The sequence below is a fragment of the Sphingobacterium suaedae genome (genome assembly GCF_042684625.1).
Classification (GTDB): domain Bacteria; phylum Bacteroidota; class Bacteroidia; order Sphingobacteriales; family Sphingobacteriaceae; genus Sphingobacterium; species Sphingobacterium suaedae.
Genome location: NZ_JBHULR010000008.1, coordinates 57,672 through 99,071, shown reverse-complemented (window position 1 = coordinate 99,071; position 41,400 = coordinate 57,672). Strand labels below are relative to the sequence as shown.

Annotated in this window: 26 protein-coding genes (1 of these 26 cut by a window edge); 12 read left to right on the top strand and 14 right to left on the bottom strand. The window is 43.7% G+C overall.

Features of this window, described 5'->3' with window-relative positions; translation table 11 throughout:
- Window positions 1-200: 200 nt before the first annotated feature.
- The 9 genes from ACFSR5_RS15535 to ACFSR5_RS15495 all read right to left on the bottom strand — a co-directional run bounded on the left by ACFSR5_RS15535 (window position 201) and on the right by ACFSR5_RS15495 (window position 19,172).
- Window positions 201-743: a hypothetical protein gene (locus ACFSR5_RS15535; RefSeq protein WP_380905377.1), complete on the bottom strand. Its 543-nt coding sequence runs from the start codon at window positions 741-743 to the stop codon at window positions 201-203.
- An 8-nt stretch (window positions 744-751) separates the two neighbouring features.
- A complete protein-coding gene (locus tag ACFSR5_RS15530) occupies window positions 752-2,005 on the bottom strand; it encodes a condensation domain-containing protein (protein WP_380905376.1) in 1,254 nt (417 codons plus the stop codon).
- Window positions 2,002-3,273, bottom strand: coding sequence for a condensation domain-containing protein (locus ACFSR5_RS15525; protein WP_380905375.1), 1,272 nt, complete (start codon window positions 3,271-3,273; stop codon window positions 2,002-2,004). The genes ACFSR5_RS15530 and ACFSR5_RS15525 overlap by 4 nt, the downstream gene beginning before the upstream one ends.
- Before the next feature lie 3 nt (window positions 3,274-3,276).
- Window positions 3,277-5,682 (bottom strand): glycosyltransferase, encoded by a 2,406-nt coding sequence (locus tag ACFSR5_RS15520; RefSeq protein WP_380905374.1) that lies wholly within the window; start codon window positions 5,680-5,682, stop codon window positions 3,277-3,279.
- Window positions 5,675-6,457: an alpha/beta fold hydrolase gene (locus tag ACFSR5_RS15515; protein WP_380905373.1), complete on the bottom strand. Its 783-nt coding sequence runs from the start codon at window positions 6,455-6,457 to the stop codon at window positions 5,675-5,677. The genes ACFSR5_RS15520 and ACFSR5_RS15515 overlap by 8 nt, the downstream gene beginning before the upstream one ends.
- On the bottom strand, window positions 6,448-6,747 hold the full coding sequence (locus ACFSR5_RS15510; protein WP_380905372.1) for an acyl carrier protein: 300 nt from the start codon (window positions 6,745-6,747) through the stop codon (window positions 6,448-6,450). The genes ACFSR5_RS15515 and ACFSR5_RS15510 overlap by 10 nt, the downstream gene beginning before the upstream one ends.
- Window positions 6,735-10,979 (bottom strand): beta-ketoacyl synthase N-terminal-like domain-containing protein, encoded by a 4,245-nt coding sequence (locus ACFSR5_RS15505; protein WP_380905371.1) that lies wholly within the window; start codon window positions 10,977-10,979, stop codon window positions 6,735-6,737. Before ACFSR5_RS15505 ends, ACFSR5_RS15510 begins: the two co-directional genes overlap by 13 nt.
- Before the next feature lie 19 nt (window positions 10,980-10,998).
- Window positions 10,999-17,979 carry an SDR family NAD(P)-dependent oxidoreductase gene (locus ACFSR5_RS15500; protein WP_380905370.1) on the bottom strand — a complete coding sequence of 2,327 codons (6,981 nt, stop codon included), beginning with the start codon at window positions 17,977-17,979 and terminating at the stop codon, window positions 10,999-11,001.
- A 701-nt stretch (window positions 17,980-18,680) separates the two neighbouring features.
- Window positions 18,681-19,172 (bottom strand): DinB family protein, encoded by a 492-nt coding sequence (locus tag ACFSR5_RS15495; RefSeq protein WP_380905369.1) that lies wholly within the window; start codon window positions 19,170-19,172, stop codon window positions 18,681-18,683.
- Window positions 19,173-19,283: 111 nt separating this feature from the next.
- Between ACFSR5_RS15495 and ACFSR5_RS15490 the strand changes: the two genes are divergently transcribed.
- Window positions 19,284-20,168 (top strand): bestrophin family protein, encoded by an 885-nt coding sequence (locus ACFSR5_RS15490; protein ID WP_380905368.1) that lies wholly within the window; start codon window positions 19,284-19,286, stop codon window positions 20,166-20,168.
- A 49-nt stretch (window positions 20,169-20,217) separates the two neighbouring features.
- On the opposite strand, the gene ACFSR5_RS15485 is transcribed toward ACFSR5_RS15490, so the two are convergent.
- Both ACFSR5_RS15485 and ACFSR5_RS15480 read right to left on the bottom strand, forming a co-directional pair.
- Complete coding sequence (locus ACFSR5_RS15485; RefSeq protein ID WP_380905367.1) at window positions 20,218-21,114, bottom strand: metallophosphoesterase; 897 nt, start codon at window positions 21,112-21,114, stop codon at window positions 20,218-20,220.
- Window positions 21,115-21,137: 23 nt separating this feature from the next.
- Window positions 21,138-22,349 (bottom strand): metallophosphoesterase, encoded by a 1,212-nt coding sequence (locus ACFSR5_RS15480; RefSeq protein ID WP_380905366.1) that lies wholly within the window; start codon window positions 22,347-22,349, stop codon window positions 21,138-21,140.
- A 315-nt stretch (window positions 22,350-22,664) separates the two neighbouring features.
- On the opposite strand from ACFSR5_RS15480, the gene ACFSR5_RS15475 reads away from it, so the two are divergent.
- On the top strand, window positions 22,665-23,495 hold the full coding sequence (locus ACFSR5_RS15475) for a glycoside hydrolase family 16 protein (protein ID WP_380905365.1): 831 nt from the start codon (window positions 22,665-22,667) through the stop codon (window positions 23,493-23,495).
- A 497-nt stretch (window positions 23,496-23,992) separates the two neighbouring features.
- On the opposite strand, the gene ACFSR5_RS15470 is transcribed toward ACFSR5_RS15475, so the two are convergent.
- The 3 genes from ACFSR5_RS15470 to ACFSR5_RS15460 form a co-directional block, all read right to left on the bottom strand.
- Window positions 23,993-24,655 (bottom strand): ankyrin repeat domain-containing protein, encoded by a 663-nt coding sequence (locus ACFSR5_RS15470; protein ID WP_380905364.1) that lies wholly within the window; start codon window positions 24,653-24,655, stop codon window positions 23,993-23,995.
- 14 nt (window positions 24,656-24,669) lie between these two features.
- Window positions 24,670-26,001, bottom strand: a complete 1,332-nt coding sequence (locus ACFSR5_RS15465; RefSeq protein ID WP_380905363.1) for an amidohydrolase — start codon at window positions 25,999-26,001, stop codon at window positions 24,670-24,672.
- Between the two features lie 212 nt (window positions 26,002-26,213).
- Window positions 26,214-26,603, bottom strand: a complete 390-nt coding sequence (locus tag ACFSR5_RS15460) for a DUF4822 domain-containing protein (RefSeq protein ID WP_380905381.1) — start codon at window positions 26,601-26,603, stop codon at window positions 26,214-26,216.
- 698 nt (window positions 26,604-27,301) lie between these two features.
- Between ACFSR5_RS15460 and ACFSR5_RS15455 the strand changes: the two genes are divergently transcribed.
- The 10 genes from ACFSR5_RS15455 to ACFSR5_RS15410 all read left to right on the top strand — a co-directional run.
- Complete coding sequence (locus ACFSR5_RS15455; protein ID WP_380905362.1) at window positions 27,302-27,691, top strand: helix-turn-helix domain-containing protein; 390 nt, start codon at window positions 27,302-27,304, stop codon at window positions 27,689-27,691.
- A 62-nt stretch (window positions 27,692-27,753) separates the two neighbouring features.
- Window positions 27,754-28,509 carry an SDR family oxidoreductase gene (locus ACFSR5_RS15450; RefSeq protein WP_380905361.1) on the top strand — a complete coding sequence of 252 codons (756 nt, stop codon included), beginning with the start codon at window positions 27,754-27,756 and terminating at the stop codon, window positions 28,507-28,509.
- 588 nt (window positions 28,510-29,097) lie between these two features.
- A complete protein-coding gene (locus ACFSR5_RS15445) occupies window positions 29,098-29,967 on the top strand; it encodes a DUF808 domain-containing protein (protein WP_380905360.1) in 870 nt (289 codons plus the stop codon).
- A gap of 139 nt (window positions 29,968-30,106) precedes the next feature.
- The gene (locus ACFSR5_RS15440) at window positions 30,107-30,574 is read left to right on the top strand and encodes a hypothetical protein (protein WP_380905359.1); all 468 of its coding nucleotides are present in this window, start codon (window positions 30,107-30,109) and stop codon (window positions 30,572-30,574) included.
- 443 nt (window positions 30,575-31,017) lie between these two features.
- On the top strand, window positions 31,018-34,170 hold the full coding sequence (locus ACFSR5_RS15435; protein ID WP_380905358.1) for a SusC/RagA family TonB-linked outer membrane protein: 3,153 nt from the start codon (window positions 31,018-31,020) through the stop codon (window positions 34,168-34,170).
- An 8-nt stretch (window positions 34,171-34,178) separates the two neighbouring features.
- On the top strand, window positions 34,179-35,828 hold the full coding sequence (locus ACFSR5_RS15430; RefSeq protein WP_380905357.1) for a RagB/SusD family nutrient uptake outer membrane protein: 1,650 nt from the start codon (window positions 34,179-34,181) through the stop codon (window positions 35,826-35,828).
- 37 nt (window positions 35,829-35,865) lie between these two features.
- Complete coding sequence (locus ACFSR5_RS15425) at window positions 35,866-36,543, top strand: hypothetical protein (RefSeq protein ID WP_380905356.1); 678 nt, start codon at window positions 35,866-35,868, stop codon at window positions 36,541-36,543.
- A 20-nt stretch (window positions 36,544-36,563) separates the two neighbouring features.
- Complete coding sequence (locus tag ACFSR5_RS15420) at window positions 36,564-37,550, top strand: hypothetical protein (RefSeq protein WP_380905355.1); 987 nt, start codon at window positions 36,564-36,566, stop codon at window positions 37,548-37,550.
- Between the two features lie 286 nt (window positions 37,551-37,836).
- A complete protein-coding gene (locus tag ACFSR5_RS15415; protein WP_380905354.1) occupies window positions 37,837-41,070 on the top strand; it encodes a SusC/RagA family TonB-linked outer membrane protein in 3,234 nt (1,077 codons plus the stop codon).
- A gap of 16 nt (window positions 41,071-41,086) precedes the next feature.
- Window positions 41,087-41,400, top strand: the start of a protein-coding gene (locus ACFSR5_RS15410) for a SusD/RagB family nutrient-binding outer membrane lipoprotein (RefSeq protein WP_380905353.1). Its footprint extends 1,171 nt past the window's final position; the window shows 314 of its 1,485 coding nt (coding positions 1-314); it begins with the start codon at window positions 41,087-41,089; the stop codon falls past the right edge of the window.

The following is a 41,400-nucleotide window of genomic DNA, read 5'->3' as shown; positions in this document are numbered from 1 at the left end:
AAATTGACCAATAAGTAGCAGCAATTTTTTTTGTAAAAGGGGCCGTATCAAAATAGCTATTTTGATACGGCCCCTTTTGTTTATTCCTAACAGTATATAAAACAAAAAAATCAGTAAACTACAGCGACAGTATTTCGGAAAAAACATTTACTGACTTTAGGTAGCAAATGTTATAAGAGCGAGCTTCCCACCAAGAGAAGCTAATTTCGTTCTATTTCTTGAATGACTAATGAAGGCTCAGATAAATGTTTTTTTAATTTCCTGATTGGTAGATATGTAAATACAATTGATAGTACGCCTGCAAGAATAGCATCCAGAATAGCCATTGCAGTAGCATTTAATTTATAATGCGTAGACAGACTATATTGTGCCAATAGCAGGCATGCCAACACAAGTAAGCCTGTTACGAAACCATGGACGATACATAGCTTCGTCATAAATCTATTCTTGTCCAGTTCGCTGTTCACGATTAATTCGATGGATTCCTGTTCGATGGCTGCGATCACCCGCTTGATGATATCCATGGTAAGGACGATCGGTAAAAATATGGCCATGGGAAGTGTCAAACGGGCCAAACTTTGAGGTCCAGCAAAAAAATGGGTATATCCAATTTCCTGAAAGCTGGCATAAGCCACCAGGAAATTGAAGAATACATTGGGAAGTATGTAATAAATCGCGCGCTTTCTTAAGAAGCGATTAAGTGTTGTTTTTTTTATTTTCTTGGTTTGAGCAAGTTTTGTCATGTATAATACTATAATGATAAGGCCAAAAAGCCGATAACCTTATCTTTTATTTTAATCGCTTCTTCTTTGGGCAGGAAATCTTCATTGGACATAAACGTAAAATCCATTTGTTGATTAAACGTTGTTGTGACCAAGGTGTTGGAATTCAACCAGGGGAAAGCTACTGTTGGACTGTAGAGGGTTTCCAAGGTGAAATTTTTGTACACATTTGGCATCTGGATTTTACCCATATTGGAAAGTGTGATGTCATGCCCGCCTGGACTAGATTTTAGCATAGTAATCATGCGCTCCACCAGCGGATGCATCTGCTCGCCCATCCAGAGCAGCTCCCAAGCTTTCACCTTTTCCATTTTCTGTGAAAGTTCTGATTTGATGGCATTCGCATTGGCCAAGATATTCTCTTTCCTCTTTTTTAGGGAAAGTTCCACCGTTGGCGCAAATGCGAACATATGATCCTGTTTGATCTCTGGAATAAAATGGCGTATATCAACAGGACTGATTACTTTATTTTTTGCCAACTTACCCCGTACCTCCCTAAAAGCCTGCATAAATGCTGAACATAAGACTGCGTGGACTGAAATACCTAGCATTTTACAGACTTTGGTTAAGGCCACCGTTGTTTCCGTATCCAGTTTCCAATGAATTGCATAGTTCTTCCCTGAATTTCTTTTTCTGCTCTTCCGTTGCAGGAAAAAAAAGAGTCTTGCCAACAGTAAATAGCGTTTAGCTTTACGCGATTTTTTCCGCGGGTCAAAGCCCTGCGGAAGGAAATCATTAACCGATTTAAAAAGTGGGTAGGGCTGGAGTTCCTGATTGGGATTATCCAACAAACTAAGGAGCTCCCGCATCAACGTGACGATACTAGTTCCATCACAGATACAATGCGGCAACATCCAAAGCAGTTCCGATACATCTTCGCCTTTGATCCAGACCAATCGAGCCAGCGGCTTGTTGTCCTTGCTAAATGGATGATACCATTCGCACTCCGATACAATTAGCCAGTCCTGCTCCGTTTTTCGTTCAACGATTTGCAGTGGAATAGATTCCATGCCTTCCTTGACAACAAAATGGGGATGTTTTGTATCCATCATCTCTATAACCGAGCGGAGCAAAGGATGTTTCCCCTGAATTTTTGCCAGGGCATTCCGAATATGTTCTTCAGCAATCTTCCCTTGGATTTTAGCCGTAAATACACAGTTTAAAGGTGTTTCGGGATCAACATACATGATCCTTTCCACCAGCATTAATTTCCGTTCGATCATGATGCTTCCTGATAATCTAATTGCTGTCTGATGCGAGCTATGATCTCATCACGGATCGCCAAGGCTTCTGTTTCAGGTAAATAGCCTTCGCTTCCCACAAAGGAAAAGTCCATTTGCCCCCGATAGGTCGAAGTGACCATCGTCGTCGTATTGCCTAATGGCCCAATAACGGATGGGCTGAAAATGGTCTCCAGGCTGAATTCCTGATATTGATCAGGAATCTGTATGCGCCCCAAGTTTGAAAACATGCAATCGTTGGATGACTTGCCTTGTTTTAACAGCTTAGTGAAGTTCTTCAGTGCATCATGGGCAGACTCCATCACCATCATGGTGATATAGGGATTGAGTTTCGCTGTTTTATATTCAACTTCATCTTGCATCAACCGGAGATTATCCAAAAAGCTTATTTTTTGATTCGATGCCATGACGATCATTAGTCCGAAAGCAAAAATATGATCATCTTTAATTTGTGGCGCAAAACGTCTGATGTCAACAGGACAGGAAACTTTATTGAATGCTGCTGAGCCACGTACTTTTTTAAATGCCTCCAATACTGTTGCACCCAAAAAGGTATTGACGGTTACTCCTGAAGACTTGCAAAGGGAAATCAATTGCTTACTGGTGGTTTCCTCTAGCTTCCAATGGATCAGATAATCATTCTGTCTGTCAATCGCCTTTTTACTGACAGGAATACATTTTATCGCTAAAGCTGCTAGTCTGCCAATGGCTTTTGCCTTAAATCGTTTTTTGCCATTCTGTAGAATATGTGCTGGTACCACATCCTGGATACCGAATATTGGGTTTTCCAGTCCGATGTCCGCAGCAGGATTGTCCAATACCTTTAGAAATTCATACAATAGCGCCATCGCAGAGCCACCATCGCATAGACAGTGATGAAACACAAAGAGCATATCAGAGACTTCTTCACCTTTAATCCAGACAAACCGGATTAAAGGTGTGGCCGTGTAATCAAACGCGGAATGCCACTCCTGTTTAGACTCCTCTTGCCACTGTTCTTCATGCTGTCGCTGTATTATCCTTACCGGAATCGATACGGGGAGTACCGGAATTTGAAACCAAGGCACATTCTGCTCATCATATTGGATGAGCGCCCGTAGCCAGGGATGTTTTTCCTGCAAACGGCTCAAGGCATATTGGATATCTTCTTCGCTGAAAACACCACGTAGACGAAAAGGAATAACCGCGTTGAAGGGCTCAGTTCCATCCCCCAGCAGCATGCGCTCCCCAAACAATAGTTTTCTCTTCATCGCTTAGGTCTGTGCTAAGGTCAAACATTCTTTTTTTACAAAATCTTCCAATAGGGCTACCGCCTTATCGTTGCCACCGGCATTTAGAAAGGTCTTTTGTACCTCTTTGGCAGCATTTCGGTATTTGGGATTTTCCAATAACTCAAACACCGTGTCACGCAGGGCATCGATACGCATCCGTTTGTATCGAATACTCAAACCACCGCCGGCCTGCTCAATGAGTTTAGCCGTATGGAAATGATCATAGGCGATCGGCGTGATCAGCATGGGCAACCCATTTGTAAAGGTATCGTTCACCGTATTGAAACCGCCATGGCAGATGACCATATCCATGTGTGGCATCAGGTCGGATTGTGGGACAAAGCCACTCACAATAAAATTGGATGGCCATTCTTCGAATATCTCTGGCGGAGTTGCAGCAATAATGGTAACGGGTTGATCGGCAAAAGCTTCGATCAGTTTGCCAAAAAATGCTTTTCGGATATCCACGAGCAAGGTGCCTAAAGATACAAATACCTTCGGTGTAGTGCTAGCGGCCAGACGTTCCCAGTCAAAAGGGGTATTATTTGGCCGGCCTTTGACGGGGCCGACAAATTTCATATGTGGCGGTACTGTTTCAAAACCTGCGAATTTTTGTGAGGTGAATATGAGGTTGAGCTGGTGGGAATGTATAAAGATTCCCTCATCATAAATTCCCACGGCCTTTTGGAGATCTTTGATCAGATTTTGCTGCCATTCGAATATTTTAGGTGCATTTTTCGCCGTGTCGCCCATAACATCCGGAGGAACGGGCGTCGTCGTCACACAGGGGATCTGGTGTTTATACGCGAATAACGCTCCCCCAAAAGTAATGCAGTCATTGATGATGACGTCGGGCTGCCATTGGCCACGAACGCGTTCCAATCCGGGCATCATCATTTTCGCGATGGGAACATAGGTTTCTTCCAGTGCGAGTTTCATGACTTCAGGTCCCGAACAGGAAGGACCATCATCCTGTCGTTTTAATAGCTTTTGTAATTCTTCCTGAAATGGTACTAGATCTTCTTCGGGATATATATAACGGCCACCTGTCGGGATATGGTGATCAGCCAGGGGTGTAATGCCAAACCACCGGACTTCATGTCCACGGGCGAGCAGGCTCGCGCCCACACTTAAGGTTGGACTGATATGCCCGAAAAATGGCGGTACTACGATAAGGAACTTCGCCGTGACTTCTGCCCTAGTGTTGATCGGAACTATCACGTTTTCCAATAAGTCCGCGGCAGTTTTTGTCCCGCCGGCATTGATAAAAGAATGGCGGATCGTATGTGCGGCTTCACGATAGGACGGATCATTTAAAATCGAATGGACACTCTCTCTTAAATGATGTGCTTTAAAGCGGTTGAAATTCAAGCGTTCACCGGCTCCGGTCCGGACCACGCGGCCCGCGACATGAGACTGGTCATAGGCGATTGGGATGATCACAAGTGGCAAACCTTGCATTAGCGTTTCGGAAACGGTGTTATGGCCGCCATGGCATACGACCGCATCCAGATGGGGTAACAGATCTAATTGCGGGATTGCTTGATAAACCATGAAGTTTTCAGGCCAGGCATCAAATAATCGCGGGTCCGACACAACCACAACTGTTAAGTCTTCTTCAGCAAAAGCATCAATGACCTTTTGAAAAAATGCTTTCTTATGTTCATGGTCAAAGGTAGTACCGATACTGACCAGAATTTTCTTCCGGTTATTGGCATGAAGTTGATCCCAGTTAAACACAGCCGAAACGCGGCGTTGCGACAGCACTGGACCGGTGAACTGATAGTTTTCCGTAAGGTCCATTTCGCCAAAAAAATAACGGGAGGTTAAGACTAGCGTAAGTAAGTCCGAGCAGTCCAACGGCTTATCGTCCACAACCCCGAGTTCCTGTTGCAGGGCAACAATCTGTTTTTCTTCCCACTCGTGTACTTTCGGAAGCTCGCTGACTATTTTGATCGCAGCAGGAGCAGTAACGGTCGTCGCATACCGGAAACCGAGTTTCTTTGCTGCAATCGCAGCCACAAATAATTGATGGTCACCAATGACCAGATCTGGTGCAAACGCTTCCAATAAGGTTAAAATACCGTTGTAACAATGCCTATTCAAAGGAATCAGTACCTCTTCGTACAGAAATTTGATGCTATCGATACCATAAACGATCTTTTTGGAAATGATATCGAGGTATTGTTCGCTTTCTTTTTTTTCTTCATCCGTCTGGTCATACTGAATAAGCAATAGTCTTCCGCCAGCTGGAAGTTTATCCGTTAAGGTTTTGTCCAGACTGATCCAGGCCACCTCATGTCCTCTTTCCAGTAATTCAGTACCAATGCTCAACGTTGGATTGACATGACCTGTCAATGGGGGGACAACAAACACAAATTTAGCCATGGTTTTGTAATAAAGGTTTAGTTAAAAAATGAACGATAGTTTCAGCTATCTGTACAGGTTCCTGTATCGGAATATTGTGGTCTCCAGGAATCAGTTCAAGCTGAGCGCCTGGGATTTTAGTCTGTAACCATACACCCGTAGGTTTGCAGTTGGAAGTATCACCATACAGCAGTAGGGTTAAGGATAGTAGAACGCTGGTATCCATTTGATGCAGAAAGTATTTTTCCTTGACCATATCCGCTTTGATGCTCGTCTCGTTGAATAAAAATTCGTAGAGACGATGGTTTTTTTCAAACTGCCGCTTACCCATTTTCATTTTCGTTGTATCGGTAAAATTGGCGATGTAATGCTCCAAAAATTCCTTGCTATATTCATCGATAATATTGCGTGCTTTTTCATCCTGTGGGTCTGGAGCCTCGATAACAATTAGCTTTTCCACGCGTTGAGGAACCCGCAATGCTGTCTTGAGTGCGATAAGTCCGCCAAAACTGTATCCCAACAGGTGGACCTTTTGAAGCTGTAGGTGATCCATTAAGGCAATCAGATCGGATGACATATTTTCAAGATCATAACCTTCCAATACGCGCTCACTCATACCATGACTTTTGAGGTCATACATAACGACGTGGAAATGCTGAGCTAGAATAGGTGCAATATTAAAATAGTAAATAGAGAGATTACTGAACATACCGTGGATCAGTACCAGGGTTTGTTCAGCACCTTTGTTCAGTTCTTGTATATGAACTTTCCTATTGTTGACCGTAATTATTGGCATTCGTGGATATAATTGATGATCATGCGGAGGTCAAGATTAATCAACTGGTCCAGATCCATCGAAGATAACCAGCCGGTGAAATCAATCTGCTCACCAAAATGCGCTTTGATTTTCTCTGAAAAAGAAACAATTTCAATACTGTCCATTTCAAGGTCCTTTGTAAAGGAACTTTCGGGGGTGATATCCATCTCCTCTACAAATTCTTCGCCGATAACTTCCGTGATAAAGCCTTTTAGTAAAGCGAATAATTCCTCATGATTTAATTTTAATGTGGTGTTTACAGTGTCCATCCGATAATATAATTTTGGTGTTTGATTGTTTTTATTTCTATTTGATTGATCCAAAGATGATCGCCTTGAATGCGCTCCACTTCGTATTTTTTAGGGTTGCCTTTTAAGCCTGTACCTAAGAATTTGCCATAAGCTTCCTTCGCTACCCAAAAACGGGTTGTCCATTCCGCCTGTTCCCGGCCTCTGAGTAACTCCATTTCTGCATCGGTAAAAACCAGGGGGTAAAAACCGGTACTCCGTTCTGCAATGAGTTCGATATCAATGCCGACCGGCTTGTCCTGCCGGGCAATAGCCACGGCGTCCTTATCTTTATGAGCAAGTGAAACATGGATATCTTTTGTGATATCACCCAAAAGATACGGTTTGCCGACTTCATCGGAGCGGATCTCAAAGGTAATGGGATAAGAGGGGTGGTTTTTCTCACGGCTTAGTAACTGTCGAACTGCATCTTTTACGGCAACACGGCTTACCATCCAACTTTTTCGGCGGTTGGGCAGTAGCTGTTGGTAGTGCTGTTTTTCCGTTTGGTTGAAATAGCGTTTCAGAATAAAGTCCCAGGAAGCAACCCGGCTGTAGGCTTGGTGAAAGAAGAAAACATCCGGTGCGATTTCCGTTGACAGACGGTTGTGCAGTGGCGACATGGACACATTCCATAGTGCTTCGTCGATTTCCAGCCTTCTGTTTTGCCAGCCTCGGATCGCACACCATACTTTCCCATTTCGTTCGAGCATGATGTCGGCGATGGCGAACTCATCGTTGAGCTCAGTCAGCATGCAGGTGCACTCAAACAAACCATCTTGATCATGCATGTTATCGAAAAACTCGATTTCTTTGATTTTAACCGGAAATGCGATGCGATCTTTGGCCAGCGTAAGTTGCAACCATAAACCGAACAACTGTCCAGCATTATCCAATAACGAACCTTTGCCACCATTACCCTTGATCTTGCCTGTGATCCCTTTCTTACCTACAGCCGTCACCGCCACAATGCCCTGATAGGCTGTCCCATGGAACATATGCTTGTCATAGATTTCTTCAGTAGTTCGCGTGATAGATAGTCTCTCACCAATGGAAAGGTCAGCTTGTGGGGGCGCAGGATGTGCTGCAGACAGCGCTACCTCCGCATTTGCAAAATTTTCGATATCCAAATAAGCCAGCTGTGGACCACGCCATTCGCCCTTAACCATTTTTTCAAATGGTTTGGCCACGTTCATCCATTGAAATACACTTACATGCATAATCTTGTGGATCTTGGTTGCGGGTTGTTCTGCCCGTGCGATTTCTGCGAGCAACTCAAAGATCATAGTCATCGGTATGACGGGCTCCATGTCTGCGACTTCCGACCATCCCTTTGGCTGTCGCAACAGACTATGGTCAATCAGGTAGGGGTGACTGTCCAAATTGACCTGCAGCATTTTTTCGAAATGTCTTTCAACCGTTTTTTCTAGAATAGGTGGGGCGGCAACGGCTGTTGTAATACCAGAGACAGTCCGGTTTTGAAAGAGTGTCAATACTTCTTCCTGCATCCGGATCATATCGGCGATATTCTCCTGAAATGCCTGTACCAATGGATGATTGCCCCTTACAGCTGTTCCGGCGGTCAGTTGTGGTTGAACGGTACCAAAAGACTTTCCTAAGCTCTTGACCGCATCAAAATTACGGACGATAGGCGAACCGAGCTGTAGCTTCATGCCTCTGCTTGTCGTCTTTTTTATATGGTTATGTACCGCCAGAAAATCCAGCGCCACTGTTTTTCCTTCTACAAATAAAGCCGCAACGACACGTTGTAGCTGAGCAAGTGCTGAACGTGTTACCACACTGGATGCTAAGGTGCTGAAAGCTTTCCCTTTTAAGGTATCGTCAATAAAACCGATCAGTCCACCAGTACCCACCTGGATGAAGAACCGGACTCCCTCGTCATAAAGTTTTTCCGTTAGTTCGCGGAAACGGACTGGTTGTACAAGGTGTTCGGCACTCAATTGACGGATGGCCCGTTGATCCGAAGGGTAGGGCTTTAATGTCGTTGCCGACCACAAAGGAATCTTGGTTGCCTGAAATTGTACTTTTTCCATGCCCGCCAAAATCAGGTCGAGTTTGTCTGCCACAAAAGGTGAGTGAAAACCCGACTGGAATGGCAGGATCTGATGGAATATCTGTTTCGCTTTCAACTGAGGTACAAGTTCTTCTAAAGCGGTATTGCTACCGCATAGAATGACCTGATGTGGACAGTTGTCATTGGAAACATAAATATTGGGAATTCCAGTAATCAAAGGTGTAATTTCCTGCAGCCCTGTTCCTATGGCAATAAATTTGGAATCCTTGAGTTCAAAAGTCTGCGGGTGAAGTACATCAATCAGATCCTTGACCGAACTTGCTTCCGCCAGTTCCGCAGAATAGCCCGCCAGCCATTCACCTAAGCTATGCCCGGCATTCATGTCCGGATATATTCCCAGTTTTTTTAGGGAATTGTCCAAAATGCTGCAAGAATTGAAAATAGCCAAGGCATCATTCAGCAGTCCTTCACCTTCGGTTTGTATAGGTGCCGTTAGTCCGAAATAACGGCTGACCGAGTCTACTTCACCTTTCGCTAAACCATCTAGGCCCGGAAATACAAAGGCGATCTTACCTCCTTCCTTCAATAATGGGGTCGAGGTATACCAGATGTCCTGTTTGTTGCGCCAAGCTTTATCTTTCGAAACGATTTTGATAGCCTTTTCAATGCGCTCTGGGGTAGGGTCAAATAATGCCAGACGATAATTACCTTCACCTACCGTGTTGTCGTTATTCCGTAAAGCAGAAAGCAATTCCGCATGTGTTGGCCGGGCTAGTAATAGCACTGGATCTTTTTTAGGCATATCATAGCCTGTTAAGACTACATGCGCATTAATACCACCAAAGCCAAAAGCATTTACTGCGGCCACCTTTGGGAGACCTGTCTGTGACCAGCTTTTTGCTTCCTGCACGGGAGCAAATCGCGTTGTCTGCATGTCGGCGGTCGGGTTTTCGCAATAAAGCGTTGGTGGCAATGTATCATGGTATAGGGCCAAACAGGTTTTTATCAGCCCCGCGATTCCTGCAGCCGGCATGGCATGACCAATATTCGATTTGACCGAACCGATTCCAGCCACTGGAGTAGCGTCGTCTTTACCGAAAAATTGCGACAGCGTCTCCAGTTCAGTTTTATCTCCTAATGGTGTACCTGTGCCGTGAGCTTCTAGGTAACCGATCTGTTTTTTATCCAGTTCAGAATTGATCCAGGCTTGTTGTAAAGCTTTTAATTGCCCTTTCACCGATGGACTCATGACGCTGGTGCCATGGCCATCGCTACTCACCCCCACACCTTTGATGACCGCATAGATTTTATCCTGGTCACGTACAGCGTCTTCAAGTCGCTTTAATACAACAAAACCACAGCCTTCACCAATGAGTAAGCCATCGGCATCCATGCTGAAAGGTTTGATTTGCTGTTTGCGCGACAAGGCCCCCAATTGCGCAAAAATGCTCCAAAAAGCAGCATTTTGTCCCGTATGTACTCCGCCTGCAATCATGATGTCACTACGGCCGCGCTGCAGTTCCTGTACTGCATGGTCTACAGCGATCAGGGCGCTGGCACAAGCAGCATCTACAGTAAAGGCCACACCGCCAAGATTGAAGCGGTTGGCCACGAGGGAAGCAACAAGATTGGGAATTAAACCCATAGCCGTATCAGCAGCAAAGCGCCCCTTGCGTTCCTGGAATGCTTGTTTTACCTTTTCGATATCTGCCGCTGGTACCTGTGGTAAAAGCTCGTGTAAAAGGGAGGAAATCTGTTCGCCAGTACGTACGATTTCTATGGCACGGGTAGCCCCCGGGCCAGTATAATTTCCTTTCCCGATCACAATTCCCGCTTTTTCCAAGGACACCTGCTTTTGAAATACGCCAGCATTTTCCAGTGCCTTCTGTACGAGATCAAGCGTTAACAGGTGATCCGGCTCGGTTCCCTCAACGGCGAGCGGTAAAATACCAAAGGCGGTTGGGTCAAACACATAGTCCTTGATAAACCCACCACGTTTGCAATAAAAGCGATCTACAGTCCCCGGACCATCGTTAAAATGGACCGGGTCAATGCGGTCAGCCGGAACGATTTCCGTCGAATCGACCTTATTGATGATATTTTGCCAGAACATATTGGCATCCTGTGCCCCCGGAAAGACACAAGATAAACCAACGATGGCAACATCTGTTTTCTTCATAATCAATGGATATGACGGTTTACCAATTGTTGCCTGACATAATTAACACTTGGCTTTCGGTACCATATCTGATCTCGTTAAGGAAGATTTCTTTCCCCTCTTCCAAAGGAATGAGTGAGATGCCCCGGCGTTCGTATTCTGTCTCCAGTGTCTGCGAAACCATTCCAGCACCTTTCCACGGCCCCCAGTTGATCGAAATAACCTTGCCTTCCAGTCGCTTATTCAATACTTTGGCATAATCATCCAATACGCTGTTTGCTGCCGCATAATCTGTCTGGCCCTTGTTGCCATAAACAGATGCTATACTGGAGAATAAAACGACGAATTGGCAATCCGAACGTAATTGTTCCGCCAATACACGTAAGGGTTTTACTTTGGTGTCAAAGACGCGTCCGAAAGAACTAGTTGTTTTCTGTTTGAATAGTTTATCTTCCAGCAGGCCGGCACCATGGATCACACCATCGAGCTGTCCATACTGTTCATAAATCTGACGGAGCAGGGCCGTTAATGCAGCCTCGTCACAGAGATCCAGAGATTCATAAATGACGGTGTTTCCTAAACGCTCCATATCACGGATCGTCCGTAGGATCTGATTGTTCTTATAGATTCGCAGTGTCTCTTTCTCAATTTGTGCTGGTGCATGGAATAATCCGGATTGAATAAGGTGCGCCCTGATCTGCTCCTTGGAGGTCATTGTTTCCAGTTCTTTCGGGATCGGGGTATCTTTCCTTGGATCTGCCGATCTGCCTACAAGGATGTAGGTACAAGGGTAGGAGGCTGACATATGTTTTACCAGCTCAGCAGTGATCCCCTGCCCTCCGCCAAGTACAAGGACAACAGATTTTTGGTCCAATTGGATTTGTACTTCTTCGCTGCCTGTAGAAAGTGGCGAAGGAATGATATCGACCGTATGCCGCTGATCATTTTTGTAGATAACCTCTACGGTTTTATCGGTTGTCAAGATCTCTTTTAGTGCAATTTCAGCAATTTGATCCGTTTCCTGGGGCGTGCTTAGGCTGATCAATCGACAGTTGGTCTGTTCAAACTCGCGGGCCAGGCTTTTAAACAGGCCTGGGTAACCCTGATAGTGGCGCAAGGCATGTGTATCATTTGTTTTTTCCACATGTGCGGGAATATCTGAAATTAAATAGACCCATTTGGCCCGGTCCAGATCCATCTTTTTGATCAGATCAACCTGGTCGATAATATTATGTTTGATGGTTGCTGAATAGGTATCTGTAATGATCAGCCCATCGAAGACGGCAAGATCCTGTTCTGGATTGACCAGTTCGGCGATGGCACCATGTTTTTCGAGCATGGTTTTGATGGCCAGTGTCTGTTGTCCATGATCTGGAGCAATGGCAAAACGTTTGCCCTGTAGAATTTCTGTATCTTGTGCTGAGGCTGCATCTGCTGGTGACAGGTCAAAACGAAGTCTGGACAAGAGCCTCTGCTCAGGAGCTGTTTCACTAACTTCACTGATCCAGGAAGCAAGACCGTTAAGGGTTTTAATCGCTGCTAAGGTTTCCATTAGATCTTCGGCATGTTCGAGATCCTCCCCAAAACCAATTTTGGTCTTCAGTTCAGCAATGATTTCCATCCGTTTGATCGAGTCTATGCTCAAATCCGCTTCCAGGTCCAAATCCAATCCTAACATTTCTTTGGGATAACCGGTTTTTTCACTGACGATATCCAATATTGCTGTTTGTAATTCCGCAAGGGAGAGCGCAGACTGATTTGATGTTGTGGGGGGTGATACTGCTGTTTGAATGCTGGTTGCTGACTCCGCTGTTGTTCCACTGAACTCGGTTAACCAGGAAACCAGCCCATTTAAGGTTTTTATGGCGGCCAATTGTTCCATGATCGTATCTTCATTGGTATGGTCGAACTTTAGTGTCCCAAGCTCCGTACGTAGGGTGCCGATAATTTCGACCCGCTTGATTGAATCAATGCTGAGATCGGCTTCCAGATCCATTTCCATACCCAACATCTCATGTGGGTAACCGGTCTTGTCGCTTACTACCTGTAACAATAGAGTTTTAATGTCTTTCGTTGCTGTTTGGACAGCTGTTGCGACAGTGGAATTTTCGCTGAGCGGGGGTTGAATCGTAATGGGGCTTGAAAGATCCGCAGTCACATTTGGTGTGGGGCTTGAATAAACAGGCATAGGTGCTACTTGTGGGTTTTGCCCCAAAAAGGAAAGCATGACATCACGTTGCGCCTGGATCAGCATTTTCATGCTGTTTAAATATTCTTGTAGCATACGCTCAGCAGCAGGCTGTGCTTCCGTTGTTGCCACTATAGGGTTGTTAAGGTTACTCATTTTAATGGGGCTTATGATGGGCAATGCACCATTGACAGGTAAAGATCCGGTGGTTGGATGTGCAGCCTGTCCGTTGACACGCCAGATCGTAGGATTTTTCTTATATAAATTTGGTTGATCTAACTGGATAGGTTGAACCTGACGGCCTTCAAAAAGTTTATCAATAGCAAAATTGCGACCAGTTCCCAAATATTGTGCGAGCATACAAAGTAGATGGGTCAATTTGTTGCGGTTGCTGTCCTCTACGTACAGGGTGATCTGATCCTGCTCTAGACAGGATTTGGTTAGGCCCGTCAGTACTTTGCCAGGACCTACTTCGATAAATATCCGTGCGCCATCGGCATACATGGCCTGAAGTTCCTCTACAAATCGGACAGGTTGAACCAAATGTTCCGTCATTCTTGCCTTTATTTCGCTTGCTGAAGTAGGATATAAGCTTGTTGTTGTATTTGACCAAACTGGTAGTCGCATTTCTTGGAATGGAACATCCTTCAACACATTGGCGTAAAGTTGCTTTGACTTAGCGACTAAAGGGCTATGGAAAGCACAGGCCACCTCCAGTTTTTTAGCAGAGACCCGTTCCTGTTTTAATAATTCCATGAGTTTCCCGATAGCTACTGTGCTACCTGCAACAACACATTGCGTCGGAGAATTGTAATTCACTGGATAACAGCCTTCCACACGATTGAGGAGTGCCTTCAGCTGTTCCGCATTTGCGTTAACGGCAACCATGGTGCCGGGATCTCCATTTTCTACCGAATCCAAGAGGGATTGAGCACGCTTGCTGCTCAGTTCGACTAATTGTTCTTCGTCAAATACACCGGCGAAACACAATGCCGGTAATTCGCCATAACTATGGCCAGCCAGCATATCTGGGACGATACCCAGTGATTGGAGGAATTTAGCTAAGGCTAAATCAACAATACCCAAAAGCGGTTGTGCCAGACGAGTATCTTTAATGGTTTCTTTTTGTTGTTTTAAAGAGTCGGCATCAAACGTAGTTGAAGGAAAAAGCACTTTTTCCAATTCTGGATACTGCGAGATAAGCTTTCGCATTTCAGGGAATACCACAAAGAGATCACGCGCCATATTGATGCGTTGACTACCTTGTCCCGGAAATAAAAACGCTGTTTTACCTTCACGTTTATTGACAATAAAAGTGTCTTTGCTTTCAATACCGGATAACACCAGTTCGATTTTCATCATTAGGTCTTCTGCTGTATCAGCAACGATGCTGAGCTGGATCGTTTTTTCAGATGCAACAGCTAAGCTGTAGGCGATATCTTTTAGCGGGAGGCTATCGTTGATATCTAAAAGTGCTTTTACCTGACCCAGTTGCCCCTTTGCTTCGTCATAGCTGTCGCCACGGAAAACGAATAGTTCTGATGGCCAGGATTGCAAAGCAATTGTACTATCTTCCTGCGGATGATTCGCAATAACAGCATGGAAATTTGTTCCGCCAAAACCAAAGGCGCTGATGCCAGCATAACGTCTTTTTTCGCCCCATAAACCAGTTTCAGCATGGAAAGCGAAAGGACTTGTTCGTGCATTATAATAGGCATTCGGCTGTTGGAGGTGAAGTGTTGGTGGTTTTACACCATGAAATACTGCTAGGGAAGCTTTGATCAAGCCTGCCAATCCAGCCGCACATTTGGTGTGGCCGATCTGGGTTTTGACCGAACCTAAATGCGTTTGTGCTGGTAAGGCTCCTGAACGGCTGAATAAATTGGTCAGCGCACTCAGTTCTGTTTTATCACCAACAACTGTTCCTGTACCATGCGCTTCAACCAGACCAACAGATGCTGCACTGATACCCGCTTGATTATAGGCACGTTCCAGTGCGCGTACCTGACCGATTTTTCGGGGAGCGGTGAGGCCTAAGGCTTTACCATCACTGGATCCGCCAACGCCTTTGATAACCGAGTAAATGCGGTCGCCATCACGTACAGCATCTTCATAGCGTTTGAGCACCAATATAGCTACCCCCTCGCCAAGAGCAATCCCATCTGCATCACTGTCAAATGTGGCACATCGTCCTTTACGTGAGAGCGCATGTGTGCTGGAAAACATCAGGTAATCGTTGATTCCATTATGGAGATCCGCTCCACCCGCAAGCACCATATCTGATTTGCCCAAGATGAGTTCCTGACAGGCAAGGTCAATCGCTGCGAGCGATGAGGCACAGGCAGCATCCACCGTGAAATTTCTACCGCCAAGATCCAGTCTGTTTGTGATCCGACCTGCGATAACATTGGCCAGGATACCAGGGAAGGAATCTTCAGTGGTATGTGGTAATGCCTCTTTCACTTCTTCATGCAGTTCACCAAAGACCTGTTTATAGTACCCTCTAAAGCTATAGCTATTGGCAAGATCATTGCCCCCTTCCGCACCGATGATCACGGAAATATTTTCGCGGTTGATTTCTTTTTCGCCATAACCGGCGTTTTCCATCGCACGCTTGGCGACCAGTAACGTCAGCAATTGTGTTGGTTCAATCGCTGCGAGTGACTGGGGTGGGATCCCGAAAGCCAAAGGATCGAAATCAATTTTCGGAATAAAGCCACCCCATTTGGAATGGGAGACATCCGGACCATCTGCGTTGGGTTTGTAGTATAGTTCTTTATTCCAGCGTTCGTCCGGGACTTCGGTTACACTGTCTTTCCCAAGAATAATATTGCGCCAATATTCGTCCAGGTTTTTGGCTCCCGGAAATATACAGTCCATCCCGACAATAGCGACATCCAAAGGCTTTTCGCTTGATAGAGGCTCCTCAGGTAATAGCGCGTTCTGGATATACTGCTGATTATCGATGCCAACATGTTGATGCAGGGAATCTAAAGAGATGACCCGATCATGCATGGTTGCGATTTGACCGATCATATACATGCCGAGATCCAATTGTTTACTTTTCGGGATAGTGACTAATTTGTCACCTTGACGGTCCACGCCTTTGGCTGCGATCCGTAGGCGACCGACGTTTAATTTTTCAAGTTTTTCCCAGACTTCCTTCTTATCGACACCAGCAGCCAATAATTTGGATTTTTCTTGGTTGAAGTGTTGTGCAAAAGCTGTATTCAAGCAACGGGTTTCATGTCCTGGTGCTGTCTCCAGGAGGACCGTATCTTTGGCTTGCATAGCCTGTCTTTGAAACTCTTCTTGAATTGCGCCAGTGCTGACTGCTTCCTGTGTATAGAGATACGCAGTTCCCATCAATACACCGACTTTTACGCCGCGGGCAGCTAAAGGAGCCGCCATAATGGAAACAAATGCTGATGAGAATGCATTGTGGATGCCGCCGGCAAAAAATATGCTGATCTCTTCCGGATGATCTTCTTTTAAGATGCGTTCAATTTGTTTCTCCCAAAGCACAGTGCTGGAAAGAGGACCTACGTGACCACCGCATTCGCGACCTTCGAAAATAAAATTTTTTGCCCCCTCCTTTAGAAACATGTCGAGCAGGGTAGGAGATGGTACGTGTAGAAACGTTGTTATGCCTGCTTTTTCAAATACTTTGGCCTGGGCAGGTCGACCACCGGCAATCAGGACAACGGGTGGTTTAGCTTCCAGAATGTAGGCGGTCTGTTCTTCGCGCAGTTCCTGCGGCGCAAAGCCTAAGATACCCACTCCCCAGTTTTTTTTTCCGGCTAGTTGTTTGGTTTCCATAACCAGGGCTTTGGCCTGTTCACCCCGAAGGAGGGATAGCGCGATAAAAGGAAGCGCGCCCGCTTCCGCTACAGCACTGGCAAAGGCCGGAACATCGCTGACACGGGTCATAGGCCCCTGTGCAATCGGATAATGTAAGCCAAGTTGTTGTGCAAGTACGTTTTTACGGCCTATCGGCTGCAACGCTTTTGCCTGTTTTAAATGACCGTACATGGCTTCCTTGAATCCGAAAACAAGTTTTTTTAGTGTCCTGAAATCTTCGTAGAGATCAATGGCCAAAGAGATATCTTGCCCCATCGGGATATAACTCGTTGCTGGATTCAGATCAGTGAAATAAGATCGGAGTTCAGCTATATCGACCTGATCCGATAAGGCTGGCGAGTTTGGACGTACCAGTACACGGTGGTTGGCGATGATTTTAGTTTCAGTTCCATTTAGTTTTCCACAGAGCTTTTTGAAGTCCTGGGGGACTGAGCTTTCGGGAAAAAGTGCGAGCTGACTATCCAATACAATTCCAGTAGCGCCAAGTGCTTTTGCAGCAGCAGCAGTATGCAGCCCTATGCCGCCCTGTATCCAGACAGGGATGGACTGGATTTCTTTGATAACCCGTTGGAAGAGTACAAAGGTGGATTCGTATCCAACCTGTCCCCCGGCTTCATTCCCTTTTATGATAATTCCTTTTGCGTTAAGCTGTTCCGCTTGTATGGCTTCTTCCAGACTGCTGACCTGATACACTATGGATAGGTGTGGAGCCGTGGGAGCTGGGCTTCCAAAAGGAAGAATGATGACACTTACTTTCTCCGGAATTTCAAGGGATAGAAGTTTATCATTTGGAAAATAAATTCCATAAGTAAATAGAGCAGTCTGATCAAGTTGATTCAGTGCTTCCTGAGCGTTGGCTAAGTTGTGTCCCAAACTTAATACGGGAAATGCACCCGCTTGATGGAGTTTGGGCATCAGATTGGCGTCAGGCTTTTCAAAAGGCGTTAAGCCCATGATGGCATGGTTTTTCATGGTAGTCAGAAGTGAACTAGAAGAAGCATAATTTCATAGTAAATGCTAAACCTTGCGGTATAAAGAACGTTTGTATGTAGTAGCTCGATAAAAATAGTGATTTTGATCATATTTTTAATAATAAAGGTAATTTGATAATGATTTTTTAATAAAAAGTATTTTAAATAAACAAATTAACTTTTTTTTAATCTTGTATCCTGTAAAGAATATACTATTCGTAACTTTTTTTATTCTTGACTTTAAGAGAAATTCCCACTGTAAGGAAACGAGGATACATATGAAATGCCTACATGATTAGGTAATTTCTTTCCTTGGAACGGACGAAGAAAGGTAGCACTGTTTTATCCGTTCGTTCGATTTAACAAACAAAAAAGTTTATGATGAGGGCAATGTTTCTTGATGATTTGTTAAAAGTTAAGTCTACGGCTGTTTTATGACATTGTTTATAGAATATCCGTCGTTCATTTTTTTTAAAACGCCATCGGCAAATACCATATGGATCTGTACTAGTGATCGGGATGGCTTTAGGTTTTCCACGGCAAAGGGATGCGCATAGTACCAAACCAATGGATGTAGATCAAACAATTTTGTCCGAATTAATTGGATAATGTGTTCAGCCGTTGTCTTTCACTGGTGGAGACATAGCGTCTGTCTTGGATACGGCATTTGATGGGTGTACCCCGAATAAGACAACCTAGTTGTTAACCTACTATGGATTCTTCCGCGCGCTCCTTGATGAGTTTGCTGAGCAAAACCACTTGACCCAAGTGATAATAAGCGTGCTCAATCATAGATTCGATATTTCGTCGGTACGTTCCGTAGCGCGCATCGATAAAAATCTCTTGAAGCTGTTGTTCTGTTAAGCTTTCGACCTCATCAGCAAACTGTTCCGAATCGGACAAGAAGTTCTCTTTTAATTGTTGCCACTCCTGATCCGATGCTAAAGGAGACATACCAAAACTCAACGAATCTTTGATGGTTAACTGTCCCGTACGCATCGCCTCCGTCACTCCGGCCATATAGTAATGAAGATGATAGGTCAACAGCGCGATACTATTGAGTGAGCCAATTTTAGTAGTTGCTTGCTCGAACGTCACCGTAGAAAGAGCCAACTTATAATTGGTATTGGCAATCCACGTACCGTTGAGTGTTACTTCCCGAAAACGAAATGCGAGTTGTTGAGCTGATTCCATATGTAGTAATGTATGATCCGTGTGCCATGAAGCTAGAAAAAAAATGATTGGCTCAAAACATTTTTTGCGTTTTTGTTATTTTTATTTACGTACACGCCAACAAAGATATATATGCTCTTAAAAGGGAAAATTTCTATCATCGATTTCGTCAAGACAATAAAAGTGGATCTAATTGCCATTACCCTCTTCAGTATCGTTGTAGGTTTTATTGCCAAAGGCCGATATTTTTCATCGTTATCTATTCCCCTTGGGCTAATTGCCATCGTCGGGACAGCAATATCCCTGCTTCTGGCCTTTCGAACCGGACAGTCCTACGACCGGTGGTGGGAGGCGAGGATTGTTTGGGGAACAATCGTTAATGACTCCAGGACCTTTCTTCGACAGCTTAAATCCTTTCTTCCGCAAGGATGTGAGGACGATCTTCAGCAGTTTGCTGAAAGACAGATCATCTGGAATTATGCATTAAGTGAATCATTAAGGGGATTACCTTTTTCCAAACGTGTAGATCAGTACCGAATCGAACAAAGAATCATAGACTATAATGTGCCTAATGCGATTCTGTCTTTACATGCCTTGGCCTTAAAGCAGTTGGTGTCAGCGGGTAAGCTTACGGAATTTCGCCACGTACAACTGGATGCTACACTGACACGCTTTTGTGATGCCATGGGGAGATGCGAACGTATAAAAAATACCGTGTTTCCGGTTTCCTACGGAACATTGATTCATTTTTTGATTTACTTGTTTACGCTACTATTGCCTTTTAGTCTAGACGACCACTATGCATTTATCAAAGCAGTCCTAACCGCCGGAATACCAACTATTTTTATCATCATCGAGCGAACCGCTATTTTGATGCAGGATCCTTTTGAAAACGGGCCATTGGATACGCCGATGACGACTATTAGTCAAGGCATTGAAGTAGTTTTAAAACAACAATTGGGAGAAGAGGTAGAAAAGCCGGCACCACCGCCGGCCGATGCATATTATATTTTATAAGTAAATATGCCGTCATTATTAACAATTTTTTGGGACATGCCGAGATCAATCAACGGGAAAATGACCTCGAGGTTAGTCGACCATACCCTTTAATCCGAATTTCATGGGGATACAATTCTAAAATCCCGTAGGCATTGGAGGTGGATGTTTCCACTATGCCCTCTAGCGTGACAAACGGAATATGATTTGCTTCTGCGTATCCCCCTTTATGGTTATGTCCCGAAATCACCATTTTTACTGCTGGAGAACTGGTAATAATAGCTAAGATAGCTCTGTTGTTCAATGCTTCATAGCCGTTTTCAGGAAGGAGTGGATGATGCGTCAAAACGACAACTTGTTCTTTACGACGCTCCGAAAGAGCCAGCTCCGCTTTCAACCAGGCCAACTGTTCTTGTCCTATGCCTCCATTCCATGGGAGAACGTGCGTGCGTCCTGTTTTGTTCAGGCTAGCAATCAATTTTTGCCAGGCTATTCTTTTTGGTGAGGAGACTAGCGTGGAATATTCACTAAGTTCGTTGGTGTTCAAAAAGATAAACCGCCAATTTGCCTTCACAAAAGAATAGTATGCTTTTGGCATGCTTAAGCGTCTGTGCAATTGGTCAGGTTCCGAAACATGAACATAATCGTGGTTGCCTAACAAACAATAATAAGGTTTCTTCAACACGTTCAGTCGTTTGAGTAATGCAGGAAGATCTGACGGTCCTTCATCGACCAGATCTCCAAGTATGACGGAGAATGAAACGTCTTGTTGATTCAAGACGCGAACTGCTGAATCCACCTTGCTTAGCGACATACGGTAAAATCGACTTCCATTGCTTTCTTTGTCTGCATATTGCATGTCTGCCAGTAGACCTATACGAAGCGTAGGCAATGGATGCTGTGCATACAGCAGACTATAGTACAAGCTACTTGTGTAAAGCAGAAAGCAACCAATCATTCTAGCCATTCTTCTGATATACGTATTTCCCACTATTTTTTCCTGTTGACGGTGTACTGCCCCACCTCTTCGCCCGCATCATTTAAAAGCTGCACGTTCAGCTGTTGGTTGGTCATTTCGACACGGGTTAAGGTCCGTTGCCCGTCGCGCGGACCGCCACCTATAACAATCGGGTAGTTATTTAATCCAGCGGCTGGTGGATGTATCTTGTATCGGTGCGTATGTCCACTGAGAACAACATCTACTTTTCCCTGGTTGAACAAGGGTTCGAACAATTCGGTACAATGTGTAGCGCCATGTGCGTCACCCGAATAACGAGGAGGTATATGCATTAGCACGACACGGAATGCGGCGCGTCGGAAAGCTTCTCCTTGAATCTCTTCAGCTAACCATTTCGCTTGTTCGCGGCGGTAGCTGTCAAAATCAACGATGCCAGCATAAACGGGGTGATCATCCTCTTTATCTTCTCCACTGTCGATAATAACAAATCGCGCAGGTCCTAGTGTAAAGGCGGAGTTACCGATGTGCTGAAAATAATCAGCGATGTCACGCGCAAACTTTCCCCGTGTTTCGTGATTGCCGCGAACAAACAAGAACGGCTTATGCTTAGCAAACAATTGCGTCACTGGTGTTAGCATATGTTCGATGAGTTGCTGTTCATCCGTTTGATAATCGAAAATGTCTCCATTAAAGAAAACGAAGTCGCGATCCGCCTCCTGGTCAAGACCAAGCAGATGACCAATCGAATTTGGACGGTCATGTATATCATTCAACATCAAGAAAGAAACGGTTTGTTTTGTGGGATCACTTACGGTAAACTGTTCAATATCTGCTCTTTTCTCTGGTCCATATGTTACTTTATAGGGTTGAAACTCGACGAGTTCTTTCGAGACGATTTGGTAGTAGTAGGTTTTGCCAGGCTGAAGGCGCTCTAATGTTATCCGATTGATTCTGCCAGCAGGTTTCAATCCAAGTTCGCTCGTCCCATAAGCTTTTTGATCGAGCTTTGTTTCAGATGTACCGTATTCTACCCAAGATGATGCCTCCCGGTTTGTCACCCATAATATAGTCATGCTGTTGGCAAAGGTAGTTTGCAGATATGGCCCGGCAAGGAATGAGAATTCTTCCTTTGATTCCGGCGCATGTTGCGCACGTGGCTCGTGTTGCGTTATAACGAGTCCACCGAGTAGTAGGGACGATTTGAGGAAGGAGCGTCTATTGGTTCTAGCGTCTTTTTTTTGCATAATTAAATGTTTTCTGGTCGTTACATCGTTCTATATATGTACCTTGCCCACATTCTTAGATCAGTTTATTCGTCGTTTTATCAGCGGGCAATAGGATACGATTATAAGTAGAATAAATTAGACTTTCAAAAAAGAAAAGCACGCAAACGTTTGTGTAAAAAAGTGTTTATGTTTGTGATTAAGTTTTTGGAAAACAAATAGTTGTATATTGAGTTTCGTATTATTGTAGCGGGTTCACGGTATGCTTTTTCACGTTTGTATGCATTCAATAAGAGCGGTCCCCTTATTTTTTAATTGGGAAAAAATAGGACAATAATGAAACACATAGTCAGTAAAATAGCGATAATTTTCATGCTATTCGTTAGTGGATGTACCGTTTCTAAACGATCTGGGACCACTGATTACCTATTCATTCAAAAAGAGGGGCGGCAAGATAGACGCTGGAAACTAGTCTGGCAAGACGATTTCGACGGACCGTCTCTCGATACGACAAAATGGTCTAGGATCCCAGCAGGTACCTCGGACTGGAATAGGCATATGAGTTTGGACGATGCCTGTTTTCAATGGAAAGATGGGACACTGGAACTTTTGGGTATTCCGAATCCGGATACATTGATTGATCCCAGACCATTCATTACTGGCGGTATCTGGAGCAAGCATAAATTCGCTTTTCAGTACGGGCGAGTGGAAATCCGTGCTAAATTAACAAGCGCCCAAGGAGCCTGGCCCGCGATGTGGATGCTTGCCGAACAAAATAAATACGGGCCGTATCCTCGAAACGGGGAGATTGATATCATGGAACATTTGAACTTTGATCGGATCATTTATCAAACAACACACTCACACTATACCTTAAATCTCAAGCAAACTCAAAATCCGCCGCACGGGGGGACGGCAAAGATAGATCCGGAAACATACAACGTTTTTGGTCTCAGTTGGTATCCCGATCGAATCGATTTTCAGTTAAACGGCCACATTACGTTTAGTTATCCTCGGGTTCCGGGAGCGGATCCATCTCAATGGCCATATGACCAACCCTTTTACTTGCTTATTGATCAGCAACTCGGGGGGAGTTGGGTCGGGCCTGTGGACTTGCGTCAACTGCCTGTCAGGATGGTTATTGATTGGGTTCGAGTATATCAATAACGGAGAGTTCTACGTTAAAAACAATAACATGGTACATGTTGAAAGTGAATTTGCCCGGCTCCGAATGGTTGTTTGGCAGAGTGAGAATTTGGATTTGCCCGGAAACTTCGTCTGGACGATTTACGTTTTTTGCAAGCGGAGGCCTTGGACGAAAACATAAAGGCGCAGGCAAAGATCATAAGAGGCATTTCTTGCAGAGCAACACTGTTGGAAATGGAGCAAATGCACTTCAAAGAAACGTTGAAAAAACATCATGTGCGCGTGCTCCGTTCCTCGAAAACTCACCACGGTAGAAAAGACGACAGTGCTTGACAACGGTTATGTCAATTTCTTCGTTAGTGGTCCTTTTTTAGCCATTGACAATATCGTAATCGAGGGATCACTTCGTTTTTTGCACAGGCGAGATAAGATTTTACCCGTTCGGGATATATCACGAAATGAAGTATATCCTTTCAATTGTACCTATATTTTAGCACACAGCCGCTGTGGAGGATGGATTAGTTCGCTAATAGCTGAACGATTTGATCAAACCCTCTATTTTTGGCATGTTGAAGCGGAGACACGCCGTATTTATCCGCAATATCGGGGTTACATCCGGTATCCAGTAAAATTTGCACAATGTCAATATACTTTGCACTTCCATCGCCTAGAATTATGGCTTCCAGTAAAGCGGTCCAGCCCAAGCGGTTGACGTGATCAATAGGGTAGCCTTTTGTATGTGCTAACAACTTGACAACTGCAACATGCCCTCTTTCGCAGGCTGGAATCAATGCGCTGCCGCCGTATCTGTTGTATATGTCAAAACGCGCATGGCTTTTCAGATAGAGCTGAACGAGTTCCACGTACCCCGCCGCACCAGCGTACAAGAAAGGAGAATCTTGTATATGGTCCTGTTGATTGACATCCGCTCCATGCAAAAGGAGTAGGTTGGCCATCCTGATGTTATTGTTTCGGGTAGCGATAAGCAATAACGATTGCCCTTGCGCATTTATTTCATGGACATTGGCGCCATTTTTTAAAGCCTGTTCGACGATTGATAGGCGCCCCTGTTGTACGGCTTCCAAAAGCGAACTGACCGTGTCGGAATTTTTGTCGGCAGAAGAGAAAGCATCGCATGATGGAAAGAACAATATCGAACAAAGAAGAAGTAAATGATGCATAGTGTATCTAAAAATTAAAAGACAAGATGCCCATGGTGTATCAGAGAGCTAACCGACGAAATACGAGAAACAGCTTCCGCAGAACAGCTCGCGTCTACGAATACCAGATCTGCAGCATCGCCCACTTTAGGCCATTGCTGTTTACCGGAATCATCTAGGGGAAGTATGTTATTGGTCGCAAGCTTTAAGCTACGGGACAACTGAAATTCCGTGGAGTATCCATATAATTGAGCCATCAGGTTTGCTTTTTGTAGTACGCTGCCCGAACCCCAAGTATTCCAATGATCTATAATACTGTCGTTACCGGTCTGGATATTTACACCGTACTTATACAATGTCGGAATAGGCATAACCAATCCTCCAAATGGAATCGTCGAAACAATACCAATCTGGGCGTTCGACAATGCTTCGGCAACCTGTTCTAATTTGGGCTGTTCGAGCTTTGCCAATACGAAACAATGACTAAGATAGGTCTTTCCTTTTAACGCTGGGTTTTCATTTACCTTCTTAATGAGGTATTCTACGGTTTGTAAGCCAGAATCTCCGCTTTCGTGTAAATGCATGTCTATGCCTTTCTGATGATCAAGTGCCAGCTGGACCATAAAATCTACGGAGCGCTCAATACTGCCATCTATCGTATAAGGATCTACACCTCCAATAAAATCGATGTCCATTTTTGCAGCTTCTTTCATCCATCGTGTCGAATCTGTATAGAATAATCCGTGCTGCGGAAAAGCAACCAGTTCGGCGCTGAAACCTTCTTTTTTATTTGCTAAAGCTTGTTGCAAATTTTTTAATGAATCCAGTTTCGAGGTGGGTTCAATATTGACATGGCTACGTGCAAAACTAGAACCTTTGGACTGCAACAGTTCAATAAGCTTTTCGGCATGTTGCGTCGAAGTTTTTAATAGCTCTGGCAATAACTTTTGTTCCAGCGCGATCATTCCTTTAATGCCTCCCTTTCTTTTCCTGACAGCCTGCCACTGACCACCATAAAAGGTCTTGTCCAAATGGATATGTTGATCCCGGAAAGCTGGAAGCATCAGCATTTCTCGTGCGTCTATTGCATCTGCGAGTGGAGTATTGGGAAGGATTGCGGCAATTTTTCCGTCGATTATCTGTAGGGTAAACAATTCCGTCTTTGTACCTATCACTTCCTCGTCTTCGTATAAAAAACCTGTTTCCAGTCTGACGTTTTTCAGTAGGTAGCCTGTTGTATTGGAGCTTTCTACTCTGGTCTGTTGATGAGGATTGCCCTGTACATAGGAATGGCTGGCAAACAAGCCTGCCATAGCCAACGAAGTATTTCGGATAAATTCTTTGCGCGATATAACGGATGTTTTCATAATAGTTGTAAGCGTATAAAAATACAAATGTAGCTATAGTTCGGACGGGTTTTGTGGTGAAATCATGCGAATGCTTGTACAATTTATCACAATGGGTGGTTATGAATATGGCGAATGGCTAATGATCCACCGCCCGTTAGCTAAAAAACAGGAATGTCCTACATGCTAGACATTCCTGCGGTCATTGCTGCTCCAAGCATGAAGAACCCCGGCTAAGGTAGTGGTTCTTCGTGCTTAGTCGGGGTATGGATAATGTCGAAGTAAATAGATTTATCCTCCGCAGACGGATAGATACGATACGTAAATTCCTGTTCCGTTAAGGTCGTGATTGCGACCGCCCGTGTGAAAAGCGTTTCGCCTTGATCATTTTTGGCTACAATGGTTCGTGTCTTGCCGTCGGCCGAAACAGACCAATTGCCGTGCATTTTTGGGCTGTCATCCAAATTGTACATCGCAAATGTACCGTCGGATTTGAAATACGCGAAACCGACAAAATTGCTGACATTCGGATCCGACAATGTAACATCCGCTCTTTGATGATTTTTAGCGCCCGTCGTTTCCCAAGCCGTACTGGCAAGTACTTCACTCGGGGTGGGCTTGATCAGATCATCCTTATCGCTACAGCTTTGCGCAACGGTTAATCCGACTAAGGTGAACCATAGGAGAAATACAGAATTTAACTTTTGTCATTTGTGTTTTTTTACAAAAGTAGGTCTAGGCTGTTGGTTAGACTTGGAGCTTTTATGCTTTTTCTTGTATGATTCATGCAAGGGCTGCTGGGTATGCATATTTTTAGACTATTCTTGTCCGATTGCACATCGTTAGGCATTGGCAAGAGACCTCCGTAAGCGCTGGTAAGTCTGAAAATATAGTTGACTGAATGTATCTTTGAGCCTTACAGAAAGCACATCCATATGTTCGCAGGGTGTTTGTATGTGTCCAATCTCTTTCATAAACTATTCATTTTTTGCTCTGCTTTTTATGTGCAGCACGTTGACTTTAAATCCCTTAATCGGAGTTGCTTTAGACGTTGCTCTGAAAAGTCAAAATGAATTCCGACTAAATTGCGTATGAAATTTGAAGCAATGTTTTTTTAATTAACAAACAGATTTATCATGCAGGGATTTTATGAGTCATGTGCATCCAGTTCCAACCTTGTTTTCAAAAAGAGAATTCACGGCCTGTTAAAGATCTCCTATCGAGTAACGAACGGTTTGTGCCGATTATAAAGCGAAAAGTTCACCAGACCAAATTGTCGAGTATTTCATATCTTTATTGGCCAGGGGAACAACAAAATACTATGAATCATAGTGATACAGAAACACCGCGAGCTGTAGAAATCAGAAACCGATATTTCGAGTTACTTGATAAACATTTATCGGACTTGATCGATGAACGTACTGAGCGAATGCTGGAATTGTGCGATATTGCCGACCTTTTGTGTGTGTCCCAAAAGCATCTGATCAAAATTATCCAGAAATTAGAGGGGAATCATCCCTGCCATTTTTATGTGCAAAAGATAGTTAAAAAAACGACGGAACTATTAGCGGACACGGACTGGCCTATTGTAGAAATTGCGCGTCGCTTTACTTATGACCCTTCAAATTTTACTAAATTTTTTAAAAAGCATACCGGTTACACCCCTTCCTTTTATCGGAACAATCTTAAAAAAGCGAAAAGTTCACCATAATCCTATTTGTAATTATCTTGACCTTTATCTTGATATTTTTTTTTAATCAAAAATAGATTTTTATGGCAAGAAATGATTTGAAAGGTAAAGTAGTACTTATTGCCGGTGGAGCAAAGAATCTGGGCGGATTATTGAGTCTGGATTTGGCAGCGAAAGGAGCGAAAGTTGTGATACATTACAATAGTGAGCACACGAAGGAGGCTGCAGAAAACACCCTAGCTGCTATCCATGGCGTTGGAGGGGAAGCTATCCTTTTTCAGGCTGACTTGACAAAAGTAGAGAACATACAGCGATTGTTTGCTGCTGGCGTCGAACATTTTGGAGGAATCGATATCGGGATAAACACGGTCGGTATGGTTTTAAAAAAGCCGTTTTTGAATACGACGGAAGAGGAATACGACAAGATGTTTGCTATTAATTCCAAAGTAGCTTATTTCTTTATCCAGGAAGCAGGAAGAGTGTTGAACGATAGCGGAAAAATATGCACGATCGTGACTTCGTTGTTGGCGGCTTATACCGGTTTATATTCAACATATGCAGGTGCTAAGGCTCCCGTGGAACATTTTACAAGAATGGCATCCAAAGAGTTCGGAGTAAGAGGAATTTCTGTTAGTGCTGTGGCGCCGGGTCCGATGGATACCCCGTTTTTTTATGGTCAGGAAACGGACGATGCAGTAGCCTATCACCGGTCGGCTTCGGCTTTGGGAGGGTTGACCGATATTACAGATATAGCGCCGCTCGTTGAATTCCTTGTGACCGATGGATGGTGGATAACCGGACAGACAATATTCGCAAATGGCGGTTATACCACGCGGTAGTTTTTGTACCTTGGTGGCCTGGCTCGAATAACATTCAAGCCAGGCTATCTACGTATTTTTCGAGCTTCTCAACGTTTTCGCGCTGTCCTTTTTCTGCTTGATGTGTATGTACTATGATGTCCAGGATGGCGGAGGTATCGAAGTTTAATGTCCATTGAATAAATGTTGTCTCATCAGAAAAATCAAAAGATAACCGCTGCTATGAAGTGCGGATTGAAATGTTCAACACCAATCTTTTCTGGGGAATGATCGCCTAAAAATACATCAATTAGCATAGTTTTTTTCCATCTGGGTTGTGTAAGATGAACCTCCACTGAACATTTCCCCGCAAATCCATTGTGTTATGGTAACTGCAAATCCTTGGAGGTGCCATCACTTCAACACCTGTCAATATTCTCCAAACCAGATCAATCGGAGCGGATACCCCGTAGGCTATGTATACTGATTTTTCTTCATTTTCACTTCTGAAAATATGTGTTCATCTACTCTGTCCCAAAACGATCAACCGCAAAGAATTTTAACCTCATGGTGTCTTGATGTGGAATATCCGATTTAATTTATATTTTTATAGCAGATAATTCACTGTATATGGCATCGGGTATTTTTGCAATTTTGGATGATATAGCTGCGTTAATGGATGATGTGGCCGTGACCAGTAAGATAGCTACACAGAAAACCGCAGGGATCCTAGGAGATGATCTAGCGGTTAATGCGGAGAAAGCTACTGGTTTTTTGGCTTCCAGGGAGCTCCCCGTTTTATGGGCAATCACCAAGGGATCTTTCATTAATAAGCTTATTATCGTGCCGATAGCGTTATTGCTGAATGTGTTTTTCCCGGTTGCGATCAAGGTCATCTTGGTGTTAGGAGGTTTTTACTTGGCCTACGAAGGTGTGGAAAAGATTATCGAGTACTTTTTTCATCGCCACAAAAAAGGGCATGAGGTCATCGAGGAAAATAAAGAAAATGATAGCGCAGCGGAAAAAGCAAAAATAAAATCGGCTGTAACGACCGACTTTATCTTGTCCGTGGAGATTGTAATTATAGCATTGGGAACGGTTCTAGATCGTTCGCTGACCATTCAGATTATCACCGTTTCTGTGGTTGCACTACTTGCAACCATCGGTGTCTATGGTATTGTTGCATTAATTGTTCGTATGGATGACGCCGGTTATCGGCTGATAAAACGTTCTGGTGATAAAGGCATAGTTTCAAAATTTGGACATTCCTTGGTCAGGTCGTTACCTGTTATCATTAAGGCTTTGGCGGTTATCGGAACCGTTGCTTTACTGCTTGTATCCGGAGGTATATTTGCGCACAACATCGATTATTTGCATCATATTTTTCCTACGATACCATCTTTTGTCAAAGAGCTGGCTTTTGGTTTGCTTGCGGGGATTGTCGTGGTGGCGGTGGTGACCGCAGTCAAGAAAATATACGGACTTGTTGTTCGTCGATAAGTTTCTTGTATTTGCACATATGGCGGGATAAATCCTGAGAGCGACCTAACAATAATATAAAGTTCCCTTAATCTCGGCTTAGCCTGTATTTTCTATTTTTGAATGGGATGTGTCGTGCATACCTATTTAATACCGATACATGGTTATGAGATGTTGGCCAAATGCAAAGCAATTTTATCACGCGGCTCTTTTTGTCTGCTCGGTTATATTAGTAGCGTGTCAAGAACACCGTTTTGATGCGCAGTACGATCGCTGGATCAGTCAGAATAAAGTGGATAATCAGGCCGAACACGTTTATTTTGATGAAATCAATACCATATCGGGGGATCAACATGGTAAACAAATAAAGATCAGGGGTCGTCTGACCTACGAATACGACGAGGCGGCCGTCTATCCCCTTACGGACTATACAGGCTACAAACCAATTTGGATACACATAGAGGCTTCGGACTTGCAATTGCACCAATTTCTCTTGCAGAAAGATAAGGCGTTGATTACGTTGACGGGGGAATTGGACACGGCGGAGGGATTTGATCGCTTCGAGTATAGTGCGGCAATTAAAAATATCCAGATCGCGGAGATAACCCAAATTCTTAAAACGCAATAAGGATTCAAAAAGTAAATTAAAATTTCCAGTTATTTTTTCCATGATCGTGAAAGAAGTCAAATTCTACGCCTTGGATGCTTTGTAACTGGGATGCTAAAACCTTTTATTTTTTCAAAAAATAATACGTGCCCCTTCGACTTTTTCTTACTGAACAAAATGGAGTTAATTTTCAGCTGTAACTGGTTAAAATGTTGTGCTCTTCATGTGTATCCCACCTGTATCTTTGGGATAACGTGTAAAGGCTGGGTTATCAATACCATCCTTCACTTCGGATAACTACTAACCACCTTTTAGCCGGAGTAATGTAAAAGCCGGTTTTGTTAATAGATTGCGTTAGCGCTATCAAAATGAATGGCGATCAAGGCGTGCTACTTTGTGGTGTGGTTGTTTCTTAATTATTAATCTATTTAACTTGAATATTTACTAACTTGATTAAGAACATTATGAAAATCAAAAGACCACCTAAAACTCTGCTGTCTTTTATTCTTTCTTGTCTGCTAGCGTGCTTTACTTTTGGTACTGTTTTCTCGCAGTCTACAACCGTTACCGGTACTGTTACCAACGAACAAGGTGAGGCTATCGCTGGGGTTACTGTTAAGGAAAAAAGTAGCGGAGTTACGAGTCAGACCGACGAACAGGGAAAATTCAGTATTTCTCTTCGCAATGCGCAGGGTATACTAGTCATTAGTTCTGTAGGTTACAGATTGCAGGAAAAACCAATCTCTGCTAGTCCACTTACGATCATTCTGATAGAAGATGAAAGCAGTTTGGATGAAGCTGTTGTTATTGGATACCAGACGGTTACTCGAAAAAAGAATACGGCTGCCGTATCGACGATATCAGGCAAAGATTTGGAGAATATTCCTGCTGCAAGTTTTGAAACAATTTTGCAGGGGCGTCTTCCGGGAGTCAATGTACAAAATGTAAGTGGCTCTCCCGGAAGTATGGGAACGGTTTATGTCAGAGGATCGACGGGTCTAAGTAATACATATGACGAAGCCCAAATATTAAGTAGCCCCTTATATGTCATCGATGGCGTTCCGCAACCCACGGAGCAATACGCTAATTTAAATACCGGAACGGGAACAAATTTTTTAGCTGGACTCAATCCCAACGATATTGAATCGGTATCTGTGTTGCGTGATGCTTCAGCCGCCGCTATTTATGGTTCCCGGGCAGCCAACGGAGTTATTCTCATTACGACTAAAAAAGGTGTAATTCGCGAACCCGTAGTTATGATCAATGGGTATTCTGGTGTGACGTTACGTCCAGAATTACGGCCCATGGCTTTGGGAAGTGCCGAAAGAGGACAAAAAATGGGGGTTATTGCCAATCAACTCACCTATGCTCAGCAAGCCAATTTACCTTACATGTTGACCGACAGCCTTAATCCAGCCTTTAACGGTAATACCAACTTTCAAGATATGTTTTATCAACGGGGATTAGTTAATAATGCAGACTTGAGTGTAAGCGGTGGCGGTGGAAGTTCAACGTATCGTTTTAGTGGGAATTATTACGACGAAGAAGGTATCATCAAACAAACCGGATTCAAGCGGTTCGCAACACGCTTAAATCTCTCTACCCAAGCATTGAAAGATAAATTGACCATCAATCCGATTGTAGCGTATACATTTATCGACCGGCCAAGAGGGAATGGAAGTGCAACAAATCCTTTTCCGTGGGGAGCAGGCAATATGCCGTCTTCTCTATATAACTTATCGGAGCAAAGGCGGAGCTATTATCTAGGAACCTATGACGGCGATTTGGACAAAAATGTAACCAATCAATTAAGCCTGAATTTGAACCTGAATATACACTTGCTGCCCGAGCTAACACTGACCTCGCAAACAGCATTTCAATACAATACCGGTCGCCGTGATTTTAGTCGGCCAAGTTTCTTGAACGGGAATTTAGGAAATTCGGCAAGCTCGTGGACCTCCGACCAACAGAATTGGCGAACATCCAATTACCTAAACTATACGGATACATTTGGAAAGCACTCCCTTACGCTATTGGTCGGACAGGATATCGAGCATGATAAGTACCAGGTAACATCTGCGGATGGGTATTTTGGGAGCTCGGATCAAATCAAGGTGGTGCAGGGATTTTTGCAGGACTATATCGGCGCTTATTCTGATTACCAGGCTTGGGGACTATTGTCCTATTATTCCCGTTTAAGTTACGATTTCGATGATCGGTATGTTTTATCGGGAAGTATACGTACCGATGGTTCGTCGCGATTTGGTAAAGATAGTCGTTTTGGATGGTTTCCTTCAGCGTCTGCTGCTTGGTTACTTTCCGAAGAAGATTTTCTTAAAGATAACGGTACGTTCACCTTACTTAAGCTACGGGCAAGTTATGGTACAACGGGAAATTTACCGCGAGATAACTATTTGCCGTATAGCACATACAACGTAAACGCTGGAGGATATGCCGGAAACGATGGTGCCCCGTCCTACAACGGAGTCATCGCCGTAACCCCGAATTTTAGAAATGGCGTCGCGCAGGATGGACTTACGTGGGAGCGAGGTAATAGCTGGAATATCGGTACAGACATTGAGTTGTTTGGAGGTAAATATAGTATCGCAGCCGACGTCTACAATAAGGAGACCAAAAACCAACTTTTTTCGGTTCAGCTGCCCGTTAATACCGGGTACGATTACGCGATGACCAATTCTGTAGGCGTACGCAACTCGGGAGTAGAACTTGTCGTAGGAGCGAATCCCCTGTCGCGGGAAAGCGTCATCAATTGGCGGTCTAATTTTAATATTGCGTACAACCGAAACCAAATTATGAGTTTACCCAACGGCGGTAGAGATTTGGTCATGAACGGAGATCGCTTTGATGCCTCACACATTCTTTCGATCGGCAGCCCGATCAATGCTTTTTACCTTTTCCAAACCTTAGGCGTATATTCCACAATCAATGATGTTCCTATCAATCCCTATTCTGGAGCTCTTTATGGCAATGGGGGACCTTATGGAGCTGGCATGTTTCACTTAAAAGATCTGGACGGAGATTATTTTTTGGATTCTTATCGCGATGGGATCAATTCAGACAAAATGCCTATCGGAGATCCTAATCCAAAATGGACAGGTGGATGGAATAATCAGTTTTCCTACAAGAATTTCACCTTTTCCTTTTTTATAAATTTTACGTTAGATCGAGATGTACTGAACTTATATGAAGCAGATGCTTTTGCAACAGTGTTTAATAATTCTGAGTTTGCTGCCAAGGCGTATCCTGATTTGCGTGAATATAATATCTGGAGACAAGATGGGGACATAGCCGAATATGCAAAACTGGATATGGGTACCTACCGGTATTATTACACGTCTGCACAAACGTTCTTTCTGGAAGACGGGAGTTATGTACGATTAAAGAATGTTATTGGTTCTTATGACTTTAATAAAAACCTAGTTAAGCGTATTGGTCTTAACCGATTACGGATTTATGGTATTGTCGATAACTTATTGACCTGGAAAGCGTCGAAAAAGCTCCCGGATCCGGAAGTTGTAAATCAATATGGGGAATATAGTGGATTCGGATATCCTATGCCTCGAAAATTCACACTAGGACTGGAAATTACTTTATAATAATTATTATGAAAAAGATAAATATATACATACTCGTCGGCATCTTTCTAGGAACGGTTTATTCCTGTAAAGATTTTTTGGAAGAAGTGCCAAGAAATTCAACTTATGTTGGAGAATTTTGGCAATCGGAAGCCGATGTAAATAGTGCGTTGGCCGGTAATTATGCCTTGCTGCGAAATGCATTGAGCAGTGGTAATTTCGAGAATGTTCCTAGGCACTATCTGTACAGCGATGGTGTTCCATCTACCTACTTTACGATTCAGTACTCGGGAGATGGATTGGAGGGAGTTCAAACAGGCGATTTTACATGGCGGTATACGATCGAATCATACGGAGATTGGACGAGGTATTACAAAACCATTATTATGAGTAACCTGATTATTGAAAAGGTTGCAGCTATGGATGATGCGCTATTTGTAAACGAAAGCAATCCTAGTCGATTTAAAAACGAAGCTATCGGACAAGCGTATTTTATCCGCGCATTGACTTATTTTATGTTGACCCGTGTGTGGGGGGATGTGCCGCTCGTCTTGACTACATCGAGCGATCCTATTGCTGAAGAGCAGGTGGGACGTGTACCGAAGGCTGAAATACTTGCACAGGTTGAAAAGGATTGCCATCAGGCGGCGGAGTTGCTGGACTGGGGATATAGAAATCAAGATGCGGCTAAAGTAACAGCGAATAAGGGATCTGTCTATGCTTTATTGGCCCATCTTTATCTCTGGCGTGCAACGACCACAGATCTTTCTACAACGACACCAATTGCTAGCGATGTCCATAGTGCTGATACCACAATTGCCGCGCTAAAATCGTTCGGAGGGTATGCGCAAGTGGACACTTCAAATTACTACAGTACATTTATCGGTAAATCTCGGGAAGGTATCTTTGAACTGGCCGCAAGCGAGCAAAATCTGGAAGGATCCTCGGCCCATATTGCTACTTTTTTTCTACGCCAGGCGCAGATATCATACTATAACCCAACGTACTCTCGATTTTTTGTTCCTAAAAATTACCTGACCACTCATTTTAGTAGACAAGTGATAGGATGGGGATGGGTCTTGAATAGTTCGAACCAATGGGAATGGAAAGAGCATGTTGCAGCTGTTGGCGAGACAATTTATGACGAAGATGGAAGTAATGGTCGTGTCGTAACAGAAGATATGCTTATCGACAATATGGATGTTCGATTGAGAAAGAACTTTACTGACATCAGTCTGAGCCAACCGACATGCATCAAATATAGCAATGTCAATTATCGCACGCAAAGCAGTGCTTTCATCAGTAATAATACACTAATTTTCCGGTATAGCGATATGCTGCTTTTGGAAGCTGAAATCGCCTTATACAAAGGGAATATAACCAAAGCTATTAGCATTATCAATGGTTTCCGAACACGTAACGGCTCATCGTCGTTGATTTCTGGTGGCGCCACTAAGGAGGAAGTGTTTTATCAATACGCACTGGAGCGTGGTAAAGAATTGTTCTTGGAAGGACATATCTATTACGATCTCATCCGCACCAGGCAGTACGCCGAATTTATTCCTTGGCTTTCGCCGCAACGTTTTATGCAGGGAGGTTTCTATTGGCCTGTTTCTCCTCTGTTGTTCAAGAATAATTCTTTTTTAGCCCAAACCAGTTATTGGGTGGGTAAGGTTTAACAAAATAAATAGCATAACAATGAAAAGATATAATATAATGGGTATAGTCTTAGCGCTTTTAGTGGTCTGCTGGACATCCTGTGAAAGTGATGATTATCTGAATGACGGGGGGCAAGCAAATCCGTATGTTGATATGACAACATATGATTTCTTAAAATCGCACGGCAAGTTTGATTCTCTAGTGGCAATTATTGATAGAGCAGGATTAAAAGATTTGGTCAATGCACCGAATACTACTTTTTTTGCCTCGACGGATTACAGCGTAGCGCCTTATGTGTCTGCGAAGAAACAGAAAAAAATTATCGAAGTGGGCAATGAAAATATTGATTTCGGTATTAAGGATATTCCGGTATCTCAGTTAGATTCACTGAAAATATATCTGTTTGACGGTAAAATTGTTCGCGAAAACCTGCAAACAGAAGTTCAATACGTCACCAATAAATTTGGCCCGATAGCCGATGTAAGGTTCGCCGCTAAACTCAGGCGTTTGGTGGGATATAATGACTATCTTGACTATGTTGATTATTTGAATTTCACTTGGGTCAAAGGAAGCTTAGATACGGACGCCCCTCAAGGTCAAGTAATCCCACCGAGCGAGCAGGATTTTTCCTACGACTGCCAAACCTCAGGAATTATAACCACAACAGGTGTCCTTCATGTTTTAAGCGACGGACATCGCTTGATGTTCAATCGGGAACCTGTAGCTAGTAATTGATGATTTTAGTATAGATAGATATGAAAACCAGAAGATATTTGGCCGTGTTGAGCATGACATTGTTATGTTTTGCGGCTTGCGAAAAGATTGATAAGGGATTTTTAAGTGACCAGCCCAGATATGTCAACGGTACCATCATTGTTCCACGCGGGGGCATTTATGTGGCATCGGAAAAGATTAATGCTGACGGGTCAACACCTCCTTATCAGTTCAAGCTATTGAACCTGCGGGACAAGGCTACGGGTGAACCTGCACCCGAAGCATTCTTTAATTCCTATGAAGTATTGATGTTTAAAAGCGGACAGGTCTTCGATGCAACAAAAGATACTACCGTCGAATTGTTGAACGCTAAACGGGAGGTTGTGCGTACGCCTCCATTTGTTTTTAATGAGGTTAGCGGACAGCTGGTATTTAACCGTTCTTCGGCGAACCTTCCTCTGGGGGATTACGTATTCGACGTGGAGATGTCTAATGTACGTGGAACCAAGTTGTTTCCAAACTTTGGTGAAGTGAAAATTGTGGACCCGTCGTTGCAGGACTACTTTCAGGTAACCTATCAAGCGGCGACCGGTTCAGACGCTTCGGAGACCTTTTTTACGACTAGTGCGCCGCAAGTTACCTGCGACCGCATTTCAGCGGAAGGAGCTCGGGTCATTTTGAAAATCGTTGATAAAAATGGAAATCCATTTGATCCTTCGGCTGGTGAAGTGATCCGACGGGGAGATCGCCCGACATTTGAAAGCCATGTGAAATTCAACCCTGTTGTGGAGACGGATACCGCGCTGGTTTGTGACTTTGAGGTAGCTCCTTTTCCTTTAACTAACTATAACGATGGCGTTACTGATTGGGGGTATCTGATCTACTATCGCATCCCGAGTCGATATGCCCGAGTCGATAACTATAGCGCTGCGCTAAATGTTAATCCAGTATTCGGGTTTCGCGTACTTATGGAGGGAACATATGTAGTAACGGTGAGGTTGCCTACGGTAACCCGAGTAGAAAATTGAAATCTGTATCGTATAAGAAAACGGAGCGAAAGGCTCCGTTTTTTTTTTTTTTTTGCGCAAGTTATTCGTTGCGCTATTTGAGATAGTACGGTGTACGCTCGCATTCCTGCTGTGCATTTTGTTCTTATTTTAATTTTAGTTGTTTTAGCATCCACTATTTTCCGAAAAAATGGTTTGTTGTTAAAATATGGTTGGTTAAAGGTAATATTCGGTTAAAAATTGGGGGTGAAACTTCCGAGATTAGTTTTTACGAAATGTTGATTGACTAACTAAACAACTAAACTACATGAACAAAAGAAAAATTGCTTTTTTAGCAGCAAGTCTTTTCTTCTCGACAACGTTGTTCGCCCAAACACAACTAAAAGGTCGAGTAGTAGATGACAAAGGAGCACCAATTGCTGGTGTGACCATTACTCTGAAAGACGGGACAGCCACCCAAACCGGCGCAAATGGTGAGTTTTCGATTACATATCAGCAGGCTGGACCACTCACAGTGTCTGCAATTGGATATGATAGAAAACAGGTAAGCCTTTCTTCGCAGACTTCATTGGAAATTGTGCTAAATGCGGATAGTGAAAATCTGGATGAGGTCGTGGTGACGGCTTTGGGTATCTCTCGCGAAAAAAAATCGTTAGGATATACAGTGCAAGAGTTGAAGGCGGAGGAATTAACCAAAGCTGGACAAATTAGTGTAACAGGATCGCTTTCTGGTAAAGTGGCCGGTGTGCAGGTGAATCAGTTCGGAGGAACGGTAGGAGCTTCATCCCGTATTTCCCTTCGCGGGAATTCATCATTGAGTGCAGATCAGCAGCCGTTGATTGTTGTGGACGGAATCCCGATATCGAACGATACGCAACGATCCGGAGACAATACCTATAGTGGTGTGGACTATGGCTCCGGATTAAATGATATTAATCCGGAGGATATCGAATCGATGACTGTGTTAAAAGGTGGGTCAGCGGCTCTATATGGTATGCGTGCGGGAAATGGTGTCATCTTAATCACCACGAAATCAGGAAAGAAAGGCGCGAAAGGTGTTAAATTCGCCTATGATGGAAACCTTACAATAGATCAGGTGTCAACTTTGCCGAGGTATCAAAACTTGTATGGACAAGGATACAATGGAGATGAGTATCATTTTAACACATTGGGAAATGGAATTAGTTATCAACAATATGCCCAGGAAAATGCTTTCGCCTATGTAGATGGAACGGGGAGCGGCGGTGGAGTTTACGATGGTTACGATGAGTCTTGGGGACCAAGACTGGATGTAGGGTTGAAATTACCTCAATTTGATAGTCCTCTGGTCAACGGTACAAGACAAGCAACCGATTGGATTTCGCACCCTGATAATGTACGTGATTTCTTTCAATTAGGTAGATCGATGAATCACAATATTTCGATGACAGCGCAGTCTGAACGTTCCAGTACCCGTGCCTCACTGTCGTTCCGCGATCAGGCAGGGACTGTTCCCAATACCGATCAAAAACGGTATGGAGTACAGGTAAATAACCAGATGACCATTTCCGATAAATTCTCCTATGATATTACTACGAATTATACGCGGACGGAGAGCGATAATATTCTTAACCAAGGATATGACGGCAATAACCCAATGAACGGTTTTATTTGGTTTGGCCGTCAGGTTAATCTAGCTAGTCTAAAATCAAATTGGGATCAAAGGGATGAGCGAGGGGATTACACTCTTTACAATTGGAACACGAATTACCACGTCAATCCTTATTTTAATGTGTACGAAAATACCAATAGTTACAAACGAGATCGCTTTTTTGGAAAAAGCTCTATATACTATCAACCATTTACGTTCCTAAAAATAGAAGGACGAGCCGGGATGGACTACTACGCTTCAAAAGCTTTTGAACGTAATTATTTTAATAGCGCATTTCCTTCAGGGGGATTTCGAGATCGCAAAACAGATAATACCGAATTGAATCTTGACTTAATCGCCAGCTTTAATAAGCAGGTTGGAGAGTTCAACGTGACTGCGTTAGCAGGAGTAAACTATAGAGATGTGCAGTGGGATAACTCTGTGTTAGGAGCAGATGCGCTCACCGTGTTGGGAACTTATACGATCTCTAACAAGTCCGGGGACGCGATAGCGGAAATGGATCACAGTCACATTCGATCGAACTCCGTGTATGGATCCGCATCGGTAGGATGGAAAGACCAGGTCTATGTCGACGTGAGTTTAAGAAACGATTGGAGCTCGACGATAAAAGATGACTTCTTTTACCCATCGACGAGTGTTAGCTGGTTACCAACGACAACCTTTGAAAATCTAAAAGGCGATGTTTTGAGTTTTTGGAAACTACGCGGTACCTGGGCAGAAATAGGAAATGCAACTACTGCTTTTCGGAATAGACCGTATTACTATGCCCAAAATCAATCGTTTAATGGCGTCGCTCAGATGTACAAGACGATGACCTATCCGAATGAAGGGCTTGCACCAGAAACGATCAGAACTTGGGAAATTGGTACCGAAATTAGCCTGTTTAATGATCGAGTACATGCAGATTTGGTTTATTATTACAAGAATACATTTAACCAGATAATGAATGTAACAACTTCTAATGTCGTCGGATTCAGCTCGATGCTACTAAATGCGGGGAAATTGGAAAATAAGGGGGTGGAACTCCAGTTGAGAGGTGATATTATCAAAAAGGAAAATGGCTTCAACTGGTCTAGCATGCTGAACTATGCAAAGGATAGGAGTAAGATCATCGAATTGTATCCGGAGTTAGGTTTAAATATTTATCAACTTGGTTGGACTTGGGGAATCGCGAACCAGGCAAAGGTCGGTGAACCGTGGGGTGCGTTAGTGGGCGGGGGATATGACCGAGTAGAAGAAGGGCCGATGGCCGGTGCTATTAAAGTAAATGCTACCGGGTTGGTTGTCAACAAGAATGCGCAAACTATAGGAAATGTAACGCCGGATTTTTTAGCGAGCTGGCGTAACGATTTTCGTTACAACGACTTCTCCTTTGGATTTTTATTGGATTTGCGCGTTGGTGGTGATATTTGGTCACAGACCATGAATCATAGCTATGTAGCTGGTGTTGCAGAGATTACAGCAGAAAATGGTATTCGGGAACGCGCTATTGTTGCTGGAAAGGACGTTATGTCAGACGAACGTTTTGCGATGCAGGATGCTGAAGGCAACTGGGTGGAAAATACAATCGAGACGGATGCGCAAACGTGGTACGAACAAGGTGGAATTTCTCAGATGTATGTATTTGATGGTTCGTTCTTAAAGCTTCGTGAAGCTTATTTAACTTATAATGTTCCCTCAAAGTATCTACAACGCGTAAAAGGGGTTAGCCGCGCGAATATCTCGTTGATTGGTTCGAATTTGGCCCTGTTATGGACTCATAAATCAAATACCATGCGCCTGGATCCTGAAACCGGTGGGGTGTCCAGTGATAGCCGAGGCGTAGGATTTGAGCAAGCATCCGTTCCCACAGCACGTAGCTTTGGATTGAAACTAGGTATCACATTTTAATATTTAGCACGCAATTATGAAAAGTAAATTTTTAAAAATAACAATATGCACGGGATTGTTGACAAGTTTGAGTATGCTGGGCTGCGATCGCTCTTTTGAGGAAATTAATTCCGATCCTGATGCGTTGGTGGCTGTGCCGCCAACCAATATGTTGGCTAACGTTTTACGTAATACCGGTGAGTCATTCGGAGGTGATGTCGATGGTTATGGAACGTTTGCAGGATATATCGTTAAAATACAATATTTAGATTATATGGGAGGGCTAGTGCCAACGAATAATACTTACGGTAACCGTTGGGCTGCATGTTATTACAATAATACACAGATCAA

Excerpts from the sequence above, each read along its gene's own strand:
- ACFSR5_RS15480 (WP_380905366.1), bottom strand. The coding sequence starts at position 22,349 with ATGCAAAAAAAAGACGCTAGAACCAATAGACGCTCCTTCCTCAAATCG.
- ACFSR5_RS15520 (WP_380905374.1), bottom strand. The coding sequence starts at position 5,682 with ATGGCTAAATTTGTGTTTGTTGTCCCCCCATTGACAGGTCATGTCAAT.
- ACFSR5_RS15475 (WP_380905365.1), top strand. The coding sequence starts at position 22,665 with ATGAAACACATAGTCAGTAAAATAGCGATAATTTTCATGCTATTCGTT.
- ACFSR5_RS15470 (WP_380905364.1), bottom strand. The coding sequence starts at position 24,655 with ATGCATCATTTACTTCTTCTTTGTTCGATATTGTTCTTTCCATCATGC.
- ACFSR5_RS15505 (WP_380905371.1), bottom strand. The coding sequence starts at position 10,979 with ATGAAGAAAACAGATGTTGCCATCGTTGGTTTATCTTGTGTCTTTCCG.
- ACFSR5_RS15430 (WP_380905357.1), top strand. The coding sequence starts at position 34,179 with ATGAAAAAGATAAATATATACATACTCGTCGGCATCTTTCTAGGAACG.
- ACFSR5_RS15490 (WP_380905368.1), top strand. The coding sequence starts at position 19,284 with ATGCTCTTAAAAGGGAAAATTTCTATCATCGATTTCGTCAAGACAATA.
- ACFSR5_RS15495 (WP_380905369.1), bottom strand. The coding sequence starts at position 19,172 with ATGGAATCAGCTCAACAACTCGCATTTCGTTTTCGGGAAGTAACACTC.
- ACFSR5_RS15530 (WP_380905376.1), bottom strand. The coding sequence starts at position 2,005 with ATGATCGAACGGAAATTAATGCTGGTGGAAAGGATCATGTATGTTGAT.
- ACFSR5_RS15415 (WP_380905354.1), top strand. The coding sequence starts at position 37,837 with ATGAACAAAAGAAAAATTGCTTTTTTAGCAGCAAGTCTTTTCTTCTCG.
- ACFSR5_RS15510 (WP_380905372.1), bottom strand. The coding sequence starts at position 6,747 with ATGGACACTGTAAACACCACATTAAAATTAAATCATGAGGAATTATTC.
- ACFSR5_RS15420 (WP_380905355.1), top strand. The coding sequence starts at position 36,564 with ATGAAAACCAGAAGATATTTGGCCGTGTTGAGCATGACATTGTTATGT.
- ACFSR5_RS15440 (WP_380905359.1), top strand. The coding sequence starts at position 30,107 with ATGGTTATGAGATGTTGGCCAAATGCAAAGCAATTTTATCACGCGGCT.
- ACFSR5_RS15485 (WP_380905367.1), bottom strand. The coding sequence starts at position 21,114 with ATGGCTAGAATGATTGGTTGCTTTCTGCTTTACACAAGTAGCTTGTAC.
- ACFSR5_RS15465 (WP_380905363.1), bottom strand. The coding sequence starts at position 26,001 with ATGAAAACATCCGTTATATCGCGCAAAGAATTTATCCGAAATACTTCG.
- ACFSR5_RS15535 (WP_380905377.1), bottom strand. The coding sequence starts at position 743 with ATGACAAAACTTGCTCAAACCAAGAAAATAAAAAAAACAACACTTAAT.
- ACFSR5_RS15445 (WP_380905360.1), top strand. The coding sequence starts at position 29,098 with ATGGCATCGGGTATTTTTGCAATTTTGGATGATATAGCTGCGTTAATG.
- ACFSR5_RS15435 (WP_380905358.1), top strand. The coding sequence starts at position 31,018 with ATGAAAATCAAAAGACCACCTAAAACTCTGCTGTCTTTTATTCTTTCT.
- ACFSR5_RS15450 (WP_380905361.1), top strand. The coding sequence starts at position 27,754 with ATGGCAAGAAATGATTTGAAAGGTAAAGTAGTACTTATTGCCGGTGGA.
- ACFSR5_RS15515 (WP_380905373.1), bottom strand. The coding sequence starts at position 6,457 with ATGCCAATAATTACGGTCAACAATAGGAAAGTTCATATACAAGAACTG.
- ACFSR5_RS15525 (WP_380905375.1), bottom strand. The coding sequence starts at position 3,273 with ATGAAGAGAAAACTATTGTTTGGGGAGCGCATGCTGCTGGGGGATGGA.
- ACFSR5_RS15425 (WP_380905356.1), top strand. The coding sequence starts at position 35,866 with ATGGGTATAGTCTTAGCGCTTTTAGTGGTCTGCTGGACATCCTGTGAA.
- ACFSR5_RS15500 (WP_380905370.1), bottom strand. The coding sequence starts at position 17,979 with ATGAAAAACCATGCCATCATGGGCTTAACGCCTTTTGAAAAGCCTGAC.
- ACFSR5_RS15455 (WP_380905362.1), top strand. The coding sequence starts at position 27,302 with ATGAATCATAGTGATACAGAAACACCGCGAGCTGTAGAAATCAGAAAC.